The sequence below is a fragment of the Nocardiopsis quinghaiensis genome, assembly GCF_008638365.1.
Lineage (GTDB): Bacteria > Actinomycetota > Actinomycetes > Streptosporangiales > Streptosporangiaceae > Nocardiopsis > Nocardiopsis quinghaiensis.
The window spans coordinates 1-57,275 of the sequence record NZ_VWVU01000023.1 but is presented as its reverse complement, the minus strand read 5'-3'; the positions used below and the strand labels follow the sequence as shown (position 1 = coordinate 57,275).

Genomic DNA, 57,275 nt, shown 5'->3' with positions numbered 1-57,275 from the left:
CCTGTCCGGGCACCGGCCCGATCACCGGCATCTCGTCGGGAGTGGCGGCGAGCGGACCGGCCCACATCCGCAGCAGGCGCAGCCCGGCCAGGAAGGGGAGGACGCGGGTCGCCTGGGCCATGTTGCCCGCGAGGCTTTCCACGCTCGCGGTGCTGCGTCCCTGGAGGTTCATGCCGAGAGCGGGCCAGCCTCCGCCGACGAGGAGGTTTCCGGCGGTGACCTGCTTGACGGACAGACCCTCGCCGATGTGCTGCACGAGGTGGTGCAGTACGGGCCGTTCCCGGGCCGTGACGTGCATCTGGATGGCGACGGGGGCCATCCGCAAGTCCACGCCCGCGAGGGCGCACACCTCACTGATCCAGGGGCCGGCGGTGTTGATGACCACCGGGGCGTCGTGGTGGCCGTCGGGGGTGTACACCCTCCATCCGGAGCCCCGGCGTTCCAGGCCGGTGACGGGGGTGAAGGCCTTGATCCGCGTTCCCAGGCGGTTGGCGGCGGCCAGGTAGGCGGGCGCGGCCTTGAGCGGGTTGGCGTAGCCGTCGTGGGGACACCACGTCGCGGCCGTGACCGTCGGACCCAGAAGCGGGAGTGCCGCGCGGGCCGTGTCGCCGTCCAGGAGCTCCGTGTTCAGGCCGGCACGCTGTTCCCAGACGTGCTTGGTGTACAGCTCCTCTCGCTGCTCGGGTGTCTCGGCGACCATGAAGCCGCCGTTCCTGCGCACCTCCAGGTCCGCTTCGAGCCTGTGCTCCGCCTCGGCCCACAGGGTGTCCGCGGCCTTCTGCGCGGGGAGCAGGCCCTCGCTGTCCAGGGGGACCTCCTGACCGGGACGGCGCGTGTGCACCGCCTGGATGTGGAGGTTGCCGGCGGTGGTGCCCGATCCCTCACGGTTGGGGGCGCCCCGTTCCAGCACGAGCACGGACATCCCCGTCCGCGCGAGTTCGAATGCGGTGGCGGCGCCGAGAACGCCGGCACCGATGACCACCGCGTCGAAGGTGTTCACGAGTCCTCCCTGGAGGAATCGGAGAACCCTAGGACCGCGGTGACGGGAAGCGGACGCAGCGGCACTCGGGCCGGAACCGTCCCGGTCCCCGCACCGCCCGTGCGCAGTGCCTCCAGGGCCGGCCCGCACTCGCGCGCCTGGCACAGTCCCATCCCCGCCCGGGTGTCGCCCTTGATCGCGGGCACGTCGGACCCGCCGGGGGCGGAGGCCGCTTCGCGCAGGGTGTCGGCGGTGACGCACTCGCACCGGCACACGAGTGTGTGCCCGGGGAGTTCGCGTGTGAGGGCGGTGACCAGGTCCGCCGGTGACGGGTACAGGGCGGAGGTCAGCCGGGTGAAGCGCGTCAGCGACGCCATCCGCACGGCCGCCGCCCTGCGGGTCCTGTGGTCGGGCACGCGGCCGCACCCAGCGAGGATGTCCAGCGCGGCGGCCCGGCCTCGGGCCACGGCGGTGGGCGCCCCCGCGACCCCCGCCGCCTCGCCGACGACGTACACGTGGGGAACGGAACTGCGTCCCACCGGGGTGAGTCGGGGAACCGTGTCCCCCGTCACCGGGTCCCGCTCCATGGAGCACCCGAAGAGCTGTGGCAGATCGGACTGGGGCCGGAACCCGTAGCCGACGCAGAGGACGTCGACCTCGTGCCGGGCGACCACGCGGCCGGGGTCGGAGAACCTGACGAGGGTCGCCGACTCCACGTGGTCCCCGCCGTGCGCCTCCGCGACGACGGTGTCCTGGTGCACCCGCACTCCGTGTCGTGTCAGCCGCGCGAAGTAGGAGGCCAGTTCGACCAGGCGGGAGGGGAAGCGCAGGGCGCCCAGGGCGGCGACGCCGGGCGCGTAGGGTCTGCCCGCCTCCGCGACGGCGACGACGCGCACCCCCCTCTCCAGGAGGGCGCAGGCCACCGGCAGGAGGAAGGGGCCCGAGCCCGCGACGACGGTGCGCCTTCCCAGCCGGACTCCCTCGGCGGACATGTGCTGGGCCAGGCCCGGGGTGACGACACCGGGAAGCTGCCATCCGGGGAAGGGAACGGATCTTTCGTAGGCCCCGGTCGCCGCAACGATCCAGTCCGCCCGCACCTGCACGGGAGTGCCGTCGGGGTCGACCGCCAGAAGGGTCCGGCGGTCGTCGTCCACTCCCCAGACCGTGTGCCCGGTGAGCAGGCGCACCCCCGACTCGCGCACCCGGGAGATGAGGTTCGCCCCTTCGGGCCGGTGGTCGCCCGCCGTGCGCAGGACCTCGGGGCCGGGGCGGCGGTAGTACTGCCCTCCCGGTTCGGGCTGCTCGTCCAGCAACAGGACGTCCAGCCCCCCGCGGGCGAGTTCGAGCGCCGCCGCGAGCCCGGCGGGGCCCGCTCCGACCACGGCGGCTTGGGCCGTGTGGACGGTCGGCGGTCCGGTCTTCGTAGTCATGTCCCCTCCTCCTCAGCGGTCCCGGTGCCGATGCGCATGCCCTCGCACACCCGTTCCAGGCAGGCTCTGACGTGGGTGCGCTCGTTCACGGTCACCTCGCACTCCAGGCACACGCCCATACCGCAGTAGGGACCGCGTCCCTGGCCGGAAACCCGGTTGACGCGAAAGTTCCAGTGCCCCTGCTCCAGAAGCGCGGCGGCCACGCTGGTCCCGGAGCGGACGAGGACCCTGCGCCCGTCCAGCGTCACCGGCACCCGCGGTGCCGCGTCGGCCATCACCGGACACCGCCGGGAGAGAGGAGTCCCGCCCCGACGAGTGCCTCGCGTACGCGCTCCAGGTCTTCGGCGGAGGTCACCGGCAGGAGCGGTGGCCGCACGGTGCCGCCGGGCTGGCCGAGCATGGCCATGGCTGCCTTGAGCTGGGAGATCGGGGAGGCGATCCGCCCGTTGTATTCGGGCGTGATCAGCGCGGAGGACAAGGTGGCGTAGCGGTCGGTCCACTCGGCCGCCCTGGCCATGTCCCCGTCGAACACCGCTTCGTAGGCGGGCACGGCGTAGGGCGCGCCGAGACCACCACCGTCGATGTTGCCGTCGCCCCCCAACCCACCGAGGATCGCGAGTCCCCTCCGGTGGAGGAAGCTGCCGAAGACACGCACCCGGTCACCGACGGACTCGACCGTGGCGAGCATGCGCGTCCAGTCCCCGGTGCTGTCCTTGAAGGCGACGACGTTCTCCAGGTCGCAGAGGCGGTGCACCAGGCCCTGGTCGGCGGCCATGTCGACGGCCACTCCGCGGGGCCAGTTGTAGACCATGAACGGCAGGTCGGTGGCTCTGGAGACCTCCGTGTAGAAGGCGAGGAGTTCGTCGGCGGTGGGGTGGACGTAGGGCGGTGGGGTGGCGAGTACGCCGTCCGCTCCGATCCCAGCGGCATGCCGGGCCAGCGACGCGGCCTCTCCCGGCGTGTAGGCGCTGACTCCCACGACGACGGGAAAACGTCCGGCGACCGCCGCGACCGCGGTAGCGGCGACGCGTTCGCGCTCTTGCCGGCTCTGGCTGAACCACTCCCCGGTGCTCCCGTTGACCAGGACCCCGTGGACTCCTTGGTCTGCGTAGTTCCCGAGCAGACTCGTCCAGGCTTCCTCGTCGAAGGCGCCGTCGGTGCCGAAGGGCGTGGGCGCCGCGGGCCAGTACCCCCGCCAGTTCACATCGGTGCGGTCCATACATGCCTCTTCCGGCCTGGGGATGCCTAAGCGCCCCAGGTCATCCGTGTGGGATCGGTTGCATTATGGTTCACACCACGCTCAGGAAAAGTCAAGAGCAAAACAAGAAGTTCACCTGCAGTAACACCAGAGACTCATGATCGTGACCTTGTTCCCGAGGGGCCTTGAGCTACGATGTCCGCAACCGATCCCACCAACGTGCACGGCGAGAGGAGAAGATGGCGGTCACACTCAAGGACGTAGCCACGGCCGCGGGGGTGTCGCGAAGTACCGCGTCCCGGGCCCTGAGCGGGTCGGGGCTGATCTCCGAGGAGACACGCTCCGCGGTGGAGAGCGCGGCACGTAGGCTGGGCTACCGACCCAATCGAGCCGCCAGTGCGCTGCGCTCCCGTCAGTCGCGCCTGATCGGCCTGGTGATGAACAACCTCATCAACGCCTCGTTCCACACGATCGCCGACGTGGTGCAGCGCAGGGCCTCAGCCGAGGGCTACCAGGTCCTCCTGTGCATCACCGACGCCGACCCGGACAAGGAACGTTCGGTGCTGCGCATGCTCTCCGAACACAATGTGGACGGTGTCGTGATCATCGGCACGGGCCAGAACTCCGACCTGCGCGACGATTTGATGGACGCGGGGACGGGCGTGGTCAACGTGATCCGTGGCGCGGAGGGAGGAAGAGCGCCCTCCGTTCTGGCCTCCGATCGAGAGGGCGCCCACGCGGCCACGCGCCACCTCCTGGAACTGGGGCACACCGCCATCGGCTACGTGGGCGGCCTGGCCTCGGCCAACTCCGGCCGTGAACGCTTCGCCGGCTACGAGCAGGCACTGCGCGATCACGGCCTCGGCGTGGATCCGGAGATGGTCGAACGCGGTCCCTTCTCACCGGCCTTCGGCGCCGAGGGGACACGTGCGCTCCTGGACCGCAGACCGGACATGACCGCCCTGTTCGCCGCCAACCACGAGGCCGTCTTCGGGGTCCTGCCGACCCTCGTCAGCCGGGGTGTGCGCCTTCCGGAGGACCTTTCGCTGGTCTGTCACGAGGACATCAGCTGGTTGCGCAGTTGGCAGCCCTCCGTGACGGTGGTCGACAACGGTGCGGGCGAGCTCGGGCGCCTGTGCTTCGACCTCCTCCTCCGGCAGATGCGCGAGTCCTCCGAACTGGGGCAGGCGCCGGGCCGGGTCTACCGTGTCGGAGCCGGTCTGGTCGAGCGCAACTCCTGTGCTCCGCCCCGCACCTCCCCTCTCCTCCTACCGAGGACGATCCCACCTCGGCCCGAGCCGACCACTGTTTCCCCGCAGGGATAGACCCGAGGAGCAGGTGGCCTGGGGACCAGGTGGTCCCGGGTCGAACCTGTCCTCGGCTGTGTTCGGCCGCCGTCCGAAACTCTTCCAGACTGAACGGTCCCGCGCCTGGGGCAGCCGGACCCGTCACCTGCGGGGCTTGAGTCTCCATCACCCCGGGGAGATCCACCCCTCCCGGACCGACCTGGCAGACCATCTGACAAAGCTGTGCACACGCCGTACTCACATGCTGGGTTCAGCGGTTATCAAGGCGGCCACCCGAGCGGAGGTCCCCGACCCACTCACCAAAGCGCTGGAATACACCACAGCCGCCCCCGTCACCCCCAGCGCGGTCCTCGAGCAACTCACCAACGCTCTCCCAGCGAGCCGCGCAGGGCCCCGAGTCCTACGCCCAACCTCGCAGCATCCCTGAACAACCAAGCCATCCGCCCGGCCAATCCGGGGAGAGGGAGGGCCGAAGAAGCCCTGGCCCCACAGTGGCTGCGCACCTCCCTGCGCGACCGCGCCGCCGCGGTCGCCACCTGCTACGGAGCCTCCTCCTGAGAGTTGTCGCCTTCTAAGAGCCCATCTCATCTGGATTCTCGGTGACCTGGCCGCGTGTCGATGGTTGGACGCCTGGTGCCGGATGGGCTGTGGGAACTGTTCCAGCGGGTGGCGCCCGAGGTATCCACGCGTCCCCAGGGCGGCGGTCGACGCAGACACGGGGATCATGAGGTGCCGTCGGACGCCGCCCGGGGCCGATGTGTGCTCCGCGGCGCAAGGTCCAGTACAGGTGGGGCGGGCGCCTCGCGGAGCATTTCGTCGTTCCGTGACCCGGAGCCTCGGTCGGCCGGGGCGTCCTCCGGGAAATCCGGTGAAGCGGTGAGACCACGGTGCGAGACCCGGATCAAGGCGAGCAGCACGGTAGCGATAGCACGGAGCGGTCAACCTGTGGGTACAGGCAGTGTGGTGCCGTAGAGCGCGGATGCTGTGCGAACGAGCGCTGCGACCGCTTGGGAGCGGCTGCTCGTCGGCCAGGCGATCACCGTGGTGACATCCGGTGCATCGACGACGGGTACCGCGACGTGCTCGGGCCACTGCCAGGCGCGGCTGGAGGCGGGAATGACAAGCAGCGTCTTGCCGAGCGCCACGAGCTGGGCGAGCTGTGACTGGGTGCCCACCTTCGGTCCGGGCCCGTCCGGATACGACCCGTCGAGCCGCGGCCACCTGGCGATCGGCAGGTCCGGAACGTTCTGAGCCTCCGCCAGCGTGATCCGATCGCGTGAGGCGAGCGGGTGGCTTGCCGGAAGGAGCGCGACCTGGCCTTCGACGTAGAGGGCTTCGGTATCAAACCCGGCGAGGTCGTCGAACGGGTGATGCATGAGTGCCGCATCAGCGTGCCCGCTGCGGAGCAGCCCTGCCTGCTCGCCGACCTCACACAGGATGACGTCGATCGGTGCGGCATCGGGTGCGGTCGCGACCGCGTCGAGGAGCCGTCGCAGTGTTTCGTGGGAAGCTCCGGCCTTCGTCGCGAGCGCCAGCGGTCGTTGAGGGTTCCCGGCGCGTCGCGTCCGGCGAACAGCGGCCTCGACCGTATCGAGGGCCGCTCTGGCCTCCCGGAGCAGCACCGTGCCGGCATAGGTGAGCGCCACGCCGCGTCGGTTCCGATCGAGGAGCCTGACGTCGAGCCGGTGCTCCAACTGGCGGATCGCGCGCGAGAGCGGAGGCTGTGCGATCCCGAGCCGCTCGGCGGCGCGCCCGAAGTGGAGCTCCTCTGAGACGGCGACGAAGTACCGGAGCTCGCGGGTCTCGATATGGTCCACGCTGACAGCCTAACGGCTTATACCGGATAGGTATCACAGCGGACCGGATCGGTGTTGGCCCCTGAGAGCGCAGCCTACGAGTATGAACAACATGAACGATACGAAGGTAGCGCTGGTCACCGGCGCGAACAAGGGAATCGGTTTCGCCATCGCCCAGGGCCTCGGAGCAGTCGGCTTCAGGGTCGCGGTGGGGGCACGTGACGATGCGCGGCGTGAAGAAGCCGTGAAGTACCTGCAGGCCGCAGGCGTCGACTCGTTCGGGGTCGCCCTCGACGTCACCTCCGACGACAGCGTCGCCGCAGCGGCGGCGACCATCGAAAGGACGGCGGGACACCTGGACGTGCTCGTCAACAACGCGGGGATCGCCGGCCGGACCGACGGCGGCAAACAGGATCCGACGACACTCGACCTCGACGTCGTGCGCACCGTCCTCGAGACCAACGTGTTCGGAGTCGTCCGGGTCACCAACGCGATGCTTCCGCTGCTCCGCCGCTCGGACGCACCGCGAATCGTCAATATGTCGAGCAACATGGGCTCGTTGACAATGCAGGCAGGACCGCCACTGGCCGCGTACGCACCGTCGAAGACCATGCTCAACGGCATCACAGCCCAGTACGCCCGCCGGTTCTCCGACACGAACATCATCGTCAACGCCGCCTGCCCCGGCTATGTGGCCACGGACTTCACCGGATTCAACGCCCCGCGGACGCCCGAGCAAGGAGCCGCGATCGCGATCCGGCTCGCCACCCTGCCGGATGATGGACCGCGCGGCGGGTTCTTCGACGACGAGGGTGTCGTCCCCTGGTGACAACGCGCGGAAGGGGCACCGCGGCCTGAGAATCCGGAAACACGGCTCCACCGAACTCAGTACACGCCACTCCATCACACCCGGAACGAGACATCCGGTGGTGCTGGTCTGGGACAACCGCTCCTCGCACACCTGCAAACCGGTGGCCGTCCAAGTCGCGGTTCGGGACTGGCTGAGCGTGGTGTGCCCGCCCCGGTACGCGCCCGAGCTGAACCTGGTGGAGCCGTTGCGGTCCCATCTCAAACGCGTGCTCAGAAGCCGCCTGTTCCGGAACCTGGAAGAGCTGAAACAGGCACTCGAAGCGGTCAAGGCCCGAGCAGCTGCGCACTGATGTCGTCGCTTTGGATCCCCGCGACGAGGTCCCTGGCGTCCTGGCGGGCCTGGACCAACTTTGAGCGCAGCTCGCGTGCTGCCTCGGCGAAGGCCTCCCAGGGCGGTGGCAGCCGTGTCGAAGCCGGTTTCCACTCCGTCGCCCGCCGTGGCGACGGGACTGACCGCCGAATACGGGGTCTCGGCCTCGGGCGCGCTGTAGACCTCTCGGAGCCCTGTCCATGAGCTCTTGACGCTCTGTCCCGCTTGAGGTGACGAAAGACCGGCACCCAGGCGGGGCAGAAGCCCTCTTCCGGGGGTACCGGAGCCGGGCACCGCTGCGTCCCGACCGCGGCCGGTGCGCCGCCCCCAGACCGTGACCGCATGCGGCATAACTCCTTCCCCGCACGGAACTCCCGCACCGTTCGCACTATGCCGTCAGGCCGAATGTGCTATTTTCCGTCCATGGAGTCAGAAAACAGGCCGGTCGGTCAGAAACGAGCGTCCTTCATCGAGGAGGCGCGCCGCGCACAGATCATCGGGAGCGCCGTCGAGACCTTCTCGGAGCTGGGCTACGCCAACACCTCGCTGGCGCGCGTCGCCGAACGCGCCGGCATCAGCAAGAGCGTGATCTCCTACCACTTCGCCGGCAAGGCCGAGCTGATGGAGCAGATCGTCGAGCAGGTCTACCTCGACATCGCCCAGTTCGTCCTGCCACGGACCGAGAAGGAGACCACGGCGGCCGGCGCGCTGCGAGCGAACATCCGCTCGGTCGCCGAGTACATGCGGGACCACCGCGCCCAGCTGCTCGCTCTCGGGGAGATCTTCAACAACCTCCGCACCCCCGAGGGCGAGCGGCGCTACGGCGTCGCCTTCAACGAACAGGTCTACGAAGGGCGGGAGGCGATATTCCGCCGCGGCCAGCGGACCGGCGAGTTCCGCGCGTTCGACCCCCGCGTCATGAGCGTCACCGTGCAGTCCGCGATCGACGGCATGTTCGGCTACTGGGTGACCTACCCGGAGCACGACCTGGAAGCGCACGCCGAGGAACTGGCCGACCTGTTCGAGCACGCCACCCGTGCCGAACGCCCTGAGGGGAATGCGAGCCGATGACTCGACCCACCGACCGGCCGGCCGCTTCGCCCACCACCCGTCCGCGGCTCCTCTACGTCGACAACCTGCGCACCGCCCTGACAGTGCTCGTGGTGCTCCACCACGCCGCCATCGCCTACAGCAGCATCCCGCGCTGGTACTACATGGAGACGGTGACCGACCCGTCGGGAGTGTTCCTGGACCTCCTGCTCTTACTCAACCAGACGTTCTTCATGGGCGTCTTCTTCCTCATCTCGGGGCTCTTCGTGCCCGGCTCCCACGACCGCAAGGGAACCAGGAGCTTCCTCGGGGAACGGCTACTGCGCCTGGGAGTTCCGCTGCTGGCCTGGCTGCTGCTGCTCCGTCCCCTGGTGACCGTCGGCGCCTACACCGAGGCGAGGGACGTCGCCGCCCGGCAGGGGGCCGAGCTGCCCTACTGGCAGTACTACCTGCACTCGTTCACGCCGGGGCCGATGTGGTTCGTCGAAGTGCTGCTCGTGTTCAGTGCGCTCTACGTCCTCTGGCGGCACCTGGCCGGCAAGGAGCGGCGCGCGTCCGGGGCGGCCCCGGTCGCGGGCCGGGCGCCCGGCGCAGTCGCGATCGTCGGGTTCACCATCGGGCTGGCCCTCGTGACCTACCTGTGGCGCATCGTGATACCGATGGGCGTCCCCCTTCCGGTTCTGGGCCTGCCCACGCCCGCCTACCTACCGCAGTACGCGGCGCTGTTCGCCGCCGGGCTGATCGCGGCCCGGCGCGGCTGGCTGGATGGCCTCTCCAGGGCGACCGGCCGGACCGGGTTCGCCGCCGCGGCCGTCGCCGCGGTCGGGATCATCCTCCTCGCCATCGGCTCTTCCGGGGGAACGGCGTTCCTGGGCCACGGCACCTGGCAGTCCCTGGTGATGGCGGCCTGCGATTCGACGCTCGCCGTCGGCATCGCCCTGGGCCTGCTGATGCTGTTCCGGGAGCGCCTCGGTCACCAGGGACGCCGCCGCCGGTTCCTGTCGACGCACGCCTACACCGTCTACTTGATCCACCCGGTCGTGCTGGTCGCGCTGGGCTACGCGCTCAGCGGCGTGCAGGCCCCCGCCGTGGCGAAGTTCGCGCTCCTGGCCGTCCTCGCGGTACCGCTCTGCTGGGCGATGGCGTTCGCGGTGCGCGCCCTCCCGGGCGCCCGGAAGGTGCTCTAGCCGCCGATGGGACCAGACCGACGTCGATGGGCAACGAACGCGGTGGGCCGGGAAGGACCTGGCCGACCGGGCCAACCAACGAGACGAGGAGGATCAACGGTGGCTGGGTGGCACAAGCGGTCCTACAGCGGTGGCGACGACGAGTGCGTTGGTGCGGGGGTGTTCCACGGCTCTCAAGGCCTGGTCCGGGGCGCCCGGCGGGGAGCCGGAACAAGCGTTCCGCTCCCCGCCGCGGGGCCCGAGGAAGAACGCGACGGGCCCTGGGAACCGCTCCGGAGACAGGCGGACAGGTGGAACGCCAAGCTAGAACGCGTCCGGGTAGAGCTCCTGGGCGATCGTCTCCACAGCGTCGATGTTCCCCAGGGCGCCGGGGTACAGGTCACTTCCGGGAATGGCGATGAGGAGTTCGTTCTCCACCGCCGGGACTTCGGGGAAGGTGCTGCGGAGGTACTCGCGTGTCTGCTCTTCGTGCTCCGGTCCGCTCACGCCGAACACGATGGCCTCGGGGGCGCGGCTGATGATCTCCTCGGGGTTGATCTGCGCGGCGAAGAAGTCGGCGAACTCGGGCCCGTCGGGGTCGAAGACGTTGTCGCCGCCGGCGGTCCTGATGATGTCCGCCTCGATGCCGGCGCCGATGGCCGACAGCGAGTTGCCCTCGACGTAGACCTGCGCGACGGCGGGTGGCGGAGAGTCGCTGATCGCGGCCTCCACAGCGGCCAGCCGTTCCTCGGTGTCCTGTATGAGCTCTTCGGCCGCGTCGGGGACACGCAGGATGGCACCGAGGTCGTCGATGTCCGTCAGCACGTCGGTGACCTCCGCGGTGTTGCGGCGGTCGGCGCAACCGCCGGTCGCGACGTAGGCCTGGGCGCCGTTCTCGTCCAGCTGCTCGATGCTGGCGAAGCCCTGTTCGGCTGTGAACTCGTACTCCGTGGGGGAGGCCACCAGGTCGGGGGCGACGGTGAGCAGGTCCTCGCGGGTGGGCGGAGCGTCCGCGCTGAGCACCGGGATGTCGGCGGCCTGCTCGGCGATGTCGTCCGGCAGCGCCGAGACCTCGGTCTGGGCCTGGCCGACGACGGAGCCCCCCGCACCGAGGCGGATGAGCAGTTCGGTCTGCGAGGGCATCAGCCCGACGACCCTGCTGGGAGCGGTGTCGAAGGACAGGTCCCGTCCACAGTTGGTGACCGTCACGGTTCCCTCGGAGGTCTCGGAGGCCTCCGGGGCGCTGGTGACGCCGGTACCGCAGGCGGTCAGCACCAGCGGTGCCACGGCGAGTGCGGCCCAGGCGGTCGAGCGGTCGCGGGTACGGGAACGGCGCCGGGACGTGGCCCGGGTGGCGTTGCGTGTCATGGGGTGGTGACTTCTTCCTCGGTCGGGATGGGTGGGTTCGTGGGGCCGTGGCCGCTCGGCTTCGGCGGGCTGCAGGCGTCGAAGAGGAGGTGTCTCCGTCCGGAACGCGGATGGGCGACGGCCGTCGACTCGACGCCGAAGACCGAGCGGACCAGGTCGGTGCGAAGTACCTCGTCCGGGGCGCCGAGGGAGAGCAGCCGCCCCTCGGCCAGGACGCCGATGGCGTCGCAGGAGCGCGCGGCCAGGTTCAGGTCGTGCAGGGCGACCATCACGGTGCGGTCGGTGGCCCTGACCAGATCGAGGAGTTCGAGCTGGTGGGCGATGTCGAGGTGGTTCGTGGGCTCGTCGAGGACGAGCACGGGTGTGTCCTGGGTGAGCGCGCGGGCGAAGAGCACGCGTTGGCGCTCGCCACCCGAGAGGGCCGAGAACGGGCGGTTCTCCAGGTGCGCGGCGCCGACGCGGGTGAGGGCCCGCTGGGCGAGGGAGATGTCGTGGTCGGAATCGCGCCCGTACCCGCGTCCGTGCGGGATGCGCCCGAGCAGGACCAGGTCGAGGACGGGGATTTCGAACTCCTCGCTGTGCTCCTGTGCCATCACCGCCACGCGCCGGGCCATCTCCCTGCGGCTCAGCGAGGTGATGTCGGTGCCGTCGAAGCGCACACGGCCGGCTGATGGGGCCGCGAGCCCCGACACGGCGCGCAGCAGTGTGGACTTGCCGCTCCCGTTGGGCCCGAGCAGCCCGAGCACGGTGCCCGAGGGCACCGGGACGCTCACGTCGGTGATGACGGTCCGCCCCCCGCGGTGGGCTTGGAGGTTCTCGATGTCGACTCTCATCGGCCCACCCCCACGCTGTCGGCGCGGTCGCGTCGGAGCAGCCACAGGAAGAACGGTGCTCCGACCATCGCTGTGAGCACGCCCAGTGGGATCTCCGAGGGATCGGCCAGGGTCCGGGCCAGGAAGTCGCAGGTGGTGAGGAACACCGCTCCGCCGAGCAGGGCGACCGGGAGCATCCTGCGGTGGTCGGAACCGACGGTGATGCGCGCGATGTGGGGGATGATCAGCCCGACGAAGCCGATGCCTCCGGAGACCGCGACGACCGATCCGGTCAGCAGTGCCGCGGCGACGAGGGCGCCGCTGCGCAGCCGGTTGACGTTGACGCCCAGGGAGGCGGCCGCGTCGTCCCCGACGAGGAGCGCGTTGAGTGCCCGCGCGTGGAACGCGGCGTAGAGCCCCACGATGAGCAGCGCCGCCGAGGGCAGGGCGAGGTGGCCCATCGTGGCGGCGGAGACCGACCCCAGGAGGAAGAACATGATGCTGAAGACGTTCTGCGCGTGGGTGGTGATGGTCAGGTAGCTGGTCACGGCGCTGAACAGGGCGCCCAGTGCGACGCCCGCGAGGATGAGGCGCTGGGGTGCGATGCGCCCGTTCTTGTGGGCCAGGGTGTAGACGGCCGCGGTGGCCGTGAGTGCGCCGAGGAAGGCCGCGCCCCCCACGCCGAGGGAGCTGGTCCCGACGCCCAGGACGATGAACGAGACCGCGCCGACTCCTGCGCCGGCGGAGACCCCGAGGATGTAGGGCTCGGCCAGGGAGTTGTGGACCACGGCCTGCATCAGCGCGCCGGCCAGGGCGAGCGCGGCACCGGCGGTCGCTGCCAGGATCACGCGGGGCAGCCGGAACTGCCAGACGGCGTTGTCCTGCACCGTCGTCAGTGACCCGTCCGACATCCACGGCATCCCTGGCACGAGATGGCCGGCGATGACGCGCAGGGCCTCCGCCGGGGACACGTCGATCGTGCCGACGCTGGTGGACAGCACCACCACCGCCAGCAGCGTGAGGGCCAGGACCGGAACGAGGATCCGAGCGGCGAGCACGCCGCGCCGCCGGGTACCGCCCGCGGGAGCGGCCGGGGCCGGGGCGCCGCCGGGGGGCGCTCCTCCGGGGCGCGTGCTGGCCAGAAGGCGTTGGAGGGAAGCCGACACGCGTCTCCCGTTGGTTGCTTGTGCCATCTGTCGCGGAGACTCTCTTACGTCGTGGATGGAGTGGTCTGCACGGATCCGGTGGCCGTGGCGGCGAAGCTGAGGACGGTCGTCCCGAGGCGGTGCAGGCTGTCGAGGTGGTTGCCGCCGTGGCCCGTTTCCGGTGCGCGCCATACGGCGGCGTCGCCTCCGGCATGGCGCAGCGCGTCGACGACCGCCAGAGTGTCGTCTGCGGCGACCCGGGAGTCCTCCGCCAGCACGATGCCGAGGAAGCGGGGAAGAGCGGTGCCGGGGGTGAGTTCCCTGGCACGGTGCAGCGGTGAGATCCGGCGCAGGTGTTCGATCCCCTGGGGGGTGTCCGAGGCTCCGAACTCGTCGGCCCAACGCCGCCCGAGCGGGTGGACGCCGAGGTTGAGCAGGTCGAGCGGCGCCGCGGTGCTGACGACACCGGCGCACAGGTCCGGCGAGCCGAGGGCGCAGCTGGTGGCCAGGACTCCGCCGTGGGAGGCGCCGGCCAGGACGAGCATGTCGGGCCGGGTGAGCCCGGCCTCGACCAGGCCGCGTGCGACGGCGGCCAGGTCCTCGACGCCGCGGCCCTTGGCGAGGCCGCGTCCGGCCTGCCTCCAGGCCGGGCCGTGCTCGCCGCCTCCCCGGACCTGTGCGACGGCGTACCGGCCACCGTGCTCGGCCCACGCCGGCACGGTCGGTTCGAACACCGGCAGGCTCGGTACACCGAAGCCGCCGTAGCAGGTGAGGATCATCGGTGCGGGGCCCCTGGCGTCGGTCGATGAGGTGACCACGGCGGGTACGCGCGTTCCGTCCTCGGCGGTGAAGACGTACCGTTCGGTGCGTGCCGGGGTTTCCGGGCGGGCCGCTGCCGGACGGTCGGACAACAGCTCGTCGGCGGGTACGACCCGCGGGGGCAGGACCGGGCCTTCGACGAGGGCGTGGAACCGGTCGGCGTCAGCGCTCACTCCGGTCGCGACGGCCGGAGCTCCCCGGTGGGTGACCTCTCGTTCGGCCACGACCGAGCCTTGGACGAGCCGCACGATGACACTGCGGCCGGCGCGTACGCCGACGGCGACGATGTCCTGACCGCGGGCGGCGAACGAGGTGACCCGCAGGTCCGGGTCGTCCCAGCACCATCTCCGGGCACCGCTGCCCGGGTCGAGGCCCTGAAGGCGGGCGCCGTCGTCGACGACGATGTCCTCACCCGCGGGCAGGACCCGGGCGATGGCGGCGAACTCGGCGAGCTCGGCACCGGTGGCCCGGTCGATGAGGCGGCTGGGGCTACCGGGGCGGCTCTCGGCGAGTAGTCCGCGCCGGCCTCCGGGAAAGAGCCTGAGCCGGGTGTCCGGCGGTACGGCCGAAGCCGTCAGCCGCCCGGTTTCCGCGTCGATCCGGACGAGGCTGTGGGACCGGCCGGCGACCAGCTCGACACTGGACGAGTCACCTTCCCAGAGCATGGGGTCGTAACGGCAGCGAACCCGCGGGTGGAGCCGCAGGGCTCCGGTGGCGGTGTCGACCAGCCCCAGTGCGGCGTCCTCGTCCGCGTGCTCGGCCAGTTGGACGCAGATGCTGCGCCCGTCCGGGGAGGGGGCCATGCGCAGGATGTGCCCCTCGGGCTCGATCACCGGTGAGCCGGTGTCCGCCCGGTAGATCCCCTGGCGTCGGCGTCCGGGCGGTCGGCTGAGCGCGAACCCGTTCTCCGGCAGGCCCGGGCGTCCGTGCCGTTCCCACTTCGTGAGCGCGGCATCGAGGGCGGGGACGGGGGGAGGAGGGGAGTCGTACATCGCTCACCGGCCGATGGTGTCGATGTCGCCGCCGTGCCAGTACAGGTGCCCGCCCTCGTCGAGCGGGCTGGGCACGGTGACGGTGTCGAGTCCGCCGTCGTGGAACAGGTGCAGCTGGCCGTCGCCTCCTCGGGTCACCGCGACCGTCGCGCCGGTGGGGTCGACGGCCACGGAGCGCCGCTGCGCGGGTGAGTCGCCGACCGGGTCCCAGGGCAGGTGTCCGGGGGCGGGCGGGCGCGACATCGGGGGAAGCGGGATCTTGTGCGAGGCGCGCATCAGCGGCTCGGCCCGCTCGATGACGGTGAGCTCGTCTCCGTCGGGATGGATCGTGGCGACGGCGGCCCGTGTGCCGCCGAGAGCGAAGCGGAAGGCCAGCCCCCGGGGCAGCCCCAGGCAGCGCGTCCGGCCGGTGGACAGGTCGACGTCGACCAGGTGGTTCGTCCACTCGGTCCATGCCGTTGGGGACGCGGGCCCGCCTCGGACCACGCCCACCGCACGGCCGGTGGCCGGGTCCAGGCGCAGGTAGTAGGCGCGTCCGGGCACGGGCCAGGCGACGGCGCCGAGCATGCGCGGGACACCTCCGTCGACGACGAAGCGCTCCAGTCCCCTGCTGGTCGCGGTCGCCGCGATGCCGGTGCGCTGGTCGACGACGTCGCCGTGTCCGTCGTCGGCGACCTCGTGGACGACCTCACCGGTGATCCGGGGCACGTGCGGGGCGGCGTCGAGGCACCGGGAGAGGGGGAACGACTCGAGGGCTCCGGGCTCCCTGTGGCGCAGCACGACCACCGGTTCGCCGCCGGCCTGGTCAGGGACGATCATCGCCCCGGGCTCCCCGACCCGGGAGCGGAACCGTACCGACTCGCTCCGTTCGAGGTCGACAAGGGTGACGACGTCGCTCCACGCCTCCGCGTTCGCGCCCAGCCCGGTCGTCACCACCACGTAGCGGCCCGAGGCGTCGCAGGCGAGGTGCTCGCCGGGGATGGCGGCGGGGAGGCGCTGTTCCCCGCGGGGCCCCGAGATCACGAGCGCGCCGGAGCGGTCGTCGACGAAGGCCCATTCGGCCTGCCCCTCCCCCCGGCGGGGCAGCGTCAGGAACCCGGCGTGCTCGGCGAGGACGGCGTCGCCGAGCGGTCTCACCGTGCCGTCCGCGACGGCGTACGTGCGGCCCCCGCGGTAGTCGGCGACGAGGAGCTTCTGGAAGTTCATGCAGTAAAGGTATTGGAAACGGTAATCGTTTTCAAGTACAGTGACCGTCGTTCGTCCCCCGACGAACACGTATCGGCATAGATGACCGATACGTCGTGGCTTGAAAGGGAAATCCTTCATGGACAACCAGATCGTCGCTGAGATCGAGGAGCCCGAGCAGCTGGCACACCTGTCGGCCTCGCACTCCAACGCGCTCGTCGAGAACCCCTTCGACGTCGTGGCCGAGATCGAGGAGCCCGAGCAGCTCGCGCACCTGTCGGCCTCGCACTCCAACGCGCTCGTCGAGAACCCCTTCGACTAGCCCTCGTCCCCGGGACGTAGTCAGTGAGAACCACCCGGTCGGGCGGCCCCGCGCTGCCCGACCGGGCCGTTTGAGAGGTCGGCCTTGCTCCCAGAACCATCCATCGCCCGCGTGCCGGGGACCGGCGCGCACGTCATCGTCGACAGCGGGGGTACCGGTGCCGTACGCACCTCCTCAGGGCGCTTCCTCCGCCTCGTGTCCCCGCCGCCCGGTCTCCCGGACGTCCTGGGCGGCGCTTCGCACGGTGACCCGGAGGCCTCCGCGTACGCCGAGACGCTTCGGGCGAGGATGTCCGCGTTCGAGGAGGAGGACGCACAGCGCCGTTGGCCGGGTCCGCGGCGCGAGGTCGCCCTGGTCGGCAGGGGCCCGCTCATCGACGCGGTGGCTGACGCCCTGACCGGTTGGGGCGCGGCCGTCACCCGCCACACCGACGGCGGGTCCCTGCTCGCCTTGATGGACGGAGCGGCCGACGACGATCGCCGGGGCGGCGGCACGGCCGGTCCCCGAGGGGAGGGCGCCTGGCCATGGGGACTGGTGGTCGCGTACGCGGACTCCCCCGTGGAGCGCGTCGGATGGGATCGGCTCGACACGCTGCCGAGCCAGGGGGTCGCCTGGCTGCGCGCCTACCGCGAGGGTGAGAACTGCTTCGTCGATCCGATCTGCCTCAACGGGGACGACCCCGGAGCCGAACAGGTGTACCGGCGACGCCTGGCGGCGAGCTTCGTTCCCCGGGAACTCGACACCTGGCGGCGCGCGGCCGTGGCCGCCGCGCCCGCCTCGGCCGCCGCACACATGCTGATGACGAGCCGGCTCCTCACCCTGGCCCTCGCCTGGGCCCAGGGGTCGGACGCGTTGGGGGGCCACCGCACCACGCTGTGGAAACTGGTCCCCGCCACCGGCACGATCAGCGAGCACCCGGTCCTGGCCTACGACCCGCCGTCCTCCATCGACCGAGGGGCGTGTCGGCGGGTATGACGGTGGAGCTCGGACGCGCACACCTGTGCCGGGGCCGCGACGGCACGGTCCTGCGCGGGCGGATGTGGGAATGCGCGAACCCGGAAGGCGTCGTGGTGATCCGTACCCCCTACGGCGCCGGCCGGCACATGACGACGGCACGCTCATGGAACGCCCGCGGCTACCACTGCCTCGTCCAGGACGTGCGCGGACGGTACGGGTCAGCGGGGGCCTGGTCCCCCTACGCGCACGAGGAGGACGACGGCGGCCAGGTGCTCGCACACCTGCTCGACGAGTACGAAGGGCTGCCGCTGGTTCTCTTCGGTGCCTCGTACGCAGCTCACACCGCGCTCGAAGCGGCTCGGGCCGTGACGCGCGACGGCGCGTGCCCGGTCGCGGCGATCATCGCCCTCGTCCCCGCACTCGGGCTGGCCGAGACCGCGTGGACCCCCGGGGGCTCCCCGCAGATCCTGCACCGGATCGGATGGTGGCACGAACACGGACGCCACCGGCGCTCCCGACCCCCGCTGTCCGCGGCAGAGCTCGACCGACGCGTCGCGCAGGCGCGGAGGCGGGGCGTGGTCGGGGCCGCCGAGAACTGGGGCTGGTCGCCATCGGCGTTGGCCGGCTGGCGGAGGCTGTGGAGCGCGGATCGTGTGGACCCGGCATCACGCTACGGCCGCGTCGACGTGCCGCTGCTGGTGGTCAGCGGCGATGACGACTTCTTCCACGACGACGCCCGGCGACTCGCGCGCGAGTGGAGAGCCCCGAGCCACTTCGCCAGCGGCCCCTGGGGGCACCGGTTGGTCGGCGGTGTCTCCGACCAGGCCCTGCGGGCCCGTATCTCGGCCGCGGGCGGACTGACCCACATCATCGAGCCGTGGCTGGCGGCCCAAGGACTGCCCGGCTCCCCGGCGGAGTGGACCGGGATCCTCACGGCCGCGTCCATGCCCCGCACCCGGTCGACCCTCGATCCCGCGTCAGAGGCCTGGCGCCACGAAAGGACCTCACCTTGACCCTCACCACAACCGGGCGGCCCCGCCTGGGGACCGCCGGGACCGCCACGGCCCGGGCCGACCGCCCCCTGCCCGTGGACGCGCTGGTCGACCCCGAATGCGGAATCATCCGCTCCGTGCGGGCCGTGACGCACCCCGCCGGCGCTCCCACCTCCTACATGGGGCTGACCGCGGCCGTCGCCGATGCCCGGCAGCTCGGCGAGTGGCCGGCCGACCGCGTCTCGTTGGGCACGTCGTTCGACGACGTCGAGCAGGCCAGGATCGCCGCGATCGCCGAGGGGATCGAGCGCTACTGCGGGAACTGGCTTCCCGCCGACCTTCCCCACGACGAACTGCGCATCGGATCCCGTGCGGAACTGCTGGCCGCGGGCCGCCGCCCGGTCGACCTGGACGACCTGCCCCTGTTCGCTCCGTGGCAGTACACCCGAGCCGGGTTCCCCTACCAGCCCCTCACCGAGGACACCCCCACCCTCTGGGCGCGCTGCGAGGAGCACGGCGGCGCCGAGGTCTGGATGCCCGCCTCACTGGTCTACCTCAACTGGCGGCAGTCGCGCTTTCGCCACCTGCCGCGTGTGCACCACCTGAACTACGCCGGGATCGCCACCGGACAGGGGGCCGAGGACGCCAGGGACCGAGGGGTCCTGGAGATCATCGAACGCGACGCCCTCGAACTGTGGTGGCACCTGGACGGACCCACCTTCGGGATCGACCCCGCCAGCGTTCCCGGACTGGCCGACGACCTGCGCGGCAGCTCCCTGGACGTGTCCCTGGCGGTCATGCCCTCGGAGTTCGCCCCCGCCGTGGCCGCACTCGTGCACGACAGGGAACGCGGCCTGTACGCCGCGGGGTTCTCCGCCGCGCTCGATCCCGTGAGGGCCGCCCGCAAGGCCGTCCTCGAAGCCGTCCACACATGGGTCTACACCCAGGGCTGCACCGACGCCGACGGGTGGGTCTTCCGTGCCGTCGAACAGGGGTTGATGGCCCGCGGCCTCTACCTCGACTTCCGCGCCGACGCCGCCTACCTCGACGCCGCCGGCGCCCAGTGCGAGCACGTCATCGACCTGGGCGCGCACGTCCAGGTCTGGCTCGACCCCCGGATCCACGGCCAGGCCCGGCGCTTCACGGCACCAGCCCTGGGGGTCCGGCCGGTCACCGAGGTCGCGGCCGTGTCGATGGACGAGGTCCACCAGCGGCTGGCCGCTCGCGGACACCGCGTCCTCACCCGCGACCTGACGACGAGCGATGTCCGTCGCACCTCGCTGCGGGTGGTGCGGAGCTTCGTCACGGGGCTCGTCCCGAACGCTCCCGCGGCTTTCGCCTACCTCGGCATGCCCCGCTTCGAGCACGCGGCCCTCGAACGAGGGTGGCGCACCTCCTGGAACGGGAGCCCTACGGACCTCACCCTCACCCCGCCCCCGCACATGTGAGGCCGCGCCCATGCCCCTTCCCTTCCCATCACCCTCCTCGCCGTACGGCGCGAGGCGCGGTGCGGCGGATCCTTCGCGCCTGCCGCCCGCACTCGCGCGCGCCTTCTCGGCCGAGGTACCAGGCCCGCCCCGCCCGCCCGGACCGCGCGCCAACCCCTGGCGCCGGGCCGGAGCCGACCCGGTGACGGTACCGGCCCGCGAACGCGCCCTGCTCGACGGCCTGTGGCACGGCGCGGGACACCACCGCCTGGCCGACGGGACGGTGACCCGTGTCCGCAGGCGTCCGGTGCCCTCCGCGGGAGCGACCTACCCCGTGCACACCCACCTGGTGGTCGGTGCGGACGGCCCCCTGGACGCGGGGCGGTACGCCTTCGACCTGGAGGACGGCACCCTCCGTCGACGCGACGAGACCCGCGAACGGGAGGCGGGCTGGCACGTCCCCGGTACGGGCGCCGACGTGACGGGGACCCACCTGGTCCTGAGCGTGCAACCCGGTCGCAGCTTCGGCCGGTACCGTCACCGGGCCTGGCCGCTGTGGATCGCGGACACCGCCTACGCCCTGGCCGCGGTGGAGTTCCTGTGCGCTCCGGCCCCCGACACAGTACGGCTGGGCCCCGGATCGTGGCTGCGCGGGCTGCTCGGCGTCCCGCGCGCGGCTGAGCACGGCCGGTGGCTCGCGCGCGGACTCGCGCCGGAGATCCCGCTGGCCGCGATCGAGCTGCCCGGCTCCTGGTCGGTCGTGCCTGGGCGCAGGGACGCCCTGGCCGCGAGGCGTTCCCCGGCGACCGGCGAGTTCGAGGCCGCGGCGCGCGCCCGCGATCCGTGGGCCGTTGACGTCGCGAAGGCCTCCGGGCAGGCCTGGGTCCTCGGTGCCCACCGGTTGGAGACGTGGTCCGTCGCGGTGGACACGCCCGCCGCCGAGTTCACCGAGACTCTGTGGCGGGCCCACCGGGCCGCGGCCGACCTGTGCTACGCGGGCGCCCTGTCCCGGCGGTGGCGCTGCCGTCCGATATCGGGGTTCGTCGCTTCGGGCGGCCGCTGGACCGTCCACGCCCTGGCGATGCTCCCCGGCGAACACGACCTCGACAAGGAGTCAGCCGCATGATGATCGTCCCCCTGCTGTGGCGGGAGGCGGCCCGGTTCCCGGCGGCTCTGGCACGGAGCGTCGCCCTGCTGGTCCTCGTCTTCCTCACCCACGTCGGACAGGCCGTGGCGGTCGCCTGGTCGATGTCGGCGGTGCTGCGCGGCCAGGCCCAGGACGTACTCCTCGCGCTGTCGCTGATCCTCGGGATCGCGCTGCTGCGCCTGCTGCTCTCCCTGGCCCAGGCGTCGGCCGCCGCGCGTCTGGGCGGCCGGGTCAGACAGGCGGTCCGCCGCCGCGCGATGGGGGCCGCGCTCGTGCCCGAGCGGCTGCACGACACGGCGGCCCGGGACGGCTCGATGCGTGCCAGCCTCGGTGACGGTGTCGACGGCATCGACGCCTACGTCTCCAAGTACGTTCCCGCGATCGTGCAACTACTCCTCACCTGCCCGATCGTCGTGATCGCCCTGCTCGTCCTCTCACCGTGGGCGGGACTGTGCGTCGCCGCCGGGGTCGTGTTCGCGCTGGTGGGGCCCATGGCGTGGAAACGGGTGATGGCCCGGCGCGGACTCGACCACTGGGACAGCTACGAGGCGCTCAGCGCCGACCTGCTCGAATCCCTGCGCGGCATGGCCACCCTGCGCACGCTCGGCGATGTGTCCGGTACCCGCGAGCGGCTGGACCACCGCTCGGAGGCGCTGCGCCGGGCCACCGAACGCGTGATGCGCGTCTCCCTGGGCGAGACGTCCGTCACCGACGCGGCCGTCCAGGGGGGAGCGGTCGCCGCCGCTGCCGTCGCCATCGCCCACGCGGTCACCGGGCAGGCCCCCGCCCTGGAGGTCTACCTGATCCTCCTGCTCTCCTCCGAGGCGTTCCGTCCCGTCCGGGACCTCTCACGGCACTGGCACGCCGGATTCCTCGGCCTCACCGCGGTCCCCGGCCTCCAGCGGCTCGGAGCCCTCACCGAGCGGAGCGTCTCCCCCGAACACACCGCGGCCGCCCCCGGGGACGGCCGGACGGCCGAGGGCCGGCCGGCGGACGCGCTGCGGGTGACCGGTCTGAGTTTCCGCTACCCCGGCGCGCCCGGCGACGTCGTCCACGACCTCGACCTGACGGCCCGGCGGGGCTCCCTCACCGCGATCGTCGGAGCCTCCGGGGCCGGGAAGTCCACCCTCTTCGACCTACTCCTCGGTTTCCTCACTCCGCGCACCGGAAGCATCGACCTCGACGGGCGGCCGCTCCGCACCTCCGACGTCGCCGTGGTCTCCCAGCGGCCGGTGCTCTTCACCGGGACCATCCGCGACAATCTCGCGGTCACCGGGGCCGCCGCGGAGGCGGATCTCGTCGAGGCCTGCGGCGACGCGGGGATCCTCGACGAGATCCGGTGCTTCCCGCGCGGCTTCGACACCGAGGTCACCGAAGCCGGCACCAGCCTGTCGGGCGGGCAGCGCCAACGCCTCGCACTGGCCCGCGCGCTGCTGGCACGGCGCCCGGTCCTGCTGGTGGACGAGCCGACGAGCGCGTTGGACGCCGACCGCTCCGCGGACGTCATCCGAACTCTGCACCGTGTCGCCCGCGACCGCGTCGTCCTCATGATCAGCCACCGCTCCGAGACCCTCACCGCGGTTCCCGACGTGCTCAGCCTCGACTCCGGACACCTGTACAGGAGCACTTCGTGAACACCCTCTCCGCGTTCCGGGCCTTCCGCGAACTGCTGCCCGTCCTGCGCCCCGAACGTCGGGGGATGGTCTGGATCTACCTACTCGGCACCATGAGCGCGCTCGGCCTGGCCGGCCTGACCGTCCTCACGGCATGGGCGGTCGGCCACGCCGTCGTGGAGCGCACGCCGCCCGGCCCCCTCTGGTGGACCCTGGTCCTCGGGCTCCTACTGCTGCGCGTGCTCCTGACCTGGCGGGAGATGGACGTCTCCCACGCCCTGGCCTACCGCGTGCTGGCCCGGCTGAGGATGGCGTTGTTCGACGCCTACGCGCGCAGCGTTCCCGGTCGGCGTCGCGAGCACTCCGGACGCGCGGCGGCGGTCGCGATGGACGACATCGAAAAGCTCGAGTTCTTCTACGCCCACACGGTCGCCCAGCTCGGCGCCTCGCTCACCCTGTTCACCGCCTCCCTCGTCACCGCGTCCCTGCTGCTGCCCGAAGCCGCACTCGTCATGCTCCTGGGCGCCGCCGTCGTGGCGAGCAGCGCACTGTACTGGGCGCGGGCCACCCGGCGGCTGGGCGAGCGGGAACAGCGGGAGCGCTCAGACCTGTCCGAGCACATCGTGGACGCGCTGGGTGCCCTACGCGAGGTACTCGCCTACGGGCTCGCCCCTCGGATCATCGCCGAGACCAGCGCCGCCACCGCACGCGCCGCCACGATCGCGCAACGGCGCGAACTGCTGTCGCACCTGGTCACCGCCCTCCGGGAACTCATCCTCACCGCCGTGGTCATCGGCGTCATCGCCACCAGCGCCACCGCCGCGGGCGTGCTCTCAGAAGGCGCCCAGGTGCGGATGGCCCCCGCGGAACTGCCCGCGCTGGTCGCCCTGGCCCTGGTCGGCATCGCCGCGATCGTGGACGCCACCGACACCCTCACCCGGCTCCATCCGCTCGTCTCCGGCGCCGAACGCGTCGCCGCCGGGATCAGCCGCCCCCCGGTCGTCGCCATCCCCCGAACGCCACGGCGGTTGCCCGCCGGACCGCTCGGCCTCCGTTTCCGGGACGTGTCCTTCTCCTACGAGGGCCGACAGCCGACGCTGACGTCCTGGTCCACCGAACTCGCCCCCGGCGAGCACGCCGGGCTGGTCGGCCCCTCCGGCTCGGGCAAGAGCACCGTCATCGCCCTCGCGGCCCGCCTCTGGGACCCTTCGTCGGGCACCGTCGAGCTCGTCACCGCGGACGGCGGGGGCATCCCCGTCTCCGATCTGGACGAGGCGGCGCTGCGGGAGGCCGTCGCCCTGGTCGACCAGGACGCGACACTCTTCCACGGCACCGTGCGCGACAACCTGCTGCGCGGCTGCGGGCCGCGGTCCGACGGTGATCTGAACGCCCTGCTCGAACGCGTCGAAGCCGCCGCCTGGATCGGTCTTGACGCCGAACTCGGAGAGGGGGGTGTGCGGCTGTCCGGCGGACAGAGGGCACGCCTGTGCCTGGCCCGCGCCCTCGCCCGCCGGCCGCGTGTCCTCCTCGTGGACGAGGTCACCGCCAGCCTCGACCCGGCCACCGAACGACTGGTATCCGACGTCATCGCCGAATTCCACGGCACCGTCCTCATCGCGTCCCACCGGGCCGAGACCCTCGCCCGCCTCGAACGCGTCGTCGACGTGGCCGCGGCCCCACACGCCGTACAGGGATCAGGCGGCTGACTCCGCGGAACGGCCGTCCCCACCTGGGGACCGTCGCAGGAGTACTCCTCCAGCCGGTCACCGCCGGGCCCGGTCCGCTCCACCTTGGCCAGCATCCGGTGACGCGGCCCGGCCGCGTCCCCATGGGCGTAGGTACGGGTGACGTCCCCGGTGGGACCGTGCTGGACCCCGGTGGTGCGGTTACCCCGGGTGTCGTAGGCGTAGGAGTGCCAGTACGGAGCCGCCCCGCCCGGGGCGTCGGCCGACAGCTCGTCGGCACAGGCCAGTGAAACCCATGCGAGTGAAACGTTCTTATTACTTCATCCCCCCTCTCGATCGCTCAGCACTGAGGAAAGCCCTGTTCACAAGGACATGTCGGTGGAGGAACAAGGTTTTTCCGCGCAACCATTGACCATCGGGAGGATCTGTTGGAAACTTCGCTGAAACGTTTTAAAGCCTGGTCCTCGACCGGCTCTGCGTGTGCGCGCACGACTTTCCCCGTCACCCCCGGCGCCCTGCTCCAGCGAGCGCAGGAAGGAAATCCCCTATGCCCCACACACCATCCCCCACGGAACGCCCGTGCTCCGGCTTCACCCCCACACGCCGTCTGTTCCTGGGGATGAGCGCCACCGCGGGCACGGCCGCGGCCCTGTCGGCCGCCCTCGGCACACCCGCGGCCGTGGCGGCCCCGCAGGCCTTCACCAAAGGCTTCGAAGCTCCGGCGGCCACGGCCCGAGCCAAGTTCCGCTGGTGGTGGCCGCACGGTCTGGTCGACCCGCAGGAAGTGGCCCGCGAGATCGACCATGCCGCCGACGCCGGATTCGGCGGCATGGAGGTGGCCGACGTCCACCACAGCTCCTCGGAGCCGCTCGACCCCGGGGGACACGGCTGGGGCACCGGGCCCTGGCGCCAGGCCGTGGAGGCCGCCCTCTCCCGGGCCGAGGAGCGCGGGATCGTCGTCGACATGACCATCGGCCCGTCCTGGCCCGCCGCGGTGCCCAGTCTGACCCCGCAGGACAAGGCCGCCGTGCGCGAGCTCGCCCACGGCGTGCGCTACCTCGCCTCCGGTGAGGAGACCTCAGGCGCCCTGCCCGAGCCCGTGGCGGAGCCAGGGCACGGGGTCGAGTCGCGCGAGCTCTTCGCGGTGCAGGCGGTACGCCTGGCCGAGGGCGCCTCGCCCGAGGACAGGCGCACCGCCTTGAAGGCCGACACCCTGGAGGACCTGACCGCTTCGGTGCAGGGCGAGGAGCTGACCTGGACCGCCCCGGGCGAGGGGGACGGCTCCACCTGGGCCCTCATCGCCTACTGGGAGCGCGGTTCGGGCCAGCGCCCCGAGGGCGGACCGCACACCGAGCCGATCTCCTACGTGGTCGACCACTTCAGCGACTCCGGCGCCCAGGCGGTCATCGACTTCTGGGAGGAGAACGTCCTCACCTCCAGGATCCGCTCCCTCCTGCGAGGGCCCGCGGGTGGTGCGATCTTCGAGGACTCCATCGAGATGGAGACCGACGCGACCCTGTGGACGCACAACCTGCCCTCCGCCTTCGAGGACCACCACGGCTACGACCCGGTGCCCTACCTTCCGGTCCTCGTGCGCGTGGACGAGGACCAGGTCTTCTCCTTCGATCCCGACACCGACCGCCGGGCGCTGAACGACTTCAACGACCTGCTCTCGCAGCTCTACATCGACCACCACATCACTCCCGTCCAGGAGTGGGCGCACGGGCTCGGGATGGAATACCGGATCCAGCCCTACGGCCTGCAGACCGACGCCGTGGCCAAGGCCGCCATCGTCGACACCGCCGAGGGCGAGTCCCTGGGCTTCAATAACCTCGACGACTTCCGCTCCCTGGCCGGCGGGCGCGACCTGGGCGGCAAGAAGGTGCTCAGCAGCGAGGCGGGCGCGGTCTACGGCGGCTCCTACAGCACCACGTGGAAGCAGACCGTGCGCACCATCGCGCGCGAGTACGCCGCAGGCGTGAACATGGCGGTCCTGCACGGGTTCTCCTACGCCGACGCGCCCGGAGCGCAGTGGCCGGGGTTCTCCGCCTTCACCCCCTACAGCGGCGGTGTCGGCTACAGCGAGTCCTGGGGGCCGCGCCACCCCACCTGGCAGCACGTGTCCGACGTCTCCGGCTTCTTCGCACGCGCGCAGCACGCCCTCCAGTCGGGCACCTCGACGATCGACGTGGCGTTCCTGCGCCAGAAGGGCTACGCCGGCTCGGGCTTCGGCGCCGCCTACTTCAGCAAGGAGGGGGTGCGCCAGGGCTGGACGCACCAGTTCGTCAGCCCCCGCCTGCTCCGCATCACCGAACCGCGGGTCGAGAACGGCCGCCTGGCCCCCGAGGGCCCCGCCTACGGCCTGCTCGTCTTCGAGGGGGACGCCTTCAGCGGACGGCTCCCCACCATGGAGCTGGACACCGCCCAACGGATGGTGGAGTACGCCCGGGCGGGGCTGAAGATCCTCGTCGTCGGCGACTGGAGCGCCCCGCAGGAGCCGGGGACCGACCAGGACTCGGTCGAGGAACTGACCCAGGCCATGGCGGATCTGCTCGCCGAGCCCACCGTGCACCGGGTCGACGCCCGCGAGGACATCCCCGACGGGCTGACCGCCCTGGACGCACGGCCCGCCGTCTCCTACGCCGAGGGCTCCCCGCTGCTGCACGCCCGGCGCCGGGGCGAGGAGCTGGAGCTGTACTACTTCACCAACGGCTCCGACTCCGAGACCGTCGACCACCGGGTCACCCTGCCCGCCGACATCAACCACGCCTACCCCTTCGCGCTGGACCTGTGGAGCGGAGCGATCACTCCTTTGCCGCAGCACACGGTCGGAGAGGGAACGGTCGAGGTCGGAGTGCGCCTGGCCCCGGGGGCGTCGACGGTCATCGCGCTGGCGCAGCACTCGTGGATCACCAGTCACGGGGAGTCGGGCCAGACCATGCCGCCGGGGCAGCTGAAGAAGCTGCGCGTGGACGAGACCGACGCGGACCAGGTCCGGGTGGAGGGCAGGAAGGCCGTGGTCCGTGCCTCCTCGGCGGGCACCTACACCACCGTGCTCACGGATGGGAGCACCTCCTCCACGGACATCGACTCCGTGGGCGACACCCTCGACCTGACCTCGTGGGACCTGGAGGTCGAGGACTGGCGGCCGGGAGAGTCGAACACCGACACCGAGGTGGTGCTGCAGGAGCTCTCCCTGTCCTCGCTCGTCCCCTGGCAGGAGATGGAGGGCCTGGCCGACACCTCCGGTATCGGTCGCTACACCACCACCGTCGACCTGGGTGAGGGGTGGACCGGAGGCCACGGCGCCTATCTGGACCTGGGCGGAGTGAGCGACACCTTCCGCGTCACGGTCAATGACACGGACCTGCCGCCGTGCGACCAGCAGGACACGGTGGTCGACATCGGCCCCTGGCTGCGCAGCGGCTCCAACACGATCCAGGTCGAGGTGGCCACCACCCTGATCAACCGCATGCGGGCCTTCCGCCCCGATGTCTACGGCGACGTGTCCCGACAGGACTACGGACTGCTGGGACCGGTACGGCTGCTGCCCTACGGCCAGGCCGAACTGTGACCGTCCCCCGTCCGGGCGGTGCCCCGCGCACCGCCCGGACGGGGGCGTCGGCCTTCCGGGGCCGTCCGGGCCGGGTCAGTCGCCCACACCCCCGACGGGGAACACGGTTGCGCGGAGGATGCTCCAAGCCCAGGACGGTCCGGTGCAGGCCCGGAAGACCACACTCGGCCTCGGCCACGAATCCCTGGCCGGACCGGACTTCGGCGGCGCGGACACGGTCAGACCGGAGCCGGCTCCCACAACGCGGAACAGTACTGGCAGGATCTCACCGGCGCCACCCGGGCCCTCGGCTGGGAGAACCCCGTCCTGGTCGGGCACTCCCTGGGCGGTTACGCGCCCAGTTCCACTATGGATGGTCCGCCGACCCCGACCAAGCCCGCGAGTACGTCGAGCGGTGTGTGGGGGAGGCACCGGAGGACTGACTCAACGGAGACTGCCGTCCCGGCCTGGTCCGCAACGTGTTGGAGCGCTCCTTCGCCGAGAAGCACCACACGTGGCTACGGCGTCCCACCCGGACGGACGTATCCGGGAGTTCCCACTCCCCCAGCGGGACCCACGTCCCCACGCGATCATCGCCGATCCCAAGGACGGGTGCCGGTTCACCGAACGGGGCGCGGAACAGGGTCGGCCACCCGGTCGGTGCCGATCCGCGTAGCAGCGAGGCGGCGGCCTCGGCCGCCGCCTCGGCCACGTCCGGGAACACCGACTGGTGGGTGTCCCGCGTAAAACGGGCGGTCGCGTGCTCCGACACACCGAAATACCATCCCTTCCCCGCAGATCTCATGATCACTCATTTCGGCAGCGGGGAACGTCCCCTCCGACGCGCTCAGGCAGCGGCAAAGAAGTTTCCACACCCGCCCGTCAGCGGCCTATCCAGCGGGTTCGCAAATCACGGCCCAGGACTCGGCGCGAACGGTTCACCCAGAATTCGGCAAGGGGAACCGCGCAACCGTGCCTCCGGCAGAACCCGCCACCTCCGTGGAAGTGGATTCCTCCGTCAGCTGATCTGCCCGGCGTGGACATCCCGCCGCACCCGTGACGTTCCCACCGGCAGGCGTCCGGCGGTTTTCCGAGGTCACGCAGTTCACCCTCACCGCACATCCGAGGATCTCCTGGTCAGGGCATCACCTATCCGCAGACCGCTCTGACCTCCCCGTTCACAGCTGTTACAGACCTCTCAAACCTCCTGAATGCGAAAATCACCGACAAAACGCCAACGACCGAAAAAACACCGCGCCAGAGACTTATCATCGCTCCGACCTGCCGTTATTCACCACACCCATAACATTGGTGACTTTCGATCAACGAGGCGGCGAAGAGGCCCTCGCATGCACCGCCGGAGGACGCACTCCAACTGAATCCGCTGGCAGGAGCGGTAAATGCGCACAGGGAGCGCCGATAAGAGCACCCGCTTAACTCCCCGTAAGTTAATCGCGAGTGATCAGTGGCCCGAAAAAGTGCATGCAAAGGCATGGACATAGAGATAACCCCTATGCCACTATCTGGAATGTCGCTGACCGAGACGACCATGGGGGAGTTCGTATGATCAAGGGGTACGGTGTGTTCTGCGACGCCGACCGCTACTTCTACGACACGCCCCACCGCCTCTGGTCGGGCTCCGGCGCCTCCGGGACGGTCGGCGAACGCGACCGGGTCTTCGAGACGGCCGAGCGGCCGGTGCCCGAAGGGTGGCAGAGCCACCGCGCCGGCGACTGGCTGGCGCTGCGCCCCGTCGAGCACCGCCTGCCGGACCAGGGATGGAAGATCCACGTCTCCGCCTGCCTGGACAACGCGGAGTCGATCCTGGCCCGGGTCTGGGACTACTGCGTGGCACGGGGCGTCTCCTTCAAGTTCGTCCCCACCCGGTACCTGCTGCACAACCGGAACGCCAAGTACGCCGACCGCGGGGGCAGTGGGAAGTTCATCACCGTCTACCCGGCCGACGACGACGAGTGCGCCTCGGTGGCCGCCGGTCTGGACGCACTCGTGGGCGGTGAACCCGGCCCGTACGTCCTCAGCGACGTGCGCTGGAACGCGGGCCCGGTCCACCTGCGCTACGGGAGCTTCACCAGGCGGCACTGCTACGACGAGCACGGCGAGCCGGTGCCCGCGCTGGAGAACGCCGACGGCGTGCTCGTGCCCGACCAGCGCGGTCCGGCCTTCCACACGCCGGAGTGGGTGACCATCCCCGACTTCCTCCTTCCGCACCTGAAGGCGCGCGGCGCCGTCGACGTCACCGGTCTGCCGTACGACATCGAGCGCGCCCTGCACTTCTCCAACGGCGGCGGTGTCTACGCCGGGCGGGACCGGCGCACCGGTGAGCCCGTGGTGCTCAAGGAGGCCCGGCCCCACGCCGGCCTGGCCGCCGACGGCGCCGACGCGGTACGCCGCCTGGAACAAGAGCGCACCGCCCTGGAGCGCCTCTCCGGACTGGTCTGCACCCCCGAGGCCAAGGACGCCTTCACCCTCGGCGACCACCACTTCCTGGTGATGGAGTACATCCAGGGCAAGCCGTTGAACTCCTTCTTCGCCCACCGCCACCCCCTGGTCGAGGCCGACCCCGCACCGGAGGGGTTGAGGGAGTACGGCCGGTGGGCGATGCGCCTGCACGGCTTGGTGGAGGAGGCCGTCGAAGCGGTGCACGGGCGCGGCATCGTCTTCAACGACCTGCACTTGTTCAACATCATGGTCTCCGAGGACGAGTCCTCGGTGGTGCTGCTCGACTTCGAGGCCGCCCGCGACGCCGACGAGGGTGGCCGCCAGACGGTCGCCAACCCGGGGTTCGTCGCCCCGCGCGGGCGCCGGGGATTCGATGTGGACCTGTACGCGTTGGCCTGCCTGCGCATCGCCCTCTTCCTGCCCCTGACCAGTGTGCTGGCCGTGGACCGGAGCAAGGTCCGGCACCTGGCTGAGGAGGCCGCGCGCGTCTTCCCCGAGGCCCGGGAGTTCCTGGAGCTCGGCGTCGCGGAGATCCTGCGCGATCCGGACGGCGGACCGGGGACCGGCACGTCCTCGGAGGGGACGCGCCCGGCGGTCACCGGTGCGCACGATCCCTACCCGCCGGCCGAGCCGGGGGACTGGCCGCGCAGCCGGGACTCGATGGTCCGCGCCATCCTCGCCTCGGCCACCCCCGACCGGGACGACCGCTACTTTCCCGGCGACATCGCCCAGTTCACGACGGCGGGCGGCGGGCTCTCCTTCGGCCACGGCGCCGCCGGGGTGCTCTACGCCCTCGCCGAGAGCGGCGCCGCACGGCATCCCGAAGCCGAGGAATGGCTGCTGCGGCACAGCAAGGAGCCCGCGTCAGGCTCCCCCCTGGGTTTCTTCGACGGCCTCTCGGGCCTGTCCTGGACCCTGCACCGCCTCGGCCACGAGGAGCCTTCCCTGGCACTGGCCGAACTGGTCCTGGCACAGCCCTGGGAGGGGCTCGGCCCCGGACTGCACGGCGGGACGGCCGGCATCGGCCTGGCCCTGGACTCCCTGGCCGCCGACACCGGCGAGGCCGGGCTGCGCTCGGGCGCGCTCCGCTGCGCGGAGCTGGCCGCACACGGATTCCTGGACGCCCCGCCCGAGCGGCGCCGCGCCGGTCTGCTCCACGGGGGCGCGGGTGTGGCCCTGCTCTGCCTGCGCCTGTACGAGCGGAACGGTGACACCGCGCTGCTCGACCTGGCCGAGCGGGCGCTCCGGGCCGACCTCGACCGCTGCGTCACCAGTGCCTTCGGCACGCTCCAGGTGGACGAGGGATGGCGGACCATGCCCTACCTCGGTACGGGCAGCGTCGGGGTGGGGATCGTGCTCGACGACTACCTGGAGCACCGTTCCAACGAGGTGTTCGAGCGGGTCCGGCCGGAGATCGTCGGGGCCGCGCGGTCCGGTTTCTACGCCCAGCCCGGCCTCTTCCGCGGACTGGCGGGCATGGTCCTGTACCTGAGCCGGACGACCACTCCCGGGCCAGGTACCGGGCCCGCGGAAGTGCGTCGCCAGATCGACGCCCTGTCCCGGTACGCCATGCGCTACCAGGGCCACCTGGCCTTCCCCGGAGAGCAGCTGATGCGGCTCTCCATGGACCTTTCCACGGGCACCGCGGGATGTCTCCTCGCGCTCACCGCGGCGCAGAGTGAACAGCCCGCCCGGCTGCCCTTCCTTCCTCCGCTGCGGCGGACCCAGAACCGGCCACTGCCATGGTCCGGAACAAATGAATAGAAGAGAAGAAAGTAAAGAAAGTATCTGACGAAAGGATATCAGCCATGACCCTGCTCGACCTGCAGTCCCTGGAGACCGCCAAGAACGAGGCGCACGGCGAGGTCGCGGGCACCAGCACCGCCAGCCTTCTTCTGTGCGGCGACAGCAGCCTGAGCGTCACCACCTGCTAGGGGCGCGCCGCGGATGAGCGCGGCGTGACCGGGCCGTGGGGCCGGGAGCCCGGCCCCACGGCCTCGGGTCCGGTGAACGGACCCCTCCTTCGGCCCGGCGGTGCCCCTGGGCGCCGCCGGGCTCCGCCACGAGCCATGCAGGAAGGCGACCGGATGGTGCCCACCCGCACGCGTGACGGTACGACCGACAGGGGCGTCGCACGGTCCGCGGACGCCCTGCTCGCCCGTGTGACCCGGGCGAGCGCCGGACGTACCGCGGGAATCCTGCTGTGCGCCGCCGCGGCGGCGGCCGCCTCGCTCGCCCTGCCCGCCGTGCTCGGCCTCACCCTCGACCTGCTCCTGGAGGGCCACCCGGACGCCGGACGCGCACTGGCGGCGGCCGTGGCCCTGACCGCTGCCGATGTCGCGCTGGACGCGGCCGTCGCCCTGCTGGCGGGAACGGTCGGCGCACGGTCCACCGCATGGCTGCGGCTACGGGCGGTCCGGCGGCTGCTGGCCGCCGCGCCCCAGGACGTGAGCCGGTTCTCCCCCGGCGACGTGGCGACCCGGCTCTCGGCGCACGCCACGGAGGCCGGGGCCGCCCCGGCCGGTGCGGCCCAGATCGTCGCGGCGGTCCTCGCCCCCGCCGGAGCCCTGGTCGCGCTGTTCGTGATCGACCCGTGGATCGGGCTGGCCTTCGTCCTGGGACTGCCCCTCCTGGGGCTGCTGCTGCGGTCCTTCGCCCGCCACTCCTCCGACAGCGTCTCCCGGTACCAGCGGGTGCAGTCCCTGATCGCGACGCGGCTGACGGACGCCCTGGGCGGCGCGCGCGCCATCGCCGCCGCCGGGACGGTGGACGAGGAACGCGCCCGCGTCCTGCTGCCCCTGGGCGAACTCGGCACCGAGGGGCGGCGCATGTGGTCGGTGCACGGCTCCGCGATGGCGCGCAGCGGAGTACTCATGCCCTTGCTCATCACCGCCGTGCTCGCCGTCGGCGGGTTCGGTCTGGCGGACGGAAGGATCAGCGTCGGCGACCTGCTGGCGGTATCCCGGTACGCCGCGCTGGCCGCGGGGCTGGGGTCGGTGGCCGGTCCGCTCGGAGCGCTGGTCCGCGGTCGGACGGCGGCCCGCCGCGTGAACGCGCTCCTCACGGTCCCCCCGCTGGCCCACGGACGGACGGAACTCCCCCCCGGCGGCCCCGGAGCGCTGGAGCTGCGCGGCGTCGGGGTGAACCTCGACGGCGTGTGGGTGCTGCGCGGCGTCGACCTGCGCGTGCCCGGCGGCCGGACGGTGGCCGTCGTGGGACGTTCCGGCTCCGGCAAGTCGACGCTGGGGGCCGTCGCCGGGCGGCTCACCGCCCCCGACGAGGGCGAGGTCCGCCTGGACGGCGTGCCCCTCGACGCAGTGGCGGCCGACGTGCTCCGCCGGGAGGTCGGGTACGCCTTCGAGCGGCCCTCGCTCCAGGGCGCCACCGTCGGGGACGCGATCGCGTCGGGGGTCGAGACCGCTCCGGTCGAACGCGTACGGGCGGCCGCACGGGCGGCCGGAGCCGACGACTTCGTCCGGGCGCTCCCCCGGGGGTACGCCACACCGCTGGACGAGGCACCGCTCTCCGGCGGGGAGCTGCAACGGCTGGGGCTGGCGCGGGCGTTCGCCCACGCGGGGCGACTGATGATCCTGGACGACGCCACCTCCAGTCTCGACACGGCGACCGAACGGCAGGTGGACCGGGCGCTGGCGCGTGAGGTCCGTCCCGGCACCCGCGTCGTCATCGCGCACCGGCTCTCCACCGCGGCGCGCGCGGACCTGGTGGTGTGGCTGGACGGCGGCCGTGTCCGGGCCGTCCGCACACACGCCGAGCTGTGGCGGGACCCCGACTACCGCGCGGCCTTCGGTCACACCGACGCCTCCGACGGTCGGGGGAACCGGTGAGGCCCGGGACGGTGGTGGACGGGGCCGGGGCGGACGGAGCGGCCACCCGGCGCCCGCCGCGGTCCGGGCGCACCCGCCCGCGGCGCCGCGGCCCGAACCCGCGTCGGTGGTCCGGCCGCCGCCGGGGCACGCTGCACGGACTGATGCCGCACGTCTGGCCCTTCCTGTGGCGTCACAGGCGTGCGCTGCTGCGTCTGGGCCTCTGGTCGCTGATGGAGTCCGTGCAGACCTTCCTCGTCGGGATCTGCCTGGCGCGCGCCCTGGACCAGGGGTTCCTGGCGGGGCGGCCCACCACCGGCCTGGTGTGGCTGACCGTCGCCGCGGGCTCGATCCTCCTGGCCGGACCCGTACTGCGCGGTGTGTTCGGCCAGCTCTCCGGACTGGTGGAACCGCTGCGGGACGGGCTGGTGCGGCGCGCGGTCGGACAGGCTCTGCGCCGGGCCGTGGCCGATCCGGCACGGGCGGCGGGGGCCGAGCGAACCGCGGTCTCGCGGCTCACCCAGCAGACGGAGATCGCACGGGACAGCTTCGCCGGGCTGGTCCTGACGGTGCGGTCCTTCCTGTTCACCGCGGTGGGAGCGTTCGCGGGGATGCTCACCCTCGCCCCCGAGCTGCTGTTGGTCGTGGTACCGCCCATGCTGCTCGGGCTGGTGCTCTTCCTCCTCACGCTCGCTCCCATGGCCGCGGCACAGCGCCGGTTCCTCGACGCCGACGAGGCGTTCACCGACCGCGCGGGGGCCCTGCGGGGCCAGCTGCGCGACCTGGTGGCCTGCGGGGCCACGGGCGCGGCGGTTGACGGGACCGGGGTCCTGGTCGACGAGGCCGCCGCGTCGACGCGGTCCCTGGCCCGGTGGACGGCCGTGAGGACGCTGGCACTCGGCGTGGCGGGGCAGCTCCCCGTCATCCTGCTGCTCGTCGCCACGCCGTGGCTGCGCGACCAGGGCGTCACCACGGGGGCGCTCATGGGCGCCCTGGCCTACCTCGTGCAGTCCCTGCTGCCCGCGCTCCAGACGATGATGACCGCCGTGGGCGCCGCGGGCAGCCGCCTCGTGGTGGTCCTCGACCGGTTCGTGTCCGCGGAGGCGGACGGCGCCGACGAGGGGGACCCCCGGGCCGCGGAGACCGTTGACCACGGGTCGTACGCCTTCCCCGCCCCGGAACCGGCACCGGCGGTGTGGTGCCACGGGGTACGGGTGTCCTACGGAGCGGGGACGCGGCCCCTGGTGGAGGGGTTCGAACTCTCGGTCGAGGCCGGGGAGCACATCGCGGTCGTCGGCCCGAGCGGGATAGGCAAGTCCACGCTGGCACACGTGCTGTCCGGGTTGCACGCCCCGGACGAGGGCGCCGTACGGCTGGCGGGCCGGCCGGTTGCCGGGCGTTCCCCCCGGGAGCTGGCCCGGACGCGGGTCCTCCTCCCCCAACAGGGCTACGTCTTCGCCGGATCGGTCCGGGAGAACCTCGCCCAGTTGGAGCCCGGCGCCGGGGACGACCGCATCGCCCGGGCGGTGGCGGCACTGCGCCTTGAGCCGCTGGTGGACCGCCTCGGCGGCCTGGGGGCCGACGTGGACCCCGGGACGCTCTCCGCCGGGGAGCGGCAGGCGCTCTGCCTGGCCCGGGCCTACGTGTCCCCGGCGCCGCTGCTCATCCTGGACGAGTCGACCTGCCACCTGGACCCGGCCGCCGAGGCGCACGCGGAGGAGGCGTTGGCGAACCGGCCGGGCACGACGCTGATCGTCATCGCGCACCGGTTGTCGTCGGCGCTGCGGGCCGACCGGATCCTCGTCCTGGACGGCGCGGACACGGCGTTCGGCACGCACGAGTCCCTGCTGCACGGCTCCCCGCTCTACCGGGACCTGACGGGGCACTGGAACGCGTCCGGCTGAGCGCGCCGGGGCCGGGGCGTCCGCACCCGGACCGGTGTACTCCCCGGTGCGGGGTCCGGACGGGCGGGCGGCCGAGGGTGGGCGGGTACTCGTTCGGGACACCCGAGACCGTGGGCCGGCGACCCTCACCCCCACACCGCACGAGTGGACCTCCCCCTCCAAGAGCTACCTCCCCCTCCAAGAGCTGGAGTCCTGCGCCCGTCGGGCGCAGGACGAGGAGATCCGTTCCCGGTCTTCGGTGGGTCTCAGCGCTCGTCGGGACGCGGCTCGGGCACGCCCAGGACGACCGGCTCCCCCGGCGGGGCGGTGCCGCACGCGGAGGCGGCCGTACGGCGTCGGTGCAGGAACAGGGTGAGAACGGTGGCCGACAGGACCACGGCCCCGAAGGCGGCCCCCGCGAACACCATGGTGGCGAGCGTGGCCGCGATCCCTCCGCCCGCGATGCCGAGGACCGCCAGCACGGGGACGGCGCAGCAGGCGGCGCAGGCCGCGGCACCGGCCCCGACGACGTAGCGGCCCCTGCCTTTGCCGACGGCCTTCACGGGTCCGGTGTCACGCGGGCCGCGGTGTTCGCTCATGCTTCGGTCCTCCTGGTGGCGATCTCGGTGAAGGGCAGGGGGCAGCAGTCGGTGGTCGCGCACTGGTGCAGGTCGTCGCAGCCAGCCGCCAGGGCCGCCAGCAGGTTGGTCCTGATGGTCTGGAGGTCCTCGATACGGGACTCGACCTCCACGAGCTTCGTCCGGGCGCGCGCCTGGAGACCGGAGTCGGGGGTGCGGCCGCACCGTCCCAGTTCCAGTAGGTCGGCGACCTCGTCCAGGGTGAACCCGAGGCGCTGGGCCGCCTTGATCACGCGGAGGACTTGGACGGTCCCGTCGTCGTAGAGGCGGTGGCCGCCGGGGCTCCGTTCGGGTTCGTCGAGGAGTCCCCGGCGTTCGTAGTAGCGCAGGGTCTCCTTGTTCACCCCGGCCGCCCGGGCGACCTCGGTGATGCGCAGGCTCATGTCACGGACTTCCTCGCGCGGGCGGCCAGGGAGTCAAGGACCTCCCGCCGTTCCGGGGGAACGGTGACGGAGAGGAGCGGTTCCTCGTCCGGTCCCTCGACGGCGAACGTGAAGAACGAGCAGCAGGCGCTCTCCCGCTCCACCAGGTCGCGGACCCGTTCGGCGAGCTCCGCGTCACCGCTCAGGTGGATGCGCGCGGTCGTACCGTGCTGTTCGACCCCGCGCGCGGACGAGGTGAACAGTTCGTCGAACTCGGCCAGGCGCAGAGGGCGCTCGGTGGTCGGAAGCGCGCAGCTCTGCGGAGCCCAGAGCTTCTCCATACCTTGGACCAGCGGATTCTTCTTCATACGCACCACGCTAAACCCGTACCCGCCTACGGGTTGCAAGTCCTGGGGGCGAGAGAATCCCGACGAGAACACCGGAGAGGTCTTCGGCCTCCGAGTCGCCGACGGAGGTTCACCGCTTCCCTCACCCCCTTTTCGATCTCGCGCGAGGTGCGCCCGGCCCAGTCGGCGATGGCGTCCCACCGCGTTCGCCGGCGCGGCGGGCGGGCAGTCGGTTGGCCCAGCCCCTCCGGTGCGGTGGCCGGCACACCCCGGCAGGTCGGCGTAGACCACGCCGAAGGTCCGGGTGGTCGCACCCGGCTGGTCGGCGGTCTGGCTGTCGCGCCGCCGCCCCGCTCGAACAGGGCGGCGGACGGAGGAGCGGGCCCCGGTCGGCCGGGACCCGTGGAAGGAGCCCTGGGAAGAAGGACCTCAGAGCGCGGGGAGGGTCCCCTCGAAGAACGCTCGGGGCGTGTGCACGAGCATCGTCTGGATCTGTTCCTCGGTGACGCCGCGCTCGCGGACGTACGGCAGGACCTCCTCCCCCAGGTGCAGGTAGTTCCACTGGGGCAGGAAGGCCATGACGTTCGGGTCGATCCAGTCGTTGAAGCAGGCCGCGTCATGGGAGAGCACCATCCGCTCGGCGTAGCCGCGGCGGCACATCTCGACGAGGGTGTCCGCTCGTGCCTCGAAGGTCGTGTCGAAGTTGAGGCCGAAACGGTCCATGCCCAGGACGAACCCCGCGTCGGCGAGTTCGGCGAGGTGGTCGTGGTCGGTGGTGTCGCCGCTGTGGCCGAGGACGATCCGGCCCGGGTCCACACCCTCCTGGTCGCACATCACCCGCTTGACCAGTACCCCCGCCCGGGACTCCGGGTGAGTGTGCACCGTGATGGGGACCCCGGTCTCATGGTGGGCCCGGGCCACCGCGCGCATCACCCGCTCGACACCCGAGGTCAGCCCCTCCTCGTCGATCGCGCACTTGAGCATGCCCGCACGGACCCCGGTCCCGGCGATGCCCTCGGTGATGTCGGCGACGAACATGTCGACCATGGGGTCCGGCACCTCGGTGCCGAGGGCCTCGTTCAGGGCCGGGCCGCGATACTGGAAGTAGCGCGGAACGCTGTCGTAGGTGTAGATCCCGGTCGCCGCCACGATGTTGAGTTCGGGCACCTGCCCGGCGATTCGCTGAATCCGGGGCACGTACCTGCCGAGGCCGATGACCGTGGGGTCGACGACCGTCCGGACCCCCTGCTCGGCGAGCGCGCGCAGGCGCGCGACCGCGTCCGCCACCCGTACGTCCTCGTCTCCCCATTCCCCGGGAAAGTCCTGCTGGATCTCGGGGGTGAGGACGAAGACGTGTTCGTGCATGTAGGTCCGGCCGAGGTCGGCGCTGTCGACCCCGCCTCGGACCGTACTGACAGTGGTCATCCGGGTAGCTCCTCGTCTCGTCCGCGCCCCGTGCGGAACGCGCGTGTCACCTGTGCGTTCGGAGACCACCAGCATGGAGGAGACGACCCGGTTCCCGCCAGGACGGTGACGAGCGCTTCGGAGACGACTCAGACCTCCTTCGTGGGTAATCGTTCAGGAGAAACCGACATCCGAGGAGCACGCAATGTCAGCACGAGCACAGATCGGGGTCACCGGCCTGGCGGTCATGGGCCGCAACCTCGCGCGGAACTTCGCGCGGCACGGGTACACGGTCGCGGTGCACAACCGCTCCTTCGCCCGGGTCCGGTCGCTGGTGGCGGAACACGGCGACGAGGGCGACTTCGTCCTCTCGGAGTCGATGGCGGACTTCGTCGCGTCGCTGGAGCGCCCCCGCAAGGTCGTGGTCATGGTCAAGGCCGGCGCCGCCACCGACGCCGTGATCGACGAGCTGATCCCGCTCCTGGAGGACGGCGACATCATCGTCGACGCCGGGAACGCGCACTTCCCGGACACGATCCGGCGGGAGGAGGCGCTCCGTGGCCACGGCCTGCACTTCGTCGGAACCGGCGTGTCCGGCGGCGAGGAGGGCGCGCTCAACGGGCCGTCGATCATGCCGGGCGGCACCCGCGAGTCGTACGAGTCCCTGGGCCCGATCCTGGAGGAGATCTCCGCGAAGGTCGACGGCGCCCCGTGCTGCACGTACGTGGGGCCCAACGGCGCCGGACACTTCGTCAAGATGGTGCACAACGGCATCGAGTACGCCGACATGCAGCTCATCGCCGAGGCGTACGACCTGCTGCGGCAGGGCCTGGACGCCTCCGCCGCGGAGATCGGCGAGATCTTCGCCGCGTGGAACCGCGGGGACCTGGAGTCCTTCCTCATCGAGATCACCGCTGACGTGCTGCGGCACGTCGACGCGGCGACCGGCCAGGCGTTCGTCGACGTCGTGCTGGACCAGGCCGAGCAGAAGGGCACCGGCCGCTGGACCGTGCGGAACGGACTGGACCTGGGTGTGCCGATCACCGGCATCGCGGAGGCCACGTTCGCCCGCGCGCTGTCCGGCTCGGTGCCGCAGCGCACGGCCGGGGCCAGTCTGCCCGCGCACACCCGGGAGTGGGACGTCCAGGACCGGGAGGCGTTCGTCGAGGACGTGCGCCTGGCGCTGTACGCGTCCAAGGTCGTGGCGTACTCGCAGGGCTTCGACCAGATCGCCGCGGCCTCGGCGGAGAACGGCTGGGACATCGACCGCGGCGCCATGGCCCGCATCTGGCGGGGCGGCTGCATCATCCGTGCCCGGTTCCTGAACCGGATCACCGAGGCGTACGAGCGTGACGCCGGGCTGCCGCTGCTGCTCGCCGACCCGTACTTCACCGAGGCTGTGGCGGGCGGGCTGGCGTCGTGGCGCCGCGTCGTCGCGGGCGCGGCGGGCAGCGGCGTGCCCGCGCCGGCGTTCTCGTCGTCGCTCGCCTACTACGACGGCGTGCGGGCACAGCGGCTGCCCGCGGCGCTGGTGCAGGCACAGCGCGACTTCTTCGGCGCGCACACCTACAAGAGGGTGGATCGTGACGGCACGTTCCACACGGACTGGTCCGGGGACCGCGCGGAGGCCGAGGTGTGAGGGGGCTCCCCGGGGCCCGGGTGCGGCCAGCGGTCTGGGCGGCGCCGGGGCGGCCCGCTCACAGGAAATCCCCGGATGAGTGCGCCCAGGGGGTCGTCGACCGGGCGCTTCCCCCAGTCCAGCGGTCCGGGGATCCGGGGGCCGCGAGCCCCGGGGGCGCGCGCTCCCGGGGCTCGCGGGCCCGGGCGACGCCGTCCGGGGCAGGCTTCGAGGTCACCTCGCACCCGGCTTCGGGACCATCCTCTTCCTCACCGGGCCGGGCCCGCCCCCGACCTACTGCGGGGCCATCGAACTGACGAGGAGCAGGCCGGCTCCCGTGGCCGTGCCCGCGCCGATCCCGTTCAGGCACAGTTCCTGGAGCGCCTCGCTGTCCTGCACCACGGCCTCCCCGGTGAAGTGGTACCGGGCGGGCCTGCCGCCCAGGTGCTTCCACCTCACCGAGGTGGTGCTCAACGCACCCGCGAACTTGCCGTCCAACCAGTCCTCGAACTCCTCCTCCGGAAGAGGGACCCGCTTGCCGCGCGGACGCGGCCCCTCCTCGGCGGGCTCCGTCCCGCGCTGTGCGGTGGGCGCCGTGATGAGTTCCCAGCGGACGGTCTCGCCCTCGGCGTGCCGCGGCATCGGGTGGATCGCGGCGGAGGTCGCGCCGGGGATCTTGCCCCAGGCGGGGGCGGTGTCGGAGCTGACCACCAGCGTGCCTGGTGAGGTGCGCGCCCACAGCACACGGGCGTCGGACCCGGGATCGGGATCGACCGCTCTGCGTACGGCCCGCCCCATGACCGCCCACTGGTCCATGCCGGCGCTGCGCTTGGGATCGAGTTTGATACGGGCCAGGTACAAGGAGTTCTCCTCCGGGGCGTCTCCGCCTGAGCGGGGCTGTGTTCGGTCACGGGCGGTCGAGGGTTCGCTCCGCCCGAGGTGGAGTTCTCACTGTACGAAGCGCCGGCCCCTGGTCAGCCCGCCGGTGGCCCCTGGCCCCTCCCGCTTCCTGGACGAGGACCGCCTCCCGGGGCGCCTCGCTCAGCCTTCGGCGGCGGGGACCTCGTCCATCGTCACCAGGACCTTCCCGCGTACTCCGCCGCCCTCCTCCAGCTGGCGGCAGGACTCCAGGCCGGTTCCGACGATGTCGAGGGTGACGTCAAGCGGCCCGGGCCCCGGAACCGGTCGTACGTGGTCGAACGCCTCGTCAGCGCCCGTGTCTGGGACCCGGGCGGGGCCTCGCGCTCCGGCCAGGCCGGTGGTGCCCACGGCCGGGAGCGCCCCCGCCTCCGCCTCCCTCGCCCCCCTTCGGCACGACCGGTTCCGGCACGTGTGCCGCGCGGTGTCGGGTAACGCGCGCACGGTCCGCCCACCGGCTCCGCAACCGGTGACCACCACTCGATCGCCGACTTTGCGTATGTCTTGACCAGGCACAACGCCTTCCCAGGGAATCCACGGACAAGAATTCGTCCGGAATCTTCCGGAAATCATTGACAACCCCAAGGAGTCGGACCGACACTGTCAATATTGGCGAACCTCACCCACGGTCAGCCATGGTCACCCAAAGCGACCTGCCTCCGGTCGGTAGCGGCACACCGGCCGACCGCCCCCACCGGGTCGCGTCACACCTCCTACCCCCAGCCCCCCACGAGGAGGAAGCACCCATGAACAAATCCCCCACCCGGCCGAAAGGCCGCAGACGCGGCCGCACCAGGTCGGCCATCACCCGTTTCTGCGCCATCGCGGCAGCGCTGGTGATGGCCGTGGCGATGGTGCCGGGCACCGCCGCCGCGGCCGTCACCTCCAACGAGACCGGCAACAACAACGGCTACTTCTACTCGTTCTGGACCGACAGCCCCGGGTCGGTCTCCATGGAACTGGGCTCTGGCGGCAACTACAGCACCTCATGGAGCAACACCGGGAACTTCGTCGCCGGTAAGGGATGGGCCACCGGTGGCCGCAGGACCGTGAACTACTCCGGCAGCTTCAACCCGTCCGGCAACTCGTACCTGACCCTCTACGGATGGACGAGAAGCCCGCTCGTGGAGTACTACATCGTCGACAACTGGGGAAGTTACCGGCCCACCGGAACGCACATGGGCACGGTCACCAGCGACGGCGGCACGTACGACATCTACAAGACGCGGCGCACCAACGCCCCCTCCATCGAGGGCACCCAGAGCTTCGACCAGTACTGGAGCGTCCGGCAGTCGAGGAGGACGGGCGGGACCATCACCGCCGGCAACCACTTCGACGCATGGGCCCGTGCCGGAATGAACCTGGGCAACCATGACTACATGATCATGGCGACGGAGGGATACCAGAGCAGCGGCAACTCCAACATCACGCTGGGCTCCTCCGGCGGCGGCGGCGGTGGCGGCGGCGGTGGCGGTGGCGGTGGCGGTGGCGGCTGCACCGCGACCCTGTCCGCCGGTGAGCAGTGGAACGACCGGTACAACCTCAACGTCTCGGTCAGCGGTTCGAGCGACTGGACCGTGACGATGAACGTGCCGTCCCCGGCGAAGATCAGCGCCACGTGGAACATCGACGCCAACTGGCCCAGCGCCCAGGTGCTGACCGCAAGGCCCAACGGCAACGGCAACAACTGGGGTGTGACGATCGACCACAACGACAACTGGACCTGGCCGACGGTCTCCTGCAGCGCGAACTGACCCCTGAACACCCGAAACACCGCACCTGTGGCGCGGCGGCCCCGGCCGTCGCGCCACGCTGCTTCCGGCTGGTGGCCGGCGCGGGTCGAGGAGGTCGGGCCGCGGCCAGGAGGCCGGTGTCCCACACGTCCCAGCTCAGGGGCGGCGAGCCGCCCCAGGCGGTCCCGCTGCGGGCGTTCGGGGTACGCCCCCGTACACAACGCGGTCCGCCCCGCCCGGGGGTCTCCGGGCGGGGCGGACCGCGAACCGCAAGCCGTGTCTCAGTCGTTGCCGGAGTCGATGGCGGCGTGGTCGAGCAGACCCAGGCCGTCGTCCTCGGAGCCCGGGCCGCGGGAGGCGATCGCCTCGGCGCCGCCCTCGGGCATCGCGCCGATCAGCCCGGTCGAGGCCGCCTGGGCCGCGCCGATCGACGCCGGGGTGGAACCGTCGCCGACCATACCGAGCCTGGCGTACTCCTCCAGCTTGGCGCGGGAGTCGGCGATGTCGAGGTTGCGCATGGTCAGCTGGCCGATGCGGTCGATCGGCCCGAACGCGGCGTCCTCCGTCCGCTCCATGGACAGCTTGTCCGGGTGGTAGCTGAACGCCGGCCCGGTCGTGTCCAGGATCGAGTAGTCCTCACCACGCCGAAGGCGCAGGGTCACCTCGCCGGTGATCGCCATGCCCACCCAGCGCTGCAGCGACTCGCGCAGCATCAGGCCCTGCGGCTCCAGCCAGCGGCCCTCGTACATGAGCCTGCCGAGGCGCCGTCCCTCGCTGTGGTAGGCGGCGATGGTGTCCTCGTTGTGGACCGCGTTGACCAGTCGCTCGTAGGCCGCGTGCAGGAGCGCCATACCCGGCGCCTCGTAAATGCCCCGGCTCTTGGCCTCGATGACACGGTTCTCGATCTGGTCGGACATCCCCAGGCCGTGGCGGCCACCGATGGTGTTGGCCTCCAGCACCAGGTCGACGGCGGAGGGGAAGCTCTTGCCGTTGATGGTCACCGGCCGCCCCCGCTCGAAGCCGACCGTGACGTCCTCGGCGGGGATCTCCACCTCGGGGTCCCAGAAGCGCACGCCCATGATGGGGTCGACGATCTCGATGCCGGTGTCGAGGTGTTCGAGGGCCTTGGCCTCGTGCGTCGCGCCCCAGATGTTGGCGTCGGTGGAGTAGGCCTTCTCCGCGCTGTCCCGGTAGGGCAGGTCGCGTTCGGTCAGCCACTCGGACATCTCCTTGCGGCCACCGAGCTCGTTGACGAAGTCGGCGTCCAGCCAGGGCTTGTAGATGCGCAGGGAGGGGTTGGCGAGCAGACCGTAGCGGTAGAACCGCTCGATGTCGTTGCCCTTGAAGGTGGAGCCGTCACCCCAGATCTGCACGCCGTCCTCGAGCATCGCACGCACCAGAAGGGTGCCCGTGACGGCCCGCCCGAGAGGGGTGGTGTTGAAGTAGGCGCGGCCACCGGACCGGATGTGGAACGCCCCGCAGGCCAGGGCCGCGAGTCCCTCCTCCACCAGGGCCGCACGAGCGTCGACGAGCCGGGCGACCTCCGCGCCGTAGTCGTTGGCGCGGCCGGGCACCGAGGCGATGTCGGATTCGTCGTACTGGCCGATGTCGGCGGTGTAGGTGCACGGGATCGCGCCCTTCTCGCGCATCCACGCGACCGCCACGGAGGTGTCGAGACCCCCGGAGAAGGCGATCCCGACACGTTCACCGACTGGCAGAGAGGTGAGCACCTTAGACATGGAAATAAGTATGCATGCAGATGAATGATAATTCAAATCGGCGGTGAGCAGGGGCTTCCCACACCTCCCGCGGCACCGACCGGTCCCGTTCGAGAAGGCGGACGCGGCCGCGTCCGAGGAGACGGCCCGTCTACTCCCCGGTGAAGGTGGGTGCGGTGCGATCGATGGAGGCGGTGATCCCGGCCTCGTTGTCCTTGGTGCCGAGCAGCCGGGCCTGTTCGACGATCTCCCGTTCCAGGGCGGCGGGCAGCGCGGCGAGCAGGTCGGCGCGGAGCGTGGACTTCATCGAGCGCACCGCCAGCGGGGCGGAGGCGGCCATGCGGTGGGCGTGTTCCACCGCCGCCCGCCGGACGGCGCCCTCCTCCACCAACAGGTCGGCCAGGCCGATGACGTGGGCCTCGGTGCCGGTCACCCGGCGGGCGGTGTAGAGCATGTCGGCGGCCTTCTGCCGACCGACGATCCCGGGCAGGGACACGCTCAGGCCGAATCCCTGGTGCAGGCCCAGGAGCCCGAAGTTGGCGTGGAAGCGGGTGGAGGGCGCGGCCACCCGGAAGTCCGCCGCGCAGGCCAGCCCCAGGCCGCCGCCCACCGCCGTTCCCTGGACGGCGGCGACCACGGGCACCGGGAGGGAGAACAGGCGCAGTCCCTCACCGTAGATGGCGCTGAGGTTGCGGGCCGGGTCGTCGCCGACCCCGCCCGCCGCGAAGTCCACTCCGGCGCAGAAGTTCCTGCCCTCCGAGCACAGCACGAGGGCACGGCAGTCACCGGAGTCGGCCAACTCCTCGGCGGCGTCGGCGAGTTCCCTGAGGACGCCGTGGTCGAAGTGGTTGTTGGGCGGCCGGTGGATCTCCAGGACGCCGACGTGCCCGTCGACACGGACGGACAGTTCCTCGCTCATGGGACGCCTTCCAGGTTCGTTCGGCAGTGGCCGGCGACGAGGTTATCGGTCCGTCTTCCCTCCCGGACGACCGCACCCGGGTGCCTCCCCCGCCGAACCTCGCGGACACGGAGCGTTGTCCGAGCCCGGTGGGGCCCGGATGAGTAACGTGACGCCATGAGCGACGAGATCGACACGACCGTCCCGCCCAGCGGCCCCGGATGCCAGGAGTGCCTCGCGGACGGCGGCTGGTGGGTGCACCTGCGCCGGTGCGCGACCTGCGGGCACGTGGGCTGCTGCGACAGCTCGCCCCAGCAGCACGCCACCCGCCACTACCGGGACACCGGGCATCCGCTCGTCCGGAGCTTCGAGCCGGGAGAGTCCTGGTTCTTCGACTTCCGCTCCCGGAAGACGGGCCGGGGCCCGGACCTGGCGCCGCCGACCTCACGCCCGCAGGACCAGCCGGTGCCCGCGCCGGCCGACCGCGTCCCGGCCGACTGGAGGGAACGCGTCCACCGGTGAAGAGGCGGGACACGCCCGTTCGGGCCGCCCCGCCAGCCGTCTGCCCGCGCCCCTCGAACAGAGTTCAGGCCCTCCCAGGACGGGGCCGCCTCCTCCCGTACGCGCTCCGTCGACCACCTCCACCGCGCCGACCGGAGGTAGCCACGACACCGGTTTCCCACCTCCCGGTCCGGTGCGCGGGACAAGGGAGCCCGCGATGGTTACCCTGCTGCGGCGGACGCGGTGCCGCACGCCCCCATCCGAACGAACGCGAGGCAGCGGAGGAGAATCCCGCATGAACTCCCTTCACGTGGCGTACGCGGCCATCGGCGCGCTCAGTGTGCTCCTCGCACTGTTCAGCAACCGGATCCGGGAACTGCCCCTGAGCGGGCCGCTGTTCTCCCTGCTGCTCGGCGTGGCCCTCGGGCCCTACGCACTCGATCTGTTCCCCCTCTCCACCGAGACGCGGGACTCCCTCCTCCTGGAGGGAACCCGTGTCCTGCTGGCCGCCTCGGTCATGACCGCGGCGCTGCGGTTCCCGGTGACCTCGATCCGCGGGCTGCTGCCCCAGTTCGCGCTGCTGCTGTGCGTCGTCATGCCGCTGGCGGCGGTCGTGACCGGTACCGCGGCGCTGATGCTCGGACTGCCGGTGGCCCTGGCGGCACTGGTCGGCGCCTGTCTGTGCCCCACGGACCCCGTGCTCGCCGCGTCGGTGGTGACCGGGGAGCCGGCCGAGCGCAACCTGCCCGCGCGTGTGCGGCAGCTCCTCACCGGGGAGAGCGGTGCCAACGACGGGCTCGCCCTGCTCCTGGTCGGAACCGCGGTGGCCGCCGTGCTGCCGCTCACCGGCCCCGGCGACGCGGTGGGGCGCCTGCTGCTGGAGGTGGTGGGGGGCGTGGCCTTGGGCACGGTCCTGGGAGCGGCCGCGGGCAAGGCGATGGAGGCGGCCACCCGTCGGCGGGAACTGGAGGAGGGGCCCTCGCTCGTCTTCACACTGCTGATCGCCGTCACCGCGCTCGGCGCGGCGCGGTTGATCGGGGTGGGCGGGGTGCTCGCCGTCTTCGTCACGGGACTGGCCTACAACTGGACGGTCCGCAGGGGGGAGCGCGGCCCGCAGGAGAACATCGACGAGGCGGTCAACCGCTACCTGGCCCTGCCCGTGTTCGTCCTGCTGGGCACGGTCCTTCCGTGGGACGAGTGGATCGGCTTCGGACTGGCCGCGCCCGCCTTCGTGCTCGCCGTCCTGCTGCTGCGCCGCCCGCCCCTGGTGATGGCCTTCACCCGGCCGTTGGGGCTGCGACCGCGCGGTGCCGCCTTCACCGGGTGGTTCGGGCCGATGGGTGTCAGCGCGCTCTTCTACGCGGCGCACTCCGCCCACGAGGGCGTGCACGACCCGCGCCTGTTCGCCGCCGTCAGCCTGGCCGTCACGGCCAGCGTGGTCGCGCACGGCGTCACCTCGTCGCCCTTCCGCCGGCTGTACGCCCGTTCCCCCGACCAGGGCTGACAGGACGCCCCGCTCGAAGACCCGGTCGGCCGGTCCGTCCGCCGGGCGGCGTTCATCCGCTCCGGCCCCCGGTCGTCGGTGCGCGTCTTCGCCACGGGAGAGGAGAGGCCGTTCCGTCCCCGGTGCCACTCTCCGCCGCGTTCCTCCTGGCGGCACAGCGAATTGTTCACGACACACCGAATTTCTCATGCATGGCCGGACGGACCCGGGGTAGTCGCGATCACAACCGAGTAACGGCCCGACTCCAAGGAGGCTTGGTGATGCACTCGCAAGAGGGAACAGGCGGGCTCGGAAACAAGGGTGACCGCATGGCCGAGACCGCTCGCGGTACGGCGAGCGAGGTCGCGTCCACGGCCGGAGAGCAGGCGCGATCCCTCACCGACGAAGCCCGGTCGGAGGCCAAACACGTCGCGGACGACGTCCAGACCCGGCTCCGTGAGGAGACCCGGGAGCAGACCCGGCGGACTTCGCAGAACCTGCGCCAGTGGTCCGAGGAACTGTCGTCCATGGCGGACCAGGGAAACCCGCAGTCCCCGGTGAGCAGCGTCGTGCACCAGGTCGCGCAGGGCGGCCAGGGGGCCGCCGACTTCCTGGAAGAGCGAGGCGTGGAGGGCCTGCTGGACGAGACCAGGAGTTTCGCGCAGCGCAGGCCGATGGCCTTCCTCGCCGGTGCCGCACTGGCCGGGTTCGCGGTCGGACGCGTCCTCAAGGCGTCCTCCTCCGCCACCGGTCAGTCGAACGAGAGCGGACGGCCCGAGGCGATCTCCTCCGGTGAGCGGGCGGGAGCGCCGATGCCACGGCAGAGCGAGAGCGGTGCCGGTGACTCGGTCCCGCCGTTCCAGCAGTCCGCCGCGTCCAGGGAGGATCCCGGGCAGCCGCCCGTGGACCCGGGCACGCCGGGGCGGACCCTCTGAAGGGAGCTGACATGGCAACGATTCCCGGCCCGTCCCCGAGCAACAGGGGCGAGACGGACCCGTCCCCGCGCAGGGATGAGGCAGGAGAGGACCGGTCGCTCTCCGAGCTCTTCGGTGAGGTGACCGGCGATCTGCAGACGCTGTTCCGGCAGGAGATCGCGCTGGCCAAGGCGGAGGTCCGCGAGGAGGCGAGCAAGGCGGGCAAGGCCACGGGCCTGCTCGGTGGAGCCGCGGTGGCCGCCTACCTGGCGGTGCTGCTGGCCAGCCTCGCGCTCATGTTCGGTCTGGCCGAGCTCATCGGCCTGGGCTGGGCGGCACTGGTCGTGGCGGTGCTGTGGGCGATCGTCGGCACCGCCCTGTTCGTCGTGGGCCGCAACCGGATGCGCGAGGTCTCGCCCAAACCGGAACGCACCGTCGAGACGCTCAAGGAGGACGCGCAATGGGCGAAACACCCGACCAGATAAGGCAGGACATCGAGCGGACCCGCTCCGAGCTGACCCATGACACCGACCGCCTGGCCCACCAGGCCGACCCGCGCAACATCGTGGAGCGGCGTACCCGGCAGGTCCGGCACAGGGCCCAGCACCTGAAGGACCGGGTCATGGGATCGACTCCCTCGTCCAAGGAGGTGTCCGGGGAGATGCGACACACCGCCCACCAGGCGACCGACATGGCGAGGTCCGTGCCGGAGCGGACCGCGCACCAGACTCAGGGCAACCCGGTCGCCGCAGGACTGATCGCCTTCGGGGCCGGCCTCCTGGCGGCTTCGGTCATCTCCGAGAGCCGTACGGAGCAGCGCGCGGCGCAGCGGGTGGGCGAGCGCGCCGGCCCGGTGATCGAACCGGCCAGGCAGGCCATGACGGAATCCGCCGAGCACGTGAAGGAGCAGGCGACGGAGTCCGCGCGGTCCGCTGGGGAGCACCTGAAGGGCAGCGCCTCGGAGGCCGCGCAGACGACCGGCGAGCACGCCCAGCACAAGGCGAGGTCCGCGGCCGAAGAGATGCGCGGTTCCTAGCGACTCCGCCGGAGCGCGAAGGTCCGTGTCCGGTCGGCACCGCCGGCGCACCGACGGCGGTGCCGACACGGGCGGGACGGGGAGCCGCCGCTCCGCGCCCGGCCCGGGGCCGGACCGGCGGGGCGAGTGAGAGAAGGAGCAGTCGATGGCCGAACGCCACTCTCCGGATTCGGGCGACAGCCCCACCCCACGGGAGGAGGCCCGGACACCGACCGACATGTCGGCGTCCTCGTGGGGGGCGTCACTGCGCCGAACCTTCAGCGAGTTCGGTGACGACGGCCTGAGCGACCTCGCCGCCGGTCTCACCTACTACGCGATCCTGTCCATCTTCCCCGCGATCCTGGTCCTGGTGTCCCTGCTCGGCCTGGCCGGACCCGAGGCTACGCAGACCCTGACCCAGAACATCTCCGATGCCATGCCCGAACAGGTGGGCGACATCGTGACGACGGCCATCGGGACCCTGCAGGGCAACCGGGCCGCGGCCGGCGTGTTCGGTGTGCTCAGCCTGCTCGTCGCGCTGTGGTCGGCCTCCGGCTACCTCGCGGCCTTCATGCGTGCCTCCAACGTCGTCTACGACGTTCCCGAGGGGCGGCCGATCTGGAAGACGCTGCCGATCCGGGTCGGCGTCACCCTGCTGATGGTCGTCCTGTTGACCGTGACGGTGGTGGCCGTCACCGTGACGGGCACCGTCGCGGAGTGGGTCGGCAGCCTGCTGGGCCTCGGACCGACCGTGGTGACGGTGTGGAGCATCGCGAAGTGGCCGGTGGTGCTGCTCATCGTGGTGTTCATGATCGCGCTTCTGTACTGGGCATCGCCCAACGCCAAGCGCGGGTTCCGCTGGCTCAGTCCGGGCAGTGTGCTGGCGGTCGTGCTCTGGCTGCTCGCCTCGGCCGCCTTCGCCGTCTACGTCGCCAACTTCGCCTCCTACAGCAGGACCTACGGCAGCATGGCGACGGTGGTCATCTTCCTCGTGTGGTTGTGGATCAGCAATATCGCGATCCTGCTCGGCGAGGAGTTCAACTCCGAGCTCGAACGCGGACGAGCCATCTCCTCGGGGCAGCCCGAGGACGAGGAGCCCTACGTGGAGCTGCGCGACCAGCCCAAGAACAAGAAGAAGCACGGGCGGTCCAAGGCGAGGCACGGGGAACAGCAGCGGGAATGAGGGCACCGGCCGGGTCGGAGCCCGCCCCGGCACGTGGCGTCGGCCGGTCCCTCCCCGAACGCGGGGGCGGACCGGCCGACGCGCGCCGCGCCGGTCACCGCGCGCCCGGGCCACCACTCCACCGGAAGGCCGCGCGGGCCGCCGGTGACCGTCCGGCCCCGCCCCGTCCGCCGGGGCACGTCCGATCCGCCCCGGGGCCGGACGCCACCGGAGCCGCGGATCAGCCGATCGCGTTGAGGAGCAGCAGGAGCAGGATCGTCAGCGCGACCGAGACCACGAGGGACAGGAAACAGCCGAGCCGGTTGCTGAAGAAGACGAACATGGTGTCTGGTGCTCCCTACCTCGTCGGGGCCCCGGGGGCCGAGCACGGTTCGCCGAACCCCTACCCGTTCCCGGTCCCCCGACAGCGGCCCTGACCGCTTCCCGGCGCGGAAACGCAATGACTTGGAGTCCCACACGGCACATCCTCACCAACCTGGCGTAGGAGCCTTGCATCTGCCCGTCACATCGTGAAGGTTTTCTTCTGGAGCCGAACCGGGCGCGGAGCGCGGTGACGTACCGACGCGCCTCCCGTCCGGCTCGACGTCCCCGTCAGTGCGACAGAAGCCGGAAGGAACCACGTTGGTGTACCCGAACCGGAGCCGTTCCGCGCCCCGAGCCGCCGGGACCGGGGCCTCGATCTCCCGCACCGGTGCCCTGTGTGGCGCCTTCGCCGCGGTGCTCACCGCAACTCTGGTCCACGCGTCGGCCCCGGTGGCCGTGGTGGCAGCCGAGACCGCCGACAGCGGTTCCGAACCGTGCCAGACCGATCCCCAGGCCCCGCCCAAGAGACAGATGCGCGCCGAGTGGATCGCCTCGGTGGTCAACATCGACTGGCCCAGCGAGCAGGGCCTGACGCCCGAGGAACAGCGGGCCGAGCTGACCGAGCTCTACGACCAGGCCGGGGCCGACGGTCTCAACGCCGTGTTCGTGCAGATCCGACCGACCGCCGACGCGTTCTGGCCGTCCCCGTACGAGCCCTGGTCGGAGTGGATCACCGGCGAGCAGGGCGCGGACCCCGGATACGACCCCCTGGAGTTCGCCGTCGAGGAGGCCCACGCGCGCAACCTGGAGTTCCACGGCTGGTTCAACCCCTACCGGGTGGCCATGCACGAGGATCCCGGGCGGCTGGTCCGGGACCACCCCGCCAGGCTGAACCCGGACTGGGTGTTCCCCTACGGCGGCAAGCTCTACTACGACCCGGGGATCCCCGAGGTCCGCGAGTTCGTGATCGGGGCGATGATGCACGCGGTCGAGAACTACGACCTGGACGGGGTGCACTTCGACGACTACTTCTACCCCTACCCGGTGTCCGGTGAGGCGATCCCGGACCGTGGCACCTTCGCCGAGCACGGCCGGGGGTTCGCCGACGTCGAGGACTGGCGGCGCGACAACGTCGACCGCCTGGTGGCGGAGATGGACGAGGCGGTGCACGCGGCCAAGCCGCACGTGAAGTTCGGTATCAGCCCGTTCGGTATCTGGCGCAACGCCTCCAGCGACCCGGCGGGTTCCGACACCAGCGGCTTCGAGTCCTACAGCGGCATCTACGCCGACAGCCGCACGTGGGTGCGGCGGGGGTGGGTCGACTACATCAACCCGCAGGTCTACTGGGAGATCGGCCTGTCCGTGGCCGACTACGCGGTACTGGTTCCGTGGTGGGAGCGGGTCACCGAGGGGACCGGCGTGCACCTCTACATCGGTCAGGCCGCCTACAAGTCCGGCGACACGGGCGCCTGGTCCGACCCGCGGGAACTCGCCCGGCACCTGGAGTTCAACCGGTCCCATCCGGGCGTGGACGGAGACGTCTACTTCAGCGCCAAGTCGCTGCGCACCAACGCCCGGTCCGCCATGGACGTCGTGGTCGAGCGGCACTACGCCCAGCCCGCCCTGGTCCCGGTCAAGGAGGACCTCGGGGGCTCGGCCCCGGAGCCGCCCGAGGTCGGCGGCGCCGAGCGGGGCGACGGCGTCCGGCTGACCATCCGTCCCGGCCGGGGGCGTGCGCCCGCCTACTACGCGGTCTACGCCTTCGACGGCACGCCGCACCGGGGCGACGCCCCGTGCGGGATCGAGGACCCGCGCACGATGGTCGGGACCGTGCGCGCCGCCGAGGACGGCGAGACGGTCTTCACCGCGCCCGGCGGAGACGGTGAACGCACCTACTACGTGACCGCCCTGGACCGGCTGCACCACGAGAGCCGGCCGAGCAGCCCGAGGTACGTGCCCTGACGTCCTGAGGCGGGCGCGCACTCCGACAACGGCCGTGGGGCCCGGTGACCGCCGGGCCCCACGCGTCGCGTACGTCCCCGCCACCTCGGGAAGGCGGACCCCGGGGCCCTCACCGGATGGTCTTGCTCCCAGTGGCGCTCTCGACCGCCGACAGTGCCGCTGGGAGCAAGGTCATCGCTGTCGAGCGCCTGGCCTCGGCGGCCATCCGCCGGATCCGGGCCACACCCGGTCGTCTGCCGTTCCTTCCCGTATCTGCCGCCCCCTCCCGCCGCACTGCGCCGGGCCGCCCTCCTCGTGGTGAGCGGTCCCGCGCTGGCCACCGCCCTCGTCGGCGGTCTGCTGCCCGTGGCAGCGGCCGTGGTCGGCTGCGTACTCATGGGGGTGGGCATGGGGATCACCTACCCGCGGATCACGGCGTCGGTGCTGACGCTCTCGCCGAGGAACCGGCAGGGCGCCCACAGCTCCGCGCTCCAGGTGTCGGAGTCCCTGGGCGCCTCGGTGCTGATGGCCGCCACCGGAGCCGTGCTCACGGCCTCGGCCGCGAACGGGTACCTGAACGCCTACACCGCCGTCACCGGGGTGGCGCCGCTGGCTCTCGCCCTCACCCCGGCCCCGCGACCGGAGACCGGGAGCGGCCCGCCCGGGTCCTGAACGAGCGGCCCGGGCGTGCCACGTCCGGACCCGTCCACGGAACGGTGGAGCCTGTCGGCGAGCCACGCGTGGGAGTCCACACGGGCCGTGTAGCGCGCCCGGTCGGGACCGACCGCTTCGAGGTCGCCGTCGGTCCGCGCGATCCGCGCGGCCACCTCCTCGGCCGACGCGGCGAACAGGACCGACACCGTGTGCCGGACCTCCGTACCGTGAGAACCCCGCTCCAGGTGGTCGACGAGGTGCTCCGCGGGCGGTTCCCTGCGGGGGAAGGGCGCCCGGGTCGGGGTGACCGCGGTGATCCGGTCCAGACGGAAGGTCCGCCGGTCGTCGCGCTCGCGGTCCCAGGCGAACAGGTACCAGCGCCGCCCGGCCAGGGTGGCCGCGGAGGTCGCCGCGTACCTCGCCCGCTGATCAGTAGAGGCCCCTGGGGGTTGGCACAGGAGGTCCGTTCCGACCCAACCTGATCACGCTGCGCACCTGCCCCTTACCGAGGGTTTATCCGGAGGGGGTAGAAAGGGGGCAACCTATGGAGTGAGTTGAGCGATGTTCGACGACGTGATCGACTGGTTCAGGGGCCTCTTCGGCGGAGCCGCCGAGGACGCGACCCAGGGGATGTCCGACACCCTGGGCGCGGGGGCGGGCGCCGCGCAGGAGGCGACGCAGACCTTCAGCGAGGGTGCCATGGGCGCCGCCGAGAACGCGCAGGGCTTCGGCGAGGAGGCCGTCGGCGGCGTCGCGGAGAGTGCCCAGGCCTACGGTGAGGACGCCGTCGGCGGGGTCACCGAGAGCGTGGAGGGCTTCCAGGAGCAGGCCGACACCGTGAGCGGTGTCGTGGAGGACCCGGGCGGCGCCGCCACCGACGCGGCGCGGGACCACCTCTTCGGCGGCAACGCCTGACGGACCCGTACCCTCCCGGTCTTCGAACGCGAGGGCCCCACCTCCCACCCGGTTCACGGACCCGGCCGGGCGGAGTGCCGCCCCGCCGGTCTCCCCGCTCGGCGCTCCGGACCACGTCCGTGCCCACGGCGGGGTACAGCCGCCGCGTCCTGGCGGTGTTGCGCTGCATGGGCGCCGGGGGCACCGGATTCGGACCCACGTGTCCTCCCCGGGCCCGGCGGGGCTTCTGTGCGGTGGGGACACACGGGCGGTTCCGGTCGGCGGTTCCCGCGGCCGACCGCCGGCGGTGGAAGGCCGCGCGGCGGGGAGCGGTCCCCGCCGCGCGGTCGCGGCTGGGGCCCGCCGGGAACGGGGATCCCGACGGGCCCTGCCCGGTGGAGGATTCCGGACAGCCGGTAGGGGTGGTCGGACGGATCAGGTGAAGTTCACGTCACTGCACAGGTAGTAGACCTGGTCCATGTGGGACGCCTGCCAGATCGTGAACACGACGTGGTGACCGGAGCGGCCCGAGGTGCTGACGGGGATGTAGTTGTCCGCCACGGGCGGGTAGGACCCGGTCTGCTCCACCAGTTCGAGGTCGTTCCAGCCCAGTGCCTGGGTGGCCGGGTTGAAGCCCTGCTTGGTGACGTAGACCTGGAAGTAGTCCGCACCGTGCTGGGCGCCGTCGTGCAGGTGGAGGGTGAAGTTGTCACCGACGTCGGTGGTCTTCCAGGGGCCGACCGCGTCCATCGAGTTGTAGCGGCCCCCCTCGGTGTTGCCACCGCTGCACAGGGTGCCGTTGGGGATCTGGCCCTGGTGGTCACCGCCCACGTTGTTGCGGTACAGGCCGTTCCAGTTCCACATGGCGTTGGGGTTGTCCTGCCATGCCTGCCAGCACATGGGGTCTTCCTGGGCCATGTCCTGGTTCAGGTGGTCGTCGCCCCAACGCTCCCAGCAGCCGTAGTTGCGGCTGGCGGGGTCGACGATCGATCCGTGGGCGGCGGCGGGAGCCGCCATCGTGGTCAGGCTCAGCAGGGGCACGGCGGCCAGGACGAACGCGCGGGTGATCCAGCTGCGGTTTCGGGTGCTCTGACTGGTCTTGTTCTTCATTGCGATCTCCGTCTTTCTCGGCTTGGTCAGCCGATCGACGGGGAGCGCTCCCACGCCAGACATTACCCAACGGAGCCGAGCCGAAACAGAACGCTGAAGAATTCGTGACGACGCCCCGGTACGCGTCGCTATCGTGCTGGTACCCACCCGGCCGCGCCATCAGGAAGCACACCGATGGACGGCACCGCCGCGGTCACGACCACCTGTTGGGCCGGGTGGAAAGCGTGCACCGGTTGGCCGACCTGGGTGGAGCCGCCCCGGGCGCCGTGGCGGGAGGGCTCGTCGCCGAGTACGTGGGCCTGCTGGTCCCGTTCTGGGGCACGACCGCCTCGGTGGGTCTGCTCACCGTGGTCACCCGGCGACCAATCGTTACTACTGAACGGTTGTAAACCAGGCCGCCACCTGCGAATTCATTCAAAGGGAACGGTGTACCAGAAATACCCAAGTCATATGGTATTTACATATCACCATTGGCGGGCTACCGTTCAGGAAAGCGTTTCGGTCCCGTAACCCGGAGTCACGGAACCCGGCAACGCTTCGCACAACACCTTGTCCACATCTGTCTCCTATATCCCGCTCACCTTCGACTGGGAGCGCTCCCACCCCCCCAGTCCCCTTTCACTCGGTTTTATCCCCGGATCTAAGGCACGTGAATGCCCCGCTCACCTCCATAAACACACGGAGTTTCCGTTCACCCGTCTGTCGGGCTCGTGGCCCTGGCACCTTCCGAACGCTCCTTCTGGCGAGCCCCCCTTCCACAAGGAAAGCAAGAGATGAGCACACCCCCCCGTGGCGCGAACCTACGTTCGTGGACACGACGCGGCTTGGCCGCGACATCCGCCCTGGTGCTCGGCACCAGTCTCGCGGCCATCACCTCCTCACCCGCCGGTGCGGCTGCTGGTTGTGAGGTCGACTACCAGGTCAACGACTGGGGATCGGGCTTCACAGCGGCCGTGAGCATCACCAACCTCGGCGACGCGGTCGACGGCTGGACCCTGGAATGGGACTACGCCGGTAATCAACAGGTCACCAACTCCTGGAACGGCACGGTCTCCCAGTCCGGGCAGAGCGTGACGGCCACCGACGCCGGCTACAACGCCGCCCTCGCCACCAACGCCAGCACGGAGTTCGGCTTCCAGGCCACCTACTCCGGAAGCAACCCCGCCCCCACCGAGTTCACCCTCAACGGTGTGGCCTGCACCGGCGACACCGACCCCGGTGACCCGGGCGACCCCGGTGACCCGGGCGACCCGGGTGACCCGGGCGATCCGGGTGATCCGGGTGAGCGGGTGGACAACCCGTACGTGGGCGCCGACGTCTACGTCAACCCGATCTGGTCGGCCAACGCCGC

At 71.6% G+C, this 57,275-nt stretch carries 50 protein-coding genes and 1 pseudogene (1 of these 51 running past the window's edge); 31 read left to right on the top strand and 20 right to left on the bottom strand.

The genetic code is table 11. The annotated features are described in order from the left end of the window. The 4 genes in view from FYX01_RS21185 to FYX01_RS21170 are tightly spaced (each overlapping or abutting the next) and all read right to left on the bottom strand, a layout consistent with a single transcriptional unit that may run on beyond the window. Positions 1–1,000: the 5' portion of an NAD(P)/FAD-dependent oxidoreductase gene (locus tag FYX01_RS21185; protein WP_150244087.1), read on the bottom strand. It extends 197 nt beyond the left edge of the window; the window shows 1,000 of its 1,197 coding nt (coding positions 1–1,000); the start codon lies at positions 998–1,000; the stop codon falls past the left edge of the window. Then, entirely contained in the window at positions 997–2,409 is a 1,413-nt protein-coding gene (locus FYX01_RS21180) for an FAD/NAD(P)-dependent oxidoreductase (RefSeq protein ID WP_150244085.1), read from the bottom strand. Before FYX01_RS21180 ends, FYX01_RS21185 begins: the two co-directional genes overlap by 4 nt. After that, entirely contained in the window at positions 2,406–2,684 is a 279-nt protein-coding gene (locus tag FYX01_RS21175; RefSeq protein WP_150244083.1) for a (2Fe-2S)-binding protein, read from the bottom strand. Before FYX01_RS21175 ends, FYX01_RS21180 begins: the two co-directional genes overlap by 4 nt. After that, a complete protein-coding gene (locus FYX01_RS21170) occupies positions 2,684–3,628 on the bottom strand; it encodes a dihydrodipicolinate synthase family protein (RefSeq protein WP_150244081.1) in 945 nt (314 codons plus the stop codon). The genes FYX01_RS21175 and FYX01_RS21170 overlap by 1 nt, the downstream gene beginning before the upstream one ends. Positions 3,629–3,846: 218 nt before the next feature. Between FYX01_RS21170 and FYX01_RS21165 the strand changes: the two genes are divergently transcribed. Both FYX01_RS21165 and FYX01_RS21155 read left to right on the top strand, forming a co-directional pair. Further along, on the top strand, positions 3,847–4,932 hold the full coding sequence (locus FYX01_RS21165) for a LacI family DNA-binding transcriptional regulator (protein ID WP_150244079.1): 1,086 nt from the start codon (positions 3,847–3,849) through the stop codon (positions 4,930–4,932). Between the two features lie 594 nt (positions 4,933–5,526). After that, positions 5,527–5,646: pseudogene (locus tag FYX01_RS21155) on the top strand (IS5/IS1182 family transposase); the annotation flags it as partial. A 206-nt stretch (positions 5,647–5,852) separates the two neighbouring features. On the opposite strand, the gene FYX01_RS21150 reads toward FYX01_RS21155, so the two are convergent. Then, positions 5,853–6,731, bottom strand: a complete 879-nt coding sequence (locus tag FYX01_RS21150) for a LysR family transcriptional regulator (protein WP_150244075.1) — start codon at positions 6,729–6,731, stop codon at positions 5,853–5,855. A gap of 82 nt (positions 6,732–6,813) precedes the next feature. Here FYX01_RS21150 and FYX01_RS21145 point away from each other — a divergent pair, with 82 nt between their 5' ends. The 4 genes from FYX01_RS21145 to FYX01_RS21130 all read left to right on the top strand — a co-directional run bounded on the left by FYX01_RS21145 (position 6,814) and on the right by FYX01_RS21130 (position 10,127). Then, positions 6,814–7,539: an SDR family oxidoreductase gene (locus tag FYX01_RS21145; protein WP_190394421.1), complete on the top strand. Its 726-nt coding sequence runs from the start codon at positions 6,814–6,816 to the stop codon at positions 7,537–7,539. Between the two features lie 97 nt (positions 7,540–7,636). Beyond that, positions 7,637–7,870, top strand: coding sequence for a transposase (locus tag FYX01_RS27100; protein WP_263363774.1), 234 nt, complete (start codon positions 7,637–7,639; stop codon positions 7,868–7,870). Positions 7,871–8,313: 443 nt separating this feature from the next. Further along, the gene (locus tag FYX01_RS21135) at positions 8,314–8,961 is read left to right on the top strand and encodes a TetR/AcrR family transcriptional regulator (protein WP_150244073.1); all 648 of its coding nucleotides are present in this window, start codon (positions 8,314–8,316) and stop codon (positions 8,959–8,961) included. Continuing rightward, a complete protein-coding gene (locus FYX01_RS21130; RefSeq protein WP_150244071.1) occupies positions 8,958–10,127 on the top strand; it encodes an acyltransferase family protein in 1,170 nt (389 codons plus the stop codon). The genes FYX01_RS21135 and FYX01_RS21130 overlap by 4 nt, the downstream gene beginning before the upstream one ends. A gap of 303 nt (positions 10,128–10,430) precedes the next feature. Here FYX01_RS21130 and FYX01_RS21125 read toward each other — a convergent pair whose 3' ends face one another. The 5 genes from FYX01_RS21125 to FYX01_RS21105 all read right to left on the bottom strand — a co-directional run bounded on the left by FYX01_RS21125 (position 10,431) and on the right by FYX01_RS21105 (position 16,448). After that, the gene (locus tag FYX01_RS21125; RefSeq protein ID WP_150244069.1) at positions 10,431–11,474 is read right to left on the bottom strand and encodes an ABC transporter substrate-binding protein; all 1,044 of its coding nucleotides are present in this window, start codon (positions 11,472–11,474) and stop codon (positions 10,431–10,433) included. After that, positions 11,471–12,307: an ABC transporter ATP-binding protein gene (locus FYX01_RS21120; RefSeq protein WP_150244067.1), complete on the bottom strand. Its 837-nt coding sequence runs from the start codon at positions 12,305–12,307 to the stop codon at positions 11,471–11,473. The genes FYX01_RS21125 and FYX01_RS21120 overlap by 4 nt, the downstream gene beginning before the upstream one ends. Then, positions 12,304–13,329 (bottom strand): FecCD family ABC transporter permease, encoded by a 1,026-nt coding sequence (locus FYX01_RS21115; RefSeq protein ID WP_150244151.1) that lies wholly within the window; start codon positions 13,327–13,329, stop codon positions 12,304–12,306. Before FYX01_RS21115 ends, FYX01_RS21120 begins: the two co-directional genes overlap by 4 nt. Before the next feature lie 167 nt (positions 13,330–13,496). Then, positions 13,497–15,242, bottom strand: a complete 1,746-nt coding sequence (locus FYX01_RS21110) for a prolyl oligopeptidase family serine peptidase (RefSeq protein WP_150244065.1) — start codon at positions 15,240–15,242, stop codon at positions 13,497–13,499. A gap of 3 nt (positions 15,243–15,245) precedes the next feature. After that, on the bottom strand, positions 15,246–16,448 hold the full coding sequence (locus FYX01_RS21105; RefSeq protein ID WP_150244063.1) for a hypothetical protein: 1,203 nt from the start codon (positions 16,446–16,448) through the stop codon (positions 15,246–15,248). A 118-nt stretch (positions 16,449–16,566) separates the two neighbouring features. Here FYX01_RS21105 and amiA point away from each other — a divergent pair, with 118 nt between their 5' ends. The 12 genes from amiA to FYX01_RS21035 all read left to right on the top strand — a co-directional run bounded on the left by amiA (position 16,567) and on the right by FYX01_RS21035 (position 36,311). Then, positions 16,567–16,749 carry a streptamidine family RiPP gene (gene amiA / locus FYX01_RS21100; RefSeq protein WP_077689965.1) on the top strand — a complete coding sequence of 61 codons (183 nt, stop codon included), beginning with the start codon at positions 16,567–16,569 and terminating at the stop codon, positions 16,747–16,749. 84 nt (positions 16,750–16,833) lie between these two features. Then, positions 16,834–17,724: a hypothetical protein gene (locus FYX01_RS21095; RefSeq protein WP_150244061.1), complete on the top strand. Its 891-nt coding sequence runs from the start codon at positions 16,834–16,836 to the stop codon at positions 17,722–17,724. Continuing rightward, positions 17,721–18,719 (top strand): CocE/NonD family hydrolase, encoded by a 999-nt coding sequence (locus tag FYX01_RS21090; RefSeq protein WP_150244059.1) that lies wholly within the window; start codon positions 17,721–17,723, stop codon positions 18,717–18,719. The genes FYX01_RS21095 and FYX01_RS21090 overlap by 4 nt, the downstream gene beginning before the upstream one ends. Then, a complete protein-coding gene (locus tag FYX01_RS21085; RefSeq protein ID WP_150244057.1) occupies positions 18,716–20,146 on the top strand; it encodes a YcaO-like family protein in 1,431 nt (476 codons plus the stop codon). Before FYX01_RS21090 ends, FYX01_RS21085 begins: the two co-directional genes overlap by 4 nt. Before the next feature lie 181 nt (positions 20,147–20,327). Continuing rightward, entirely contained in the window at positions 20,328–21,251 is a 924-nt protein-coding gene (locus FYX01_RS21080) for a nitroreductase family protein (protein ID WP_150244055.1), read from the top strand. Then, on the top strand, positions 21,248–22,906 hold the full coding sequence (locus FYX01_RS21075) for an ATP-binding cassette domain-containing protein (RefSeq protein ID WP_150244053.1): 1,659 nt from the start codon (positions 21,248–21,250) through the stop codon (positions 22,904–22,906). The genes FYX01_RS21080 and FYX01_RS21075 overlap by 4 nt, the downstream gene beginning before the upstream one ends. Beyond that, a complete protein-coding gene (locus tag FYX01_RS21070; RefSeq protein ID WP_150244051.1) occupies positions 22,903–24,591 on the top strand; it encodes an ABC transporter ATP-binding protein in 1,689 nt (562 codons plus the stop codon). The genes FYX01_RS21075 and FYX01_RS21070 overlap by 4 nt, the downstream gene beginning before the upstream one ends. 526 nt (positions 24,592–25,117) lie before the next feature. Beyond that, positions 25,118–28,144 (top strand): glycosyl hydrolase, encoded by a 3,027-nt coding sequence (locus FYX01_RS21065; protein ID WP_150244049.1) that lies wholly within the window; start codon positions 25,118–25,120, stop codon positions 28,142–28,144. A 1,542-nt stretch (positions 28,145–29,686) separates the two neighbouring features. Then, positions 29,687–32,347, top strand: a complete 2,661-nt coding sequence (gene lanKC, locus FYX01_RS21050; protein ID WP_150244047.1) for a class III lanthionine synthetase LanKC — start codon at positions 29,687–29,689, stop codon at positions 32,345–32,347. Between the two features lie 44 nt (positions 32,348–32,391). Continuing rightward, positions 32,392–32,517, top strand: coding sequence for a SapB/AmfS family lanthipeptide (locus tag FYX01_RS21045; RefSeq protein WP_150244045.1), 126 nt, complete (start codon positions 32,392–32,394; stop codon positions 32,515–32,517). Between the two features lie 153 nt (positions 32,518–32,670). Then, a complete protein-coding gene (locus FYX01_RS21040) occupies positions 32,671–34,428 on the top strand; it encodes an ATP-binding cassette domain-containing protein (protein ID WP_150244044.1) in 1,758 nt (585 codons plus the stop codon). Positions 34,429–34,571: 143 nt separating this feature from the next. Continuing rightward, positions 34,572–36,311 carry an ATP-binding cassette domain-containing protein gene (locus tag FYX01_RS21035; RefSeq protein ID WP_150244042.1) on the top strand — a complete coding sequence of 580 codons (1,740 nt, stop codon included), beginning with the start codon at positions 34,572–34,574 and terminating at the stop codon, positions 36,309–36,311. A gap of 245 nt (positions 36,312–36,556) precedes the next feature. On the opposite strand, the gene FYX01_RS21030 is transcribed toward FYX01_RS21035, so the two are convergent. From FYX01_RS21030 to FYX01_RS21015, 4 genes are all read right to left on the bottom strand, one after another. Next, positions 36,557–36,889 (bottom strand): hypothetical protein, encoded by a 333-nt coding sequence (locus FYX01_RS21030; protein WP_150244040.1) that lies wholly within the window; start codon positions 36,887–36,889, stop codon positions 36,557–36,559. Continuing rightward, positions 36,886–37,311 carry a MerR family transcriptional regulator gene (locus tag FYX01_RS21025; RefSeq protein WP_150244038.1) on the bottom strand — a complete coding sequence of 142 codons (426 nt, stop codon included), beginning with the start codon at positions 37,309–37,311 and terminating at the stop codon, positions 36,886–36,888. The genes FYX01_RS21030 and FYX01_RS21025 overlap by 4 nt, the downstream gene beginning before the upstream one ends. Beyond that, on the bottom strand, positions 37,308–37,658 hold the full coding sequence (locus FYX01_RS21020; protein WP_223830576.1) for a hypothetical protein: 351 nt from the start codon (positions 37,656–37,658) through the stop codon (positions 37,308–37,310). The genes FYX01_RS21025 and FYX01_RS21020 overlap by 4 nt, the downstream gene beginning before the upstream one ends. Positions 37,659–38,066: 408 nt before the next feature. Then, positions 38,067–39,062: a phosphotriesterase family protein gene (locus FYX01_RS21015; protein ID WP_150244036.1), complete on the bottom strand. Its 996-nt coding sequence runs from the start codon at positions 39,060–39,062 to the stop codon at positions 38,067–38,069. Between the two features lie 184 nt (positions 39,063–39,246). Here FYX01_RS21015 and gndA point away from each other — a divergent pair, with 184 nt between their 5' ends. Next, the gene (gene gndA / locus FYX01_RS21010; RefSeq protein WP_150244033.1) at positions 39,247–40,680 is read left to right on the top strand and encodes an NADP-dependent phosphogluconate dehydrogenase; all 1,434 of its coding nucleotides are present in this window, start codon (positions 39,247–39,249) and stop codon (positions 40,678–40,680) included. A gap of 273 nt (positions 40,681–40,953) precedes the next feature. Here gndA and FYX01_RS21005 read toward each other — a convergent pair whose 3' ends face one another. After that, positions 40,954–41,520 carry a type I-E CRISPR-associated protein Cas6/Cse3/CasE gene (locus FYX01_RS21005; protein WP_150244031.1) on the bottom strand — a complete coding sequence of 189 codons (567 nt, stop codon included), beginning with the start codon at positions 41,518–41,520 and terminating at the stop codon, positions 40,954–40,956. A gap of 180 nt (positions 41,521–41,700) precedes the next feature. Then, the gene (locus FYX01_RS21000; protein ID WP_150244029.1) at positions 41,701–41,928 is read right to left on the bottom strand and encodes a hypothetical protein; all 228 of its coding nucleotides are present in this window, start codon (positions 41,926–41,928) and stop codon (positions 41,701–41,703) included. 395 nt (positions 41,929–42,323) lie between these two features. Between FYX01_RS21000 and FYX01_RS20995 the strand changes: the two genes are divergently transcribed. Then, positions 42,324–43,331 (top strand): glycoside hydrolase family 11 protein, encoded by a 1,008-nt coding sequence (locus tag FYX01_RS20995; RefSeq protein ID WP_150244027.1) that lies wholly within the window; start codon positions 42,324–42,326, stop codon positions 43,329–43,331. Positions 43,332–43,591: 260 nt separating this feature from the next. On the opposite strand, the gene argG is transcribed toward FYX01_RS20995, so the two are convergent. Together argG and FYX01_RS20985 are read right to left on the bottom strand one after the other, a co-directional pair. Next, positions 43,592–45,049 carry an argininosuccinate synthase gene (argG, locus tag FYX01_RS20990; RefSeq protein ID WP_150244026.1) on the bottom strand — a complete coding sequence of 486 codons (1,458 nt, stop codon included), beginning with the start codon at positions 45,047–45,049 and terminating at the stop codon, positions 43,592–43,594. A 130-nt stretch (positions 45,050–45,179) separates the two neighbouring features. Next, entirely contained in the window at positions 45,180–45,947 is a 768-nt protein-coding gene (locus tag FYX01_RS20985) for an enoyl-CoA hydratase/isomerase family protein (RefSeq protein WP_150244023.1), read from the bottom strand. Positions 45,948–46,103: 156 nt separating this feature from the next. Between FYX01_RS20985 and FYX01_RS20980 the strand changes: the two genes are divergently transcribed. The 8 genes from FYX01_RS20980 to FYX01_RS20945 all read left to right on the top strand — a co-directional run bounded on the left by FYX01_RS20980 (position 46,104) and on the right by FYX01_RS20945 (position 53,938). Next, positions 46,104–46,448 carry a UBP-type zinc finger domain-containing protein gene (locus tag FYX01_RS20980; RefSeq protein ID WP_150244021.1) on the top strand — a complete coding sequence of 115 codons (345 nt, stop codon included), beginning with the start codon at positions 46,104–46,106 and terminating at the stop codon, positions 46,446–46,448. Between the two features lie 274 nt (positions 46,449–46,722). Then, on the top strand, positions 46,723–47,931 hold the full coding sequence (locus tag FYX01_RS20975; protein WP_150244019.1) for a cation:proton antiporter domain-containing protein: 1,209 nt from the start codon (positions 46,723–46,725) through the stop codon (positions 47,929–47,931). A gap of 308 nt (positions 47,932–48,239) precedes the next feature. Then, a complete protein-coding gene (locus FYX01_RS20970) occupies positions 48,240–48,845 on the top strand; it encodes a hypothetical protein (RefSeq protein WP_223830575.1) in 606 nt (201 codons plus the stop codon). Positions 48,846–48,856: 11 nt separating this feature from the next. Beyond that, on the top strand, positions 48,857–49,309 hold the full coding sequence (locus FYX01_RS20965; protein ID WP_150244017.1) for a phage holin family protein: 453 nt from the start codon (positions 48,857–48,859) through the stop codon (positions 49,307–49,309). Next, positions 49,285–49,860 carry a DUF3618 domain-containing protein gene (locus FYX01_RS20960; RefSeq protein WP_150244015.1) on the top strand — a complete coding sequence of 192 codons (576 nt, stop codon included), beginning with the start codon at positions 49,285–49,287 and terminating at the stop codon, positions 49,858–49,860. The genes FYX01_RS20965 and FYX01_RS20960 overlap by 25 nt, the downstream gene beginning before the upstream one ends. Before the next feature lie 145 nt (positions 49,861–50,005). Continuing rightward, a complete protein-coding gene (locus FYX01_RS20955) occupies positions 50,006–51,022 on the top strand; it encodes a YihY/virulence factor BrkB family protein (RefSeq protein ID WP_150244013.1) in 1,017 nt (338 codons plus the stop codon). A gap of 621 nt (positions 51,023–51,643) precedes the next feature. Beyond that, a complete protein-coding gene (locus FYX01_RS20950; protein WP_150244011.1) occupies positions 51,644–53,287 on the top strand; it encodes a glycoside hydrolase family 10-like protein in 1,644 nt (547 codons plus the stop codon). A 297-nt stretch (positions 53,288–53,584) separates the two neighbouring features. After that, positions 53,585–53,938, top strand: a complete 354-nt coding sequence (locus tag FYX01_RS20945; protein ID WP_150244009.1) for an MFS transporter — start codon at positions 53,585–53,587, stop codon at positions 53,936–53,938. On the opposite strand, the gene FYX01_RS20940 is transcribed toward FYX01_RS20945, so the two are convergent. Next, entirely contained in the window at positions 53,848–54,312 is a 465-nt protein-coding gene (locus FYX01_RS20940) for a WYL domain-containing protein (protein ID WP_317846079.1), read from the bottom strand. The two genes, FYX01_RS20945 and FYX01_RS20940, sit on opposite strands and share 91 nt — an antisense overlap. 169 nt (positions 54,313–54,481) lie before the next feature. On the opposite strand from FYX01_RS20940, the gene FYX01_RS20935 reads away from it, so the two are divergent. Next, entirely contained in the window at positions 54,482–54,835 is a 354-nt protein-coding gene (locus FYX01_RS20935) for a hypothetical protein (protein WP_150244007.1), read from the top strand. Positions 54,836–55,249: 414 nt separating this feature from the next. Here the strand turns inward: FYX01_RS20935 and FYX01_RS20930 are convergent, their stop codons facing one another. Beyond that, on the bottom strand, positions 55,250–55,924 hold the full coding sequence (locus FYX01_RS20930; RefSeq protein WP_150244005.1) for a lytic polysaccharide monooxygenase auxiliary activity family 9 protein: 675 nt from the start codon (positions 55,922–55,924) through the stop codon (positions 55,250–55,252). 233 nt (positions 55,925–56,157) lie between these two features. On the opposite strand from FYX01_RS20930, the gene FYX01_RS26290 reads away from it, so the two are divergent. Beyond that, positions 56,158–56,313, top strand: a complete 156-nt coding sequence (locus FYX01_RS26290; RefSeq protein ID WP_190394419.1) for a hypothetical protein — start codon at positions 56,158–56,160, stop codon at positions 56,311–56,313. 384 nt (positions 56,314–56,697) lie between these two features. Further along, on the top strand, positions 56,698–57,275 hold a 578-nt coding region (locus FYX01_RS20925; protein WP_190394418.1), incomplete at its 3' end, for a cellulose-binding domain-containing protein.

Coding starts and splice junctions, on each gene's coding strand:
- FYX01_RS21180 (WP_150244085.1), bottom strand. CDS start 2,409: ATGACTACGAAGACCGGACCGCCGACCGTCCACACGGCCCAAGCCGCC.
- FYX01_RS21175 (WP_150244083.1), bottom strand. CDS start 2,684: ATGGCCGACGCGGCACCGCGGGTGCCGGTGACGCTGGACGGGCGCAGG.
- FYX01_RS21170 (WP_150244081.1), bottom strand. CDS start 3,628: ATGGACCGCACCGATGTGAACTGGCGGGGGTACTGGCCCGCGGCGCCC.
- FYX01_RS21165 (WP_150244079.1), top strand. CDS start 3,847: ATGGCGGTCACACTCAAGGACGTAGCCACGGCCGCGGGGGTGTCGCGA.
- FYX01_RS21145 (WP_190394421.1), top strand. CDS start 6,814: ATGAACAACATGAACGATACGAAGGTAGCGCTGGTCACCGGCGCGAAC.
- FYX01_RS21135 (WP_150244073.1), top strand. CDS start 8,314: ATGGAGTCAGAAAACAGGCCGGTCGGTCAGAAACGAGCGTCCTTCATC.
- FYX01_RS21130 (WP_150244071.1), top strand. CDS start 8,958: ATGACTCGACCCACCGACCGGCCGGCCGCTTCGCCCACCACCCGTCCG.
- FYX01_RS21125 (WP_150244069.1), bottom strand. CDS start 11,474: ATGACACGCAACGCCACCCGGGCCACGTCCCGGCGCCGTTCCCGTACC.
- FYX01_RS21120 (WP_150244067.1), bottom strand. CDS start 12,307: ATGAGAGTCGACATCGAGAACCTCCAAGCCCACCGCGGGGGGCGGACC.
- FYX01_RS21110 (WP_150244065.1), bottom strand. CDS start 15,242: ATGTACGACTCCCCTCCTCCCCCCGTCCCCGCCCTCGATGCCGCGCTC.
- FYX01_RS21105 (WP_150244063.1), bottom strand. CDS start 16,448: ATGAACTTCCAGAAGCTCCTCGTCGCCGACTACCGCGGGGGCCGCACG.
- amiA (WP_077689965.1), top strand. CDS start 16,567: ATGGACAACCAGATCGTCGCTGAGATCGAGGAGCCCGAGCAGCTGGCA.
- FYX01_RS21090 (WP_150244059.1), top strand. CDS start 17,721: ATGACGGTGGAGCTCGGACGCGCACACCTGTGCCGGGGCCGCGACGGC.
- FYX01_RS21075 (WP_150244053.1), top strand. CDS start 21,248: ATGATGATCGTCCCCCTGCTGTGGCGGGAGGCGGCCCGGTTCCCGGCG.
- FYX01_RS21065 (WP_150244049.1), top strand. CDS start 25,118: ATGCCCCACACACCATCCCCCACGGAACGCCCGTGCTCCGGCTTCACC.
- lanKC (WP_150244047.1), top strand. CDS start 29,687: ATGATCAAGGGGTACGGTGTGTTCTGCGACGCCGACCGCTACTTCTAC.
- FYX01_RS21045 (WP_150244045.1), top strand. CDS start 32,392: ATGACCCTGCTCGACCTGCAGTCCCTGGAGACCGCCAAGAACGAGGCG.
- FYX01_RS21040 (WP_150244044.1), top strand. CDS start 32,671: ATGGTGCCCACCCGCACGCGTGACGGTACGACCGACAGGGGCGTCGCA.
- FYX01_RS21035 (WP_150244042.1), top strand. CDS start 34,572: ATGCCGCACGTCTGGCCCTTCCTGTGGCGTCACAGGCGTGCGCTGCTG.
- FYX01_RS21030 (WP_150244040.1), bottom strand. CDS start 36,889: ATGAGCGAACACCGCGGCCCGCGTGACACCGGACCCGTGAAGGCCGTC.
- FYX01_RS21025 (WP_150244038.1), bottom strand. CDS start 37,311: ATGAGCCTGCGCATCACCGAGGTCGCCCGGGCGGCCGGGGTGAACAAG.
- FYX01_RS21020 (WP_223830576.1), bottom strand. CDS start 37,658: ATGAAGAAGAATCCGCTGGTCCAAGGTATGGAGAAGCTCTGGGCTCCG.
- FYX01_RS21015 (WP_150244036.1), bottom strand. CDS start 39,062: ATGACCACTGTCAGTACGGTCCGAGGCGGGGTCGACAGCGCCGACCTC.
- gndA (WP_150244033.1), top strand. CDS start 39,247: ATGTCAGCACGAGCACAGATCGGGGTCACCGGCCTGGCGGTCATGGGC.
- FYX01_RS20995 (WP_150244027.1), top strand. CDS start 42,324: ATGAACAAATCCCCCACCCGGCCGAAAGGCCGCAGACGCGGCCGCACC.
- argG (WP_150244026.1), bottom strand. CDS start 45,049: ATGTCTAAGGTGCTCACCTCTCTGCCAGTCGGTGAACGTGTCGGGATC.
- FYX01_RS20985 (WP_150244023.1), bottom strand. CDS start 45,947: ATGAGCGAGGAACTGTCCGTCCGTGTCGACGGGCACGTCGGCGTCCTG.
- FYX01_RS20980 (WP_150244021.1), top strand. CDS start 46,104: ATGAGCGACGAGATCGACACGACCGTCCCGCCCAGCGGCCCCGGATGC.
- FYX01_RS20975 (WP_150244019.1), top strand. CDS start 46,723: ATGAACTCCCTTCACGTGGCGTACGCGGCCATCGGCGCGCTCAGTGTG.
- FYX01_RS20970 (WP_223830575.1), top strand. CDS start 48,240: ATGGCCGAGACCGCTCGCGGTACGGCGAGCGAGGTCGCGTCCACGGCC.
- FYX01_RS20965 (WP_150244017.1), top strand. CDS start 48,857: ATGGCAACGATTCCCGGCCCGTCCCCGAGCAACAGGGGCGAGACGGAC.
- FYX01_RS20960 (WP_150244015.1), top strand. CDS start 49,285: ATGGGCGAAACACCCGACCAGATAAGGCAGGACATCGAGCGGACCCGC.
- FYX01_RS20955 (WP_150244013.1), top strand. CDS start 50,006: ATGGCCGAACGCCACTCTCCGGATTCGGGCGACAGCCCCACCCCACGG.
- FYX01_RS20935 (WP_150244007.1), top strand. CDS start 54,482: ATGTTCGACGACGTGATCGACTGGTTCAGGGGCCTCTTCGGCGGAGCC.
- FYX01_RS20930 (WP_150244005.1), bottom strand. CDS start 55,924: ATGAAGAACAAGACCAGTCAGAGCACCCGAAACCGCAGCTGGATCACC.